Below are 56399 nucleotides of genomic sequence, written 5' to 3'. Positions count from 1 at the left end.
CGTTGAACGCGAGCGTTCAACGACTCTGACCCCTTGAACTGGGAAGGAGGGTGTCAGGGAAGAGGAGGCAGGAACCACGCGCGGTTCACCTGCTTCCTCCCTCCTGACACCCTCCTTCCTGCTTCCTAGGGTGTTTTGTCTGCTCAGGCGAGCAACACTGTCCTTAAATGATCTCGCACGCCCCACCCGCACACGCCACCGTATCGCCCAGCGTCGTCATGTCGACACCTTCGAGCAGCATAGTGTAATCGACCTCGCGATACGACAACGAATTCCAGCGAATCATGTCCGACTCGGTCGTCACTTCTTCGCGCGGTGCCTGTGCGTAGATCTTGTCGCCTGTTTCGCGTAGCAGCGAAATGCCGGCGAAGTATTCCCTGTTGTCCCAGATGAACTGCTGCACGGCTTCCCACTCGTCGTCCTTCACCGTGACCGTATTCGACACGTTGTGGTGCAGCCCCGGGTTGTACTGCTCGTGACGGCGGCCGGCGCGCACCCAGTGTTCCTGCACCAGTCTCACGTACTCGAGGAACTGCACGGCGCCGACATCTTCGCGCAGGATCGCGTCGGGCTCGGCGCTCACCGGGAAGGTGATCACGTCGGTCGTCTCGGGATCCCACACCGACGTTTCCGTCATGTGCGGATTGTGCAGCTTGAACCACTGGTATAACGGCTCCGTGCGCGCCGCCTGAACGCGACGGAAGTAATGCCGTGCATGGTGCGGGTGAATGCCCGAGCCCGCGCCCAGCACGAGGCTGGCGGTGCCTTCCGGCTTCACGCACGTAATACGCGCCGCCGGCTCGATGCCGAGGTGTTCGGCGATCGCCGCGTTGGTGTCGAGGCATTCCTTCGCGCCACGTTCCAGCACCGACGGATTGAGCAGCAGCGACGGACGATCGAGGATACCGCAGATCGACACGCCCAGCAGCGACTCGCGCTCGTTGATCACGCGCGTGGCCGCACCGAGGTACGGGATGTCGGTGTACGCCGCCTGCATCGTGCCTAGCAACGACGCGGCACGGCAGCAGGCCAGGAACGACTCTTCGCTGTCGCAGGCGCCGGCGTTGATGGTCGTGAGGTTGCACATCTGCCAGCCCGACACGCGCGAGCCGATCGCGACATCGGGACGGCCGTACTTCGCGAGCTTCGCCTGCGCCGCGTCGTCCACAATCATATAAGGTGCGAGACCGATTTCCACACACGGATTGGCGCCGTACTCGGCGTCATCCACGAAGTAGAAGCCGGGCTCTCCGAACTCCTTCTGGAACTCGAACAGCTTCGCGAAGTCCGACGGCTGCACCGTTTCGCGCACGAGCACGGCGGAGTTATTCGACTTGCCGCGCTGCGGGTTGGTCTCGAACCAGTTGCCCGTCTTGGCCGCGGCCATCTCGTCGTCGTCCGACGAGAACAGACAGATGGTGGCCGAGCGACGGATCCCGCCGGAGAGCACGGCAACCGCCACGTGCATCATGATGTCGTACACTTCGATGGGGCGGAGCGCGCGGCCCGGCACCTGATCGAGCATGCGTTCAGCCGCCAACAGCGCCTTCTTGAGCGGCAAGTGACCCGGGGCGCGACCGCCCGAGGTCCGCAGCGACTGACCACGCGAACGGATCGCGCTGTAGTTGAACTCCACCTTCGTGCCGTCGAGGTACGAGCGGATCAGCGCGTCGAGCGCATCCGCCCAGCCTTCGAGCGTATCGGGCACCATGTAGTGCACCACCGGCAGCTCGTTCTCCGCCGCGCGGAGCGGGAAGGCGGGGAGCTGCGACACATGATGCTTCTGCACGCTGAAGCCGACGCCTGTGCCCGACATGAGCAGGAAGAAGGATTCCTTGAAGGCGTCGAGCCGATCCATGTGTGTGAACGCGCAGTTGAACATGCGCGCATTGTTCGCTTCGATCGCGCGGCCGCCGAACTGCAGCGAGCGCATGGAGGGCAGGATCGCGCGACGCTGCAACGCGGACTCCGTTTCCGCCATGAGCGAGCGCAGCGTGCGTCCACCGAAGCCGGCCACCGGCAGATCGACGCGATCGGCGAAGTGGTCGCGATGCATGTCCATCACCCGCGTAAACGCTTCCGACGGCGTTTCCCGGCGACCCAGATCTTCCCGGTAGCGCGAGTAGCGCGACAGGAAGATGTAGTCTTGCAGGCCGTTCTCGCCGTGCACGTTGATGCGATGCTGGGCGCGGGCGGCGCGATACAACACGTAGCGCTTGGCAATGTCCCAATGCCCACGTGCGGCGATCATCATTTCCACGATGTCCTGGATCTCTTCGACCGTGGGCACATGATCCTGCGCGCGACGCTCGACCGTGTTCACCACGAGCTGCGTGATGGCGCAGACGTCGGCGAAGTCGGTGAAGCCGAGTCCGAAGCGATGCGCGGCGTCGTTGTGAAGCGGGTTCGGCGCATCGTCGTGTCGCGAGGCGTAGAACGCCAGCGCGATCGCACGGGTGATGCACTCCGGATCCCACGGGGCCGAGCGGCCGTCGCGCTTGACGACCTGCGTGACCGCTTTGATGCCGGCGGCGTCGTAGCTGGCTCGGAACTCGGAACTGCGGGGGGCGACGGAAACGGCCAAGTGTGCCTCCTTCGGGTGAACCAGCGATTGAATGCACACCCCCGAGGACCTGCGCTTCCCACCCCCCAGCTCACACGCCGGGCGACGAAAAAGGCTCCTTGCGATGTGCAGCAAGGAGCCCAGCGGAGCCGGCGCCATTCAAGTGAACGGCACACAGCGATCCCCGGCGTGCCCTCCCTCGAGGGTGCGCGCGGACTCCAGTGTCTGGTAGGTCTTCTGGCTCGGGATTCGTCCTCCGGAGCGGCCTTCCCGTGCACCCAACCCTGAGTGCGCAGTGGCGTGCTGCTCCTTCGTCCTCCCTTACAGCGGCGGGGCCGCCCCGGAATCGCACCGGGTTCCCTCTTAGCGCCAACCCCAACGTCGGGATCGGCGACCACACACCTATGTCGTGAAACAGTTGCCTGCTGTCACGAACGACAGCCGGACGCCCAACTTCCAGCTAAAGGGCGATTAAGTCAATACTTGTTTCCTTACACAAACCCGAAACCGACCGATTTTTCAGGACGCGTCTCCGGCGTGTCAGGACACGGGCGTCACGCTGTCTCGAAGGTGCCACGGCGCTCGGTCATTCCGTCCTGAATGTGCCAGACGCCACGGGCCATGACGTCGCGGACTCTGTACTCGGCGTCGAGCACCACCAGGTCTGCGTCGGCCCCGATTCGGAGTGAGCCCTTGGCCGATAGGCGGAGCAGTGCCGCTACGTTACTGGTGAAGGCGGGCAGGATCCGATCGAGGCCGTGTCCGCGGGCCACGAGCTCGCGCACGGTCTCCAAGAGACTGCCGGCGTGACCGACGCCCATCTCGACCACCCGCCCATCGGCGTCGAACACCGGCAGACACCCGCCCCCGTCGCTGCTCACGGTCACGTTGGTGGCCGGCGCCCCGCTGGCCCAGAAACGCTCGAGAGCATCCGCCGCGCTCCAGGCATCCTCCTCAGACGACACGTCGAACGACGTAATATCCACTACGCACCCGCGACGGGCCAGCGCCACCGCCTCCTCGAACAGTGCCCGCTTGCGATTCACGTGCGTGGGGTTGAACACCCGCGCCGGGATCTCGCTCGCGTCGAGTGCCTGGCGCACCAGGTCGAGGCCGCGCACCCCGTCTCCCATATGCAGATGCACCACGCCCGCCTTGCCGGTCATGATGCCGCCCACGTGCGCCTCGGCCGCCACCTTCAGCAGGTCGTCCAGCGTGGGCTGGCTCGAGCGGTGATCGCTGAGGGCGAGCTCGCCCACACCGATCACCCGGTCGATATGCACAATGTCGCCGCGTACGCTGCCGGTAAGCGTGACTGGCGGCACATGGTATCCACCCGTATGACACCACGCCGACAGCCCCTCGGCCACCAGTCCGCGTGCCGTGACCACCAGCTCGGCGGTACTCCGCGTGACGTCGTCGGTGCCAAGCACGCCGATGGTCGTGGTGACACCGGCGAGCGTGTACTGCGAGAGGGGCGGGGCAGGCACGCGCGTGTTCGGGCCGGCTTCGCCGCCGCCGCCGGTGAGATGCGCATGGCCGTCCACCAACCCGGGAATGACCACGCGCCCCCCGAGATCGATCTCGGTCACGTCGAGCACCGGAGGCAGCGCTCCGATTGACGCGCCCATCCACAGGATCTGCTCTCCGCCGACGAGCAGGTCCATCTGCCCCCGCGATTCGGGAGCGAATACAGTCGCATTGCGTAGCAGCAGCATCCGGGAACGTTACCCAGCAGCCTCGGCCAGCGTTAGCTTTCGTAAGGCTCGACGCCTCCGGTGACGTACGCAACGGTACGCACGGCTCACGCACATCCCCGACTTATGCGCGGTTGGATCATCCCGATTGGCGGCAAGCTGCTCACCCCGTCCATCCTCGACCGCTTCGTGGCGTTGAGCGGCGGCGCGGCAGCACGCATTGCGATCATTCCCACCGCGTCGTCAGAGCCGGACATGGGCGCGTTCTATGAGCGCGTATTCCAACGGCACGGCGTGACACAGGCCAAGGCGCTCAACTTCGAGCGGCGCAGCGACTGTGACGACGGCGACTGGCTCGAATGGCTGGGCAGCGCCACCGGGGTGTTCATCACCGGCGGCAATCAGCTTAAGCTTTCGACCACGCTTGGCGGCACGCCGGTGGGTCATCTGCTGCGGGAGCGGCACGCCGCGGGGATGCACATTGCCGGGACCAGCGCCGGCGCGGCGTATCTCAGCGAGCACATGATCGCGTACGGCGCCGAGGGGAGCTCGCCCCGCGCCGGCATGGTCACGATGTGTGCGGGCCTCGGGCTCACGAATCGCGTCATCATCGATCAGCACTTCCGGCAGCGCGATCGATTGGGGCGCCTGCTCACCGCGCTGGCGTACAATCCGTTCGCCTTCGGACTTGGTGTCGATGAAGATACGGCCGCGTTTATTGCGCCGGATGATACCATCGATGTCATGGGTGCCGGTTCGATCACGATTATCGATCCGACGCACGTCTCGTTTTCGTCGATCGCCGAAGCGGAACCCGGCGAAGCCGTGACGCTGCTGGGCGCTACGCTGCATGTGCTGGCGGCGGGTGCGAGCTTCAATCTCCGCACGAGGATGGCCGTTGCCACCGCGTCGGCTACATCTCCGCACGACGCGCTCAATGCCGCGCTGGGCGACTCCCTCGTCACGGCCGAATAGCACATCATGAAGATTCTCGAACGCTCCACGTACGTGGGGCCGAGCCACTACGCGCATTTCCCCGTCATCCGGCTCGTCCTCGATCTTGGAGCGCTCGAAGAGTGGCCCACCAAGCGGCTCGGTGACGAGTTTGTTCAAGCGCTGCTGGAGGCCCTGCCGGGCTTGCACGAGCACGGCTGCTCGTACGGCGTGGCCGGTGGATTCGTGCGTCGCATGACGGAAGACGAAGGCACGTGGATGGGGCATGTACTCGAACACGTGGCGATCGAGCTGCAGAACATTGCCGGCGTGAAGGTCACCTTCGGCAAGACGCGCGAGACCGCGCAGCCCGGTGTGTACGACGTGGTGTTCGAGTACGAGCAGGCCGATGTCGGACACGAAGCGGCCGAAGTGGCACTCGATCTGTTGCACCATCTGCTGCCCGAAGATCTCCGACCGCGTGGCACCGATCCGAGCTTCGACCTCGCCGCGCGTCGTGACGCCTTCATTCGTTACGCGCAGCGCCGGGCCCTCGGACCGAGCACCGCGAGTATTGTGCACGCGGCCGAGGCGCGCGACATCCCTTGGATCCGTCTGAACGAGCAGAGTCTCATTCAGCTGGGTTACGGATGTTATCAGCAGCGCATTCAGGCCACGATCACCGGCAAGACGTCGCACATCGCGGTCGACCTCGCGGGCGACAAAGAAGAAACGAATCGTATTCTCGCCAACCTCGGTCTCCCGGTGCCGAAGCAGCGGCTGGTGCAGTCGGCGGAGAAGGCGATCAGTGCCGCCAAGACCATCGGCTATCCCGTCGTCACCAAGCCGTACAACGGTAATCACGGACGCGGCGTGTCCATTGCCCTGGCCACGCCTGAACAGGTGGTCGCCGGCTTCCTGCGCGCGCAGGAGATTTCGCGCAGCGTGATTGTGGAGAGCTACATCACGGGACACGATCACCGCATGCTGGTGATCGACGGCGAACTGGTGGCCGTCAGCAAGCGCGAGCCCGGCAAGGTCACGGGTGATGGCGTGCACAGCATCGAGCAGCTCATCGCCATCGTGAACAGTGATCCGCGTCGCGGCATCGGTCACGAGAAGGTCCTCACGCAGCTCGAACTCGACGAGCAGGCGATGGGTCTGCTCACCAAGCTGGGCTACGACGCCACCACCGTACCGCCGGCGGGTGAGGATGTGTACCTTCGCCTCACCGCCAACTTGTCGACGGGTGGCACGGCCACCGACATGACGGACGTCGTGCATCCCGACAACGCCGAGATGGCGGTGCGTGCGATCAAGGCCATCGGCCTCGATGTGGGCGGCGTGGACTTTCTCACGCCTGACATCACCGAATCTTATAAAGACATCGGTGGTGCCGTGTGCGAAGTGAATGCGGCGCCCGGCTTCCGCATGCATATGGCGCCCAGCGAAGGGCGCCCGCGCGATGTCGCCGGCAAGGTGATCGATATGCTGTTTCCCGATCGCGCACCGAGCACGATTCCGATTGCCGCGATCACAGGCACCAATGGCAAGACGACCACCTCGCGCCTGCTGGCGCACATTCACAAGCTGGCGGGCAAGCGCGTAGGGCTCACCACCACCGATGGTGTGTACATCGATGGACAGCGCACGGTGGAAGGCGACATGACGGGCCCCACGTCGGCGCGCATCGTGCTCAGCGATCCGGCGGTGCAGGTAGCCGTGCTGGAAACGGCACGCGGTGGTTTGCTGCGCGCTGGTATGGCCATGCGGCATGTAGACGTCGGTGCAGTGCTCAACATTCAGCCCGATCACTTGGGGCAGAAGGGCATCGAGACGCTGGAGCAGTTGGCCGAGGTGAAGCGCACGGTCGTGGAAATCGCGACCGACACCGCCGTGCTGAATGCCGACGATCCGAACACCCTTCGGATGGCGGCCTACACGAAGGCCAAGCACGTGTGCTACGTGACGATGGACCCGGCGCATGACCTCGTGCGCGAGCACATCCGCGCTGGTGGCCGCGCCATCGCGCTGGAAGCCGGTGTGAACGGGCAGATGATCACGATCTATGATCGCGGGGCGCACATCCCGCTGCTGTGGACGCATCTCATTCCGGCCACGCTCGAAGGGCGCGCCACGTTCAACGTGCAGAACGCAATGTTCGCTGCGGCGATGGCGTTTTCGATGGGCGTGCGGCTCGAGGATATCCGACATGGACTGCGCACGTTCGACACCACGTTCTTCCAGGCACCAGGCCGACTGAATGTGTACGACGAGCATCCGTTCAAGGTGCTCTTCGACTATGGGCACAACGCGCACGCAATCGCGGCGCTGTGCGACCTGGTGAATCGCATGAAGCCGGTGGGCCGGCGCATTTGCGTGTTGTCGGCGCCTGGAGACCGTCGCGACGAAGACATCGCGGCCATCGGTGCGGTGTCGGCGGCTGGCGATTTCGATCATTACATCGTGCGGCGCGATGATTCGCCGCGTGGACGCGGACCTGACGAGGTCCCGCGCATGCTGCGCGACGCGTTGATGTCACATGGCGTGGCGGCCGATCGCGTGACGATGATCGTCGACGAGCAGGAGGCCATCGAAGGCGCGCTGCGGATGGCGAGGGCCGGCGATCTCGTGCTCGTGTTCGCCGACGTGCTCGCGCGCGGCTGGAAGCAGATCACCAACTTCCGGCCGGATGACGAACAGCTCGTGATCCCACCGCCGCGGGCCGCGCGTGCGGTCCCGCGCGCCGAAGTGTCGGAAGATTCACCGGCCGACGATGCGACACCGGCGCGATCGACCGTCGGTCCGGCCACCACGATCGAGCCGCCGGCCAAGTGGAACAGCGTGACCGACGACGTCGTGCTCATGCGCGACGAACGCGGCGTGATTCTCGTGCCTGAGGCCAGCGATTGACCGACGCGCTGGTCGACGAACCAGAATATCCGTCGCCGAACATTCGTGACTGTCGGCGCCTGCAGGGGCCGAATCGGTACGGCCCGACGCCCGGCGCGGTCGTTACGGTCGTCGTCGTCGATGACGACGCCCGTCGTGCGGTTGATCATTGGCCGTACGCGGCACGCCGACTCACGCAGGCGCTGGGCTGGGAGCGCACCGAGTTCGTGGCACGCCACAGCATTGGCGACGCCACCTGCTACCTCTCGGCGCCAACGGACGGCTTGATGACCGCGACCGCGGTGGCCGAGATGGCGTGGGTGGAATCGGAAGCTTACATCGGCCAGCGCGAGGTGCCCGATGCGGCGCCGATGCTGCGTGCGCAGTACGCCGAGGAGTGTGCGCGACATCCGCACGTGCGCGAACTGGCGGCGGGAGCGCTTACGCGTGGTCTGGCATTCAGCATCGACGATGAAGCCGTGAGTGTCGGCAGCGGACGCGGTGTGCGCACCTGGCCCCATGGTGACGCGCCGCCATCGGCATCGGTGGCATGGAACGACGTGAGCGATGTGCCGCTCATCATGGTCACGGGCAGCAACGGCAAGACCACCACCACGCGTCTCGTGGCTGCGATGTGGCGCGCCGCTGGTGCGACCACCGGCTGGAGCTGCAGCGACGGGGTGTTCGTGGAGTCGGATGTCGAGAAGCGTACGCTGGGTGTTGGTGATTACACCGGGCCAGGAGGTGCGCGCCTCGTGATGCGCGATGCCGACGTGCAGGTGGGTGTCCTCGAAACGGCGCGGGGCGGCATGCTGCGTCGCGGACTGGGCACGACCACCGCGCAGGTCGCGGTGATCACGAACATCTCGGCCGACCACTTCGGGGAGTACGGCGTGCATACGCTCGAGGATCTGGCCGAGGTCAAGGCCATCGTCACGCGCGCGCTCGGCCCAGCAGCGCGGCTGGTACTCAATGCCGACGATCCCACGCTTGTGGCGCTCGGCGAGCGTCTCTCAGCGGTGCACGCCGTTCCCATCGTGTGGTTCAGCATGAACGCCGACACGGAGCTCGTCGCCGACGGCATCGAAGCATATGGCGATGGTGCGGTGCTGCACGACGGACATCTCATGCTCTGTCGCGAGGGCGTGTGGGGCGACGCCGGACGCGTGCACGAGATGCCCGTCACGGCCGATGGAGCGGCGCGCCACAACGTGGAGAACGCACTGGCGGCGGCACTGACCGCGAGTTGCGCCGGCGTGTCGTTGTCAGCCGTGCATGTTGCGTTGCGCCGATTTGGTGCGGCCGTGCACGACAACGCGGGACGTCTCGAGCGTTACGCGTTCGGGGGGATTACCGCGTTCGTGGACTACGCGCATAATCCCGAGGGCATTCGCGCGCTGTGCGCCACCGCCGCGTCGGTCGTCGCGGCACGGCGCGGCTTGGTGCTCGGCAACGCGGGAGATCGTGATGATGAGCAGCTGCGGGCGCTCGCGCGGGCGGCGTGGAGCGTGGCGACCTTTGATCGCGTCGTCGTGAAGGAAATGGTATCGCTACTGCGCGGCCGTCCTGAAGGGGAATTGCCGACGCTGCTCGTAGACGAGCTCCGGCGGTGCGGCGCAGCGGACGATCGGGTTACGGTTTCGCCAAGTGAGTTCGACGCCGTGCGTGCGTTGCTCGCGTGGGCACGCGACGGCGACGTGCTGGTGCTGCCCACCCACGCCGAGCGCGGACGGGTCACGGCCTATCTCGAACAGTTGCGAACCGACGGCTGGCGCGCCGGTGAGGCGTTGCCGGAGACGTAGTCGGCCGCGTATGAGGCAGCGTGGCGCTCCGTGTAGCGTGGCGCGCTATTTCACGGTGATCATCTTCACCATGCCCTTCTCCGTATGCGCGCGGCCATCGCGAGCGGGAATGAGGCAGGCCAGGATGTAGCGCCCCGGCTTCATGCGCACGGTCAGAAAAGCTTCCTGATTCGGCGCAATCGGCCCGGTTTGACCCAGCGTCGGCATCCACGGCGGAATGATGCCTTTGCTGTGATACATATCGAGGAACTCACGCAGCGTGTGATTGGTCGGCAGCTCGAGCAGGGCAAGGGCGTGCAGATCGGCGCCAGCATTGGTGAGGTTAAAGGCGACGACTCCGGCCGGCACTTGATCCGGCGCCGAGAAGTTGTAGTCGGCGCCGCTGACCGCGACATAGGTCACGCGATTCGCGTTGAGCGCGGGTTTGGCGGCCGGTGCGGCCGATTTAGCAGGCGCAGCCATCTGGGAGCGGGCGTCGTGTACCGGCGACAGCCACAGCAGGACGGCGGCGAGCGGGCAGAGCGACTGAGCGAAGTGCATCAGGACCTCCGGGGCCTTGGGATGCTTCGAGAATCACATCGCGTACACCCTGATGCTGCAGCCCAAACGGGCGGGCGTCAATGACGTCCGCCCGTTGCCCTACCGACTCCCGGCGCTCGGCAGACGCTTCGTCTCCTCGAATCCGTACATGAGTCGCGTCTCGGAGACGGGATAGCTCACGCCCCAGGAGCCCTCGGTGAGCAACGTTTCGCCGGTCTCCTTGCTCACGTACCAGACCTCCGGTTTGGGGCCGGTCTCCAGCACCACGCGCCACGTGGCGTAGCGGCCGCTCAGCGTCTGAATGTCACGCGAGCCATCCACGCGGAGATTCAGATATTCGGGGTCGCCCATGGCGAACGAGCGGTTGTCCCCCGAGAGCGTGCCGACGCTGGCGCGCCATCGCTCGTGCAACGGGGAGGCGCGCAACACGAGCCGCATGGTCTCTTCGGTCGGTACAAACGGGACACTCGCGTCGAGTGTTCGGAGCGTCCCGTTTCGAAACGGCATGAGCGTCATCCCGTTGCGCAGCGTCTTGCCGGGCGGCGCGATGAGCGAGTCCGTCTCCACCAGCATACTGTCGGTGAACGTCTGTCGCATGCGCAGGAAGCCCGCGTAGTGCGACCGCCGGATCGGACGTAAGTCGTTTCGTCGCAGCCACACCGTGTCGTACTGCGCATTGCGCTCACTGTTCTCGGCGAGCCCCGTCGAGGTTTGTGTCACCGTGACCAGACACCACGTGGGCTGCTTCTCGAGCACCGCCGAGTCGAGCTCGACCGTGTACGTCGTGTAGGGCAGCAAGCTGTGCAACGCGTTGCCAACGCTGCGCAGATAGCTGCGACGGCCGGGCTTCAGGCGCGACACATCGACCGTGGACAATCCGGGATACGGCGCGTTGCGGTCGGTCGCCCCCGGCGATTGCGCAAAGGCCACGCGCGGCCACGGCGAGAGACCGTCCATCAGCGATTCGCGACTCGAAGGCGCGGCGTTTGTCGTGGAGTCTGCAAGGGCGACATTTGCCGGCGCCGCCTGGCGTGGGACCGCCCGCGCGGTGGTCGGCAGCGCGTCTGTCGCCGTGTCGTGCGGCCACAGCGACGTCACTGCGGCCACCACGGTGGCCGCGACGGCGATGACGATCATCCACACCCGACCCGCGAGCTGCTCGACGGAGAGTTGATCGATCGCCGACGTCGTTGCCATGGGCGATACCGGTACGGCGGCGGCATCACCGCTGGGCAGCATCACGCGCAGGCCATCGGCCCGACTGGCATGCACACGATCCAGCAGCGCGCTGGAGGGCGCGAGCATGGTGGCGTCGCGCACGAGCGCCGCCAAATCCCGATCGTCAGTGAAGAGTGCACGGCGGTTCATACCACAGCCTCCAGCAAGCGGCGCAGCTGTTGCACCGCGCGATGCAGCCGAACTTCAGACGTGTTGGTGGAGATTTCGAGCAGTCCCGCAATCTCCGCGTGCGAATAGCCCTCGATCACCCGCAAGACGAACACATGCCGCAGTGGCGGCGTGAGTGTCGCGAGCGCTTGCAGCACCTTCTCCTGCAGCAGTGGATCGCCCTCGGGTGTACTGGCGGCCGGTTCCGCGATGCCAGCCAGTGAAACATCCCCGCGCTGCCGCACTTGCCGCTGACGCATGAGCGCCACGCGGGTGGTCACGCGACCGATCCACGCCCCGAACTGTCCACGTTCGTCGTAGCGAGCCAGCGCCTCAGGCAGCCCCACGAACACATCGTGCACGATGTCCTCGGCGTCCTGCCGCGACGCGGTGAGCCGAAGCGCCAGCGCCATCAGCGCGGGCGCATGCGCCCGGTAGCAGGCCGCCAGCGCATCGGGATCGCCCGCCCGGATAGCCGGCAGCGAGATCAGCGTGGCCGGCCGCTGGCCGTTGGGGTCTGGAAGCGAGGAGGAGGCGGAATGGCTCATGAGTATTGGACCAATGCCCGGCGGGCGGGGAAGCTTACATTCGGAATCCAGACGGAACTCGGGGCGCCCGGGCGCCGGGCCGCAGCGCCAAATGAAAGCTTTTCCCAACTGTCTGCATAGTCCAGATATGCACGCACAATCTCCGTCGGCTCTAATGCCCTCCATGTTGAGACCCCACGACCCGCCCCTGCGCGCGCCCGGCCCGGAATGGCTCGCCGAGCTGCGCGCGGGAAGCCCGGACGCGATCACGGCCTGCTACCGCGAGCATGCGGGCGCCCTGCTGCTACTGGCCCTTCGATTGACTGGGGAGCGCGCCGATGCGGAAGACGTGGTGCAGGATGTGTTCGTCGGTCTCCCCGAGGCGCTGCGTCGATACGAGGAGCGCGGACTGTTCGCCGCCTGGCTGCGCGGCCTGACCACCCGACACGCGCTCGGCATGCATCGTCGCGTGCGCAATCGACGCGAAGTACCGCACGGTGTCGAATCCCACACGATTGCGGCTAGCGGCCCGGAGCCGGCCGGTGATGAGGCGCGTATCGAGCGCGCCCTCGCAGCGCTGTCGGTGAACCTGAGGCATGTGTTCGTGTTGCGCGTCATCGAGGGACACTCGCACGCCACGATCGCATCGATGCTCGGTATCACGCCCGGCACATCGGAAGTCCGCCTGTCGCGCGCCATCAAAGCGCTGCGAAGCCAGCTAGGAGATATGGTATGAGCCCATTCGACAGGCACCTCAGCGACGAGCTGCTGGTACGCGTTGCACGCGGCGAAGCAACCGGCAACGATGGCACTGCGCCATCGGCCCACCTCGACGCCTGTGCGAACTGCCAATCGCGACTGCGTGACATCCGATCGATGCACGCGTTGTTCACCGAGGCGCCCGCGATGGACGCGTCCGGTGAGCTCTTGAGCGCCGCGCTGCAGCGACGTGCGCGCCAGGAGCGCGTGTTGTTGTCGCACGAGTCGACAAACGTGGTGGCGCAATCAAACGGCCTCGCCCGAAGACTGGTGCCGCTGGCGGTTGCCGCGACAGTCGCGATCGCGGCGTTCGCACTTTGGCCACGCACCAACGCGCCGACGGTGGCGGCTCGCGCCACGGTCGTCGATTCCAGCACCGCGTTGAAGGCCCCGCCACCTCCGGCCAGCGACAGACCGCTCGGCGCGCTGTCGCCGTGGCCGCTCGTCGCCTACGCCCAGTCGGCGTCCGACGTACCCGAGGTGCCCTATCCCGCCATCACCGAGTTCGACACAACGGCCGTCAAGCCCGGCACGCGACGCTACGTGCGCAGCTCGGCGAGTTCATATCACGACTACATGCCGATCGATGCTGAGGCGATCGAGTTTCGTGATACCACGTACAAGGGTGTGCGGGTGTGGCGCGTGGTGACATCGTCGCCGTTCAATTCGAGCCAATACCCACGCCAAGATACGGCGTGGATTCGCCGGTCGGACATGCGTCTCATCGCGCGTCGAAACGAAAGCGTCACGGGAAGCGTGCGTCAGCAGCTATTGCCGGGAGACACGGTACTGGAGCAGAGCCACGTGGTGCACCTTCCCAAGGAACTGGAGCAGAAGACGAATCCCCGCTTTCTCCGCTTCTCGACACGTACCCCTATTCGACCCGGTCAACTGCTCGTCACCGATCGGTCGTACTTCCACCTGCTTGTCCGTTCACTGCCACTGCATTCCACCTGGCGCGGCAGCATTGACATCAATCTCGGCCAGACGCGCAACCTTACGCCGGCCATTTACGAGAAAACGCGCTCCATCAACGTGAGCGTGCAGGGAGACTCTGTCGTCTCCACGCTCTGGGGAAACGTCCCGAGCTGGCGTGTGGTGCTGCACACCGGTCCAAACCCGGAGCGCTGGTACGTGAGTAAGGCCGGCCACGAAGTACTTCTCGTCACCGGCCCATACGCCATGGAATGGCCTCGCAACCGCTTCGACCTGATCGGGCGCTACGTGAAGTAGCGCCGACCGGTGTGATCACATCGCGATCTTCTTCCCCTCGAGTTTCTTCTTCTGCTCGCGCAGATGCTCCTCGAGCTTCAATCGCGGAATGCCCTTGGCCAGCCACTCGGGCGCCTTCTCACCCTTCAGGTAGCTGTCCCAGTACTCCATCAGTCGCAGGTCGTAGTCCTTGCGATTCTTCAGCTGCGCCAAGCCGTGATTCTCGCCCACGTACTCCAGCAGGATCACGTCCTTGTCGAGCTGACGCAGCGTATTGTAGAACGTGATGCCTTGATTGAAATCGACGGCGCCGTCTTTGTCATCATGCAAAATGATGAGCGGCGTCTTCACTTTGTCGGCGAAGCGGTTCGGCGAATTGCGCTCGTAGGCGTCCTTGTTGTCCAGAAAGTTGCCCTTGAAGCGACCCTGCGAACTCTGGAAGATGCCCTGATTGGTGCTGCCGGAGTTCCAGTACACCGAGCTGTACATGCTCACCATATCGGTAAGCGGCGCACCCGCCACGGCACTCTTGAAGATGTTGGTCTGGCCAATCAGGAACGCCGTCTGGTAGCCGCCCCACGAGTGACCGTGCAAGCCCACGTTGGCCGAGTCCACAATGCCCGTTTTGATTGCCGCCTTCACCGCCGGCACGACGCTCCACACCGCACTCATGCCCGGATCGTTGATCTTGTACACGATGTCCGGCAGGAACACGGCGTAGCCGCGTGAGTTGTGTACGCCGATGAGCGCGTTCGGCGAGCTCGAGAAGTTCGGCGAGTAGAAGCTGTTCAGTGCATCCGACTGCAGTTCGTAGATGAACACCAGCGTCGGATACTTCTTGCCTGCTTCGTACCCAGCGGGGAGATACAACGCACCCTGCAGTGAGTCGCCCTTCTCCGTCACGTAGCTCACGAGGCGCGACCCCGCCGACCACGCGACGCCGTTCAGATTCGGATTCGCCTCCGACAAGCGCGTGGAATCGGCGATGGCACCGTTACCGAAGCTCACGCGCCAGTAATCTGCGAACCGCGTGGATGTCTGAATCGACGACACCCACACTTCGGCGTCGCGCGCCTTCATCGGCGCATGACGCGCATCGCGCCAGCCCGTGATCGCCACCGCGCCGGCCTTGGCCGGGTCGATGCGCACGATGGCTTCCTTCTTGGTGAGCGCCTGCATGGCGGCCATGTACACCGGCTTCGCGAGGTCGATGTTGCGCTCGCGCGGATCGGTGTTGATCACGCGCGCGTAACGCGTGCGCGTGGCCCGTCCGTTCACCGTGAGGTTCGTCCAGCTCTTCCCCGCCATACCGATGCGCCACACATCGTAGTTGTCGCTGATGAGCGCGAAGCGTCCGTCCTTGCTCCAGCCCACGATGTTCGTGCTCGGCCGGTCCACGTTGTGATCGTCTTCGGTGTCGATGAACGACACCGGCGCACCCGCGGTCACGTTGGCGATCGCCTTGGTCGCCACGTCGTACGCGTGGAAGTTGCCGTCGTCCCAGAAGAGCACCGCCTTGCCGTCGGGGGAGAGCGACGACGTACCACGCAGTTCCTTCTTCACCAGCACGCGCGTGCCGGTGCGGGCATCGATCAGATACAAGTCGCGACGCTGCACGCCATCGTAGCTGCTCTGACGCTCGTACGTTTGATTGTCGGTGCCGAGCACGTAGCGATCGCGCGCGCCGAGGGTGCCGGTGCGGACCACATTATCGGTGAGCTGCACGACCTTCTGCGTCGCGGGCAGGTACGTGGCGAGGAACGAGAAGCTCTTGTCGGCATTCTCCTGCACGATCTGCATCGACTGCAATCGCGCGTCCTTGCCATGCCACAGAATGAGCGACGGACGATCGTCGTCTTCCAGCTGTTCGCTCTTCGGTACCGGTGGTGTGGCCACGCGGAGGCCGATCGCGATGCCGTCCATCTGCTCCAGCCAGCGCGGTGTGCGCTCGGGGCTCACTTCCATGCCATTCGGGAGGGGCGCCGTGCCGCCGTGACCGACGGTGATCATCTGCTGCGTCGGCGAACCTACGCGAGACACCGCCGCGGCCGACCAGGTCGTATCCGTCGCCGCGCTGTCGACGGTGCCCTTGAGAAAGGCGAAGGCCGGGAAGCTGTCGGTCCACGCCAGGCGACGGTACAACGCCTTGCCGGCGTCGATCGACTTCACGGTGCCGCTGGCGAGGTCGCGCAGCTGCACGCCGTTGCCGAGCTGATCGCGCGCGTCGATGGTGTAGCTGAGCCAGCGACCTTTGTCATCGAAGGCGAAGTCGCCCACGTTCCCGACGTTGAAGCTGGCGTTGGTGCCGAGCTCGTGAAGCAGCAGGTCGGTGCCCTCCACGCGACCGGCGGCGCCGCCGATCGGGTTGCCGCCCATGCCCGGTGCACCGGGGCCGGGCAAGCCACCACCGCCGCCAGCTCCACCACCACCACCGCCACCGGCTTCGGGAGCATACGCCTGCATCGCCACCCACTTCGGCGAGTCACCGCCAAATGAGAAGCGACGGATCTTGTCGAACTCGCGCGCTTCACCGGTGGCCAGATTCACCAGGCGGAGCTTCGACTGCACGGCGCGACGTTCGCGGCGCATGCGCTTCTGATCGGCCGCCTTGGGATACACCAGCATAGCGGCCCATTGGCCGTCGCCGGAGAGTTGCAGCGCGGCATTGCCGCTGCCGCCCGGCGGACCACCTGCTGCCGCCGGCGCTTCGCCAATCGGGAAGCGGTGCTCTTTGCCACCGGTCGTGGTTTGACGGACCACCACCTCGGCGTCGCCCTCGTTGGGCGCGACTGTATAGGCGAACCAGACGCCATCGTTAGAGAGGGCAGCGCCGCGGATGGACTTCCAGGCCGAAATGTCGGCCGGCGAAATGGGGCGCGGGGCGCCGGTGCGAGCGCTGGCGTTGCCGCTGGCCGACTGAGCGAACACCACGGCGGGAGCGGCGAGCAGGAGCGCACCGATCGCGAGGGGGCGCCTCGGGAATGCGAACATCGAAACTCCGAGTGTGAGAGGACGGAGGAGAAGCTACGGCGTGTCTTGATTTTTAGCTGTACTAGTACAACTAGTACACTATGCTCCCGTTTCCCATTACTCTCGTCCCCGGCGAGTCGCCGTATCGGCAGGTGGTTTATGCCGCTACCAAGGCGGTGGTGTCGGGCGTGCTACCGGCAGGATCGCCCTTTCCGTCGGTTCGCGAGCTCAGTCAGGTGCTGAAGATCAATCCGAATACGGCCCACAAAGTGGTGGCCGAACTGGTGCGGAATGGCGTGCTGGAGGTATTGCCGGGCGTGGGTACGGTGGTGGCGGTCGGTGCCGAGTCATCGGCCGCCGACAAGAGGACGTTGCTGGCCAAGCCGGTGGAGCAACTGGTGGTGGAGGCCATGCGCCTTGGCCTTAAGGAGCAGGACGTGGCACAAGCGCTGGCGTCGCGATGGCGCCAACTCAGTGGTGGAACTCAACAGGATGCCGCGCGTCGTGCGGCAACGTCGGAGTGATTGCAATGACATCATCGAACGTGGTAACGGTGCAGGGGCTTTCGCACCGGTATGGACGGAAGGTTGTGCTGGGAGGGCTGGATCTCACGATCCCTGAGGGCGCGATGTACGCGTTGCTTGGCGCCAACGGCGCCGGAAAGACCACATTGCTGCGACTACTGGCAGGCATCGAGCGTGTGCAGTCCGGCGCGGTCTCGCTGTTCGGCGACAGCGTGCGCAGCATGTCACTCGCGCAGCGGCAGCGCTTCTCGTACGTGGCCGAAGGGCAGGAGCTGCCCACGTGGATGCGGCTGGAACAGATGGAGGCGTACTGCGCGCCGCTCTATCCCACGTGGGACGCGCAACTCGCCACGCAGCTGCGTCGTCGCTTCGACCTCGATGCCAAGCAGAAGGTCGGCACCATGTCGCGAGGGCAGCGCATGAAGGCGGCGTTGTTGTGTGCACTGGCTTCGCGGCCTCGACTGCTGCTGATGGACGAGCCGTTCACCGGCATGGACGTCGGCGTCAAGGAAGAGCTGGTGCGCGGGCTGCTGGAGACGTCGGGCGAGCATGGATGGACGATCCTGGTAAGCACGCACGACATCGCGGAGATCGAGATGATGGTGGACTGGGTTGGATTTCTGCGTGATGGTCGCATCGATGTGTCGGCGCCACTGGAGCAACTGCGCGAGCGCTATCGTCGGCTGGAGTTCACGTTGGCGCCGGGTGCGCCGCTGCCGGCTTCGCGTCCCGAGTCATGGGTGCGCGTGGAGCAGTCAGGGCAGCGCGTGTCGGTGTTCGGTGACGGCATCGGGCGTGACGCGGTGATTGAGGTGGTGCCCGGCGGGCTGCTGGCGGTCGATGAACACGAGGTCACGCTACGGGAGTTGTATCTGGCGTTGGCGACACCAAGCACGCGCAACACGGTGGGGGGCGCATGAGCACGATCGCGCACGCACTCCACTTGGTGCGATTCGATCTCCTACGAGTACGGTGGTGGATCGCGCTGTACGCTATCGCATTGACCGTCTCGATTGCCGTCGGTCTCGAGCTGATCGCAATTCCAGCACTTGAGTTTCTGCTTCCCCATATCGTGGTCGCCATTGGGATGATCACAGCGGTGACGCTCGTGCAAATTGACACGCCGATCCGCCGTGAAGGATTTGCAATCGGTCATGCGGTGAGCCCACGTGGCATGCTACTCGCCAAGGCAATGTCGATTTTACTCTTGCTCGTTCTGCTGCCGATTGTTGCCGCCGGATTCGCACTTGCCGCTCGCGGTTTGCAGTCGACACTGATTGCTAGCGTACTCGGGGAAAGTGTGCGCAATTGGGTCACGTGGATCGCCATCGCGTCACTCGTTGCCGCCTCGACACGGGGATTCAGATCTGGCGCCTTGTTGTTCGTAGGCACCATTCTCGCTACGCTGTTGATCGGAAGCGCGTGGTCCGGATTTGGATTTGAGCTGACGTCCCAGTTCGCACGACTCGCGATGCCGATGAATGCACTGGCGATGGCTGCGCTGATTGCGCTCGTGTTCCTGCGAAAAGTGTCTGGCCGTTGGCTGCTCGTGCTCACATCACTTGTGATGCTCTGGTCTACCCTGACCTCTTTTGGCAGTGCGGTGAGCACACCGCACTCGACACGTCCAATTAGCAGTCTTCCTTCCTTCGAGATTGAAATTGTCAATTACGACGTGTTTGGCGAAAGTAGCGCTCTCAAGCTGCCGGCCATCCGGGCATCGATTGCGCAGCAACCAGCGGGAGGTCGCTATGCATTGCGTTCGGCGCACCTCACCGCATTCTCTGCTGATGGTGACAGCGTGCGCGTGCGACTGTCTGGACGGGTAGACGTTGACGACACCCGATCGGCTATTCCGCTTCGAGAAGGCACCAAATGGAAAGGCGAGAGTTCGATCAATACGGGCCATTCTGCACGACTGATTATCGATCCAACCGACGTCGTCTACGGGGCCGTTGCCACGATCGATGCGCGTGGCAAAAAGGTTTTCGTTCCCAAGTTGGCACGCCCGTCAGAACAGCTGCGGCGACTGCAGACTGAGACGGTCACCAACATTCGCGTGGACGCCACGCTGGATCACTTTGCGCCAATCGAGCTCGCGACCGCGCCATTCAACGACGGCGCTTTTGTTGAGCAGGGCTTTCGTCGCTTCTCGATGGTAAAGAAGCCGATGTCGGCCGACTACGACGCCAGCTTTAGCGACGTGGTTCGCCCGGAAGATTTAGATAACGTCCAAGTCGTGCAAGGCAAATTGGGGACGCCGCTGATGCTCGTCCTGCAGAGTGCGTCGACCCGCGAGGCGGTTTTGCTCGGCGAATCTTCGTCCTCCGAGACCCGGCAGAGCGTAATACTTCCTGGAATTCAGCGAAGAGTGGTTGCGTTGACAGCGCAGACGCGTGATGCCGTAAGCGGTCCCGTCGACGACGAGTGGCTGAGCGGCGCCACCGTTCGATTGGTGAGCTGGAAAAGAGACGGCGTTGCCGTTGTACACGGCGCAAAAAACTTCGGTAGCGCTATCTATACTTGACCAAATTGGTCAAAGCGAGTACGATTCGTTATTGCAGCCCCTCACGCCCCGAGGACGCAGATGCCCAAAAAACTCGTTCGCGAATCCGTCGCACTCTACGACGCGAAAACCCAGCTCTCCGCGCTCGTTGATCGCGCCGCCGCCGGCGAAGAGATCGTGATCATGAAGTCCGGGCATCCCATGGCGCGTCTCGTGCCCATGGAGGACACCCGCCATCGTCGAGTGCCAGGCCAGGGGAAAGGCATGTGGAAGGTGGCGCGTGGGTTCGACGATCCGCTGCCCGATGGCGTGCTCGACTCGTTCGAGGCGGAGTGACCTCGCGTGCGCGTGCTCCTCGATACCCATGTCCTGATCTGGTGGGACTCCGGGGCGCGCCTGTCGCCTGCCGCCATGAAGGCCATCCGAAGTGCCGACGAGGTGCTGGTCAGTAGTGCCTCCGCCTGGGAAATCGCCATCAAGACCGCACTCGGGAAGATCAGCGGCACCAGAACGATTGCCGCGGCGGTCGAAGCCTCCGCGTTTACCGAGCTGCCGGTCCTCTTCCGCCACGCGGAGGCCGCGGCACGCCTCCCGTCGCATCACCGGGATCCCTTCGATCGAATGCTGATCGCCCAGGCGCAGGTGGAAGGGCTGGTCGTCATCTCGCGGGACCAATCCTTCGCGCGGTACGATCTCACGCTCATCCCCGCGTAGCGCCAGGACGGACCGTCACGGTTCGGCAACGCACTGTTACAGCCCCGGAAGGTCGTTCGTCATTTCCCTGACGAACGACCTTTCTCTTTATCAGAATCTTTGAAGATGTCCCGTTCACGAGTGCTTCTGGTGCTCGCGGCGAGCATCATGGCCGGCGCCGATGTCGAGCCTGTGCATGCGCAGTCGCTGCCAGCCAACATCCCGACCCCGGCCCAAGCACAGGATCTGGTGCAGAACCGCCCCGAATTGGTGGCGCAACTGCGGCAGCGGATTCAGGCGTCCGGCCTCTCCGCCGATCAGCTGCGGGCGCGCCTACGCGCCGCGGGCTACCCGGAGTCGTTGCTGGAACAGGTCATGGGTGGAGCGACCCCCAACGCCAGCGCACCGCCTTCCGATTCGCTGATCAACGCGGTGCGCGCGCTCGGCATCGTCGACTCGACCGATGCCGCCGCGCTTCGCCGAATCGTGCTCAGCGGGAGCCGCACCGGCGCCCCCGGCGCGGTTGCTCCTTTCCCCGCGACGACCGAACGCAACGATGCTGATGCCGCGCGACTCGGCACCAGCTACGCGCCCGACGGCACCACGCTCTTCGGCTACGCACTCTTCTCGCAGCCAACCACGGTGTTCGACGCCAACGCCGGCGGTCCGGTTGACGCGTCCTACAAGCTTGGTGCCGGCGATCAACTGGTCCTCATCCTGAGCGGCGACGTCGAAGCGGCCTACACCCTCGACGTCACGCGCGAAGGCTTCGTGGTGATTCCCGTCGTCGGCACCGTGCCGGTGGCCAATCTCACGCTCGGTGATCTCGACATATTGCTGCGCTCGCGGCTGCAGCGCGTGTACTCGGGCGTCGGCAGCAGTACGCGCTTCTCGGTCAGTGTGGCACGGTTGCGCAGCAACCAGGTGTTCGTGGTCGGCGATGTGCAGCAGCCCGGCAGTTATCGCATCTCCAGCGCCGGTACCGCGCTCACGGCGCTCTACGCCGCCGGCGGTCCGAGTGAACGCGGCTCGTTGCGACAGGTGGAGATCCGCCGCCGCGGCAAACCGGTGCAGCGCTTCGATGTGTACGAGTACCTGCTGCGCGGCGATGCCAGCGCCGATGTCCGTCTCGAGAATGGCGATGTGCTCTTTGTGCCCACGCACGGGGCCCGCGTTCGCGTGAGTGGCGGTGTGCTGCGTCCAGCTACGTACGAGCTGCGCCCCAACGAATCACTCGACGAGCTGGTCGCGACCGCCGGCGGCTTCACCGACGACGCCTCACGCCGTCGTATTCGCATTCAGCGCATCGTGCCGCCCACGCAGCGCACGGCCGAGGGCAGCGATCGCATCGTGCTCGATGTGAGCCTGCCGGACGCCGCGAGAGGCACGAGCGCGGTGCGTATTCCGATCGAAGCCGGCGACGTGGTGGAAGTGCCGCGCGTCTCGAACCGTGTGCGTGGCCGCATTACCATCACTGGCAATGTCTGGCAGCCCGGCTCACAAGGCATCGACAAGGCCAGCACGCTCAATGACGCCATCCGCCATGCGGGCGGTCTCAAGTCCGACACCTATCTCGGTCGCGTGATCATCTCACGATTGCGCGCCGACTCCACGCGCGAGCAGATTCGCGCGACGCTACGCACCGACGGCACCACGACCACGCCGTTGTCGCTGCAGGAAGACGACGAGATTTCGGTCTTCTCGCTGACTGAATTCCGAGCGCCAAAGTATGTCGCCTTGAGCGGTGCCGTGCGCGTTCCGGGGCAGTATCCGTATCGTGACGGCATGACGATGCGCGACCTCATGATTCAGGCCGGCGGCTTGCTGCCGAGCGCGTCGTTGAAAGAAGCCGAGATCGCGCGCCTGCCCGAAACGCGGGTGCCGGGGCAGCTCGCGATCACGTTCCGCGTACCGCTGGACTCGTCGTATGTGCTCGACTCGCCCGCCGCCGAAACGCCGAATGGCGATACACGTCTCTCGCCCTACGACAACGTCTTGGTGCTGCGTCAGCCCGACTGGCAGATGCAGTCCACGGTGACCCTTACGGGCGAAGTGCAGTTCCCGGGCACGTACGCCCTGACCTCAAAGACCGAACGACTCTCCGACGTGATCGCCCGCGCCGGCGGACTCACGGCCTCGGCCTACTCGGCCGGCGTCGCATTTCACCGGGCGCAGAATGCGGTGGGACGGGTGGGTGTGGATCTGCCGAGTGTGCTGCAGAATCCGAAGGACCGTGACAACCTGCTGCTGCTCGACGGCGACTCCGTGCATGTGCCGCGCTACAACGCGCTGGTGTCGGTGTCGGGTGCCGTGAATTCGGCGGTGGCGCTCCCGTATGAGCCGGGGGCTTCGTTGTCGTCGTACATCCGCGCCGCCGGTGGCGCGACGCGTAACGCCGATGCCAAGCGCGCCTACGTCGTGCAAGCCAACGGCAAGGTCGAAACGAACCACCGGTACTTCCTGGTGATCGCGACGCATCCAAAGCCACGACCGGGCAGCCGGATCATCGTGCCGTCCCGCGATCCGTCCGACAAGCGCGATGTGATGCAATTCCTCGGCACCATGACGCAGGTCATCGGCAGCCTGGTGACGCTGGCCGTGGTGCTGAGCCGAACGAATTGACGAGCGGACGCCGATCACGGGACGCGACGTGGTCAAATCGTTACGGTCCGTCGGCTCAAGGCTGGTCTTCCGTATCCCGATAACTAAGAGGGTATGGCTTTGGAGTGATTGGGCGGGAGGCTGCCCAAGATGGAGCCGTGATGGGCTCCTGGAGAAGTCGCGACGCCGCGACGCAGGATTCGCCGCCGACCGTGCCCTTTATGACATCCCAGTCCGCTTCGCCGACGCCGGATCGATTGCCTGCAGACGGGTCACCCGCCGAGGGCCGTAGAGCGCCGTGGCTGACACACAATCAATTGTTCGTATTCGATGTCACGACGCTGACAGCGGTGTGGGGCATTGCCTGGTCGCTGCGCTTCGAAGGCTTGGAGTGGCTCAATTCAAGTTGGCGCGAGGCGGCGAGCTATCACCTGATGCTCGCGGTGCCGATGTGGCTCGGCATCATGGCCGCGTTTCGGTTGTATCGACGCGCGTGGGGGATGGCGTCGGTCGAGGAGCTCAAGGCGATGATGGCGGCCGTGTTCGTGGCGGCGATGGCCAACGTCACGCTGGGCGTCTTTCTACTGCCTGTCCTCGGGCTCTCGCCCACGCGATTGCCGCTCTCGGTGATCTCGTCGCACACGATGTGGAGCATCGTCGCCCTTACGCTGCCGCGCTTTCTGGCGCGCGTCTGGATTTCGCACCGCCGCCAGCGTCGAGACCGGACCATTCAGGCTCCGGTGCTCATTCTCGGTGCGGGTGCGTCCGGCCGACTCACGGCGCGTGAGATGCTCGAGCATCCGGCGATGGGACTTCGTCCAATCGGCTATCTCGACGACGACGCGACCAAGCATAACCTGCGTGTGGGTGGTCTCGGCGTTCTCGGCCCGGTGAGCGAACTCGAGGAGCGGATTCGCGCCTACGGTGTGCGTCATGTCATCATCACGATGTCGAGCGCGCCAGGTGCGAAGATCCGCGAGATCGTGCGCGTATGCACCGCCGCCGGCGTCGAGATCCGCACGATGCCACAGATCGGCGAGATCATCTCGGGTCGCATCGGCGTCAATCAGCTGCGCCCGGTGGAGATTCAGGATTTGCTTCGGCGCGAGCCGGTGCAGACCGATCTCGGCTCGGTACGCCGCATCGTGGAAGGTCAGACGGTGCTCGTGACGGGAGCTGGCGGATCGATCGGTAGCGAGTTGTGCCGACAAATCGCGCGCAACGCGCCAGCGCACTTGTTGTTGCTCGGACATGGCGAGAATTCGATCTTCGATATTCAGCAGGAGCTGCGGTCGAGCTATCCATCGGTACCGCTCACCTGCCTCATCACCGATATCCGTGATGAGACGCGACTCGACGCGATCTTTGGTCAGTATCGTCCGAACACGGTCTTTCACGCGGCGGCGCACAAGCATGTGCCCCTCATGGAAGACAATCTCGCCGAAGCGATTACCAACAACGTGAAGGGTACCCGCACGTTGATCGACGCGGCGGTGCGTCATGACACGCCGCAGTTCGTACTCATCTCGAGCGACAAGGCGGTCAATCCCTCCAGCATCATGGGCGCGACCAAGCGGATCGCCGAACTGCTCGTGCAGCGCGCCGCCGTCTCGACCGGCCGCAACTTCGTGAGCGTGCGCTTCGGCAACGTGCTGGGGAGTCGCGGCAGTGTCGTGCCGACATTCCTGCGGCAGATCCGCGCTGGTGGGCCGATCACGATCACGCACCCGGACATGCAGCGCTATTTCATGACGATCCCGGAGGCTGTGCAGCTGGTGCTGCAGGCGGCGGTGCTCGGCAAGGGCGGCGAAGTGTTCGTGCTCGACATGGGTGAGCCCATCAAGATCGTCGATCTGGCCTCCGACCTCATCCGTCTCTCGGGACTGCGGGTGGGCGATGACGTCGAGATCCACTTCACGGGACTGCGTCCTGGCGAGAAGCTGTTCGAGGAGCTCTCGCGGGACGACGAAAGTTTGCAGCCTACGTCGCACCATACCATTCTGTGCTCGCGGCTCGGCATTCCGCCGGCGGGCGTGCACGCCCACGTGGATGCGCTGGTCCAGGCGGCGCTGCGCCGGGACGATGATACCGTGCTGCGGCAGCGCATCGCCGAGCTGGTGCCGGAGTACATTGCCCTCGGCACCACGCATCCGGTGGCACGCGAGCTCACGCTGGTTGCCTGAATGCAGAACGCCCCACGACGCGAATGCGTCGTGGGGCGTTGATGCACCATCGTGCGCGACGGTTAGAACGCGACGATGTCGAGGTAGGCCTTCCGGAACGTCTCGACCTGCGGCAGGGTCGCATCTTCGAGCGAAGGCGCGTATCCCACGAAGGCGTCGGCGCTGGCGATACGCTTGACCGGCGCATCAAGCCAGGCGAAGCACTCGTCGGCGATCTTGGCGGCGATTTCCGCACCGTACCCCCACGAGAGGGAGTCCTCGGTGGCGACGATCACGCGACTGGTTTTCTTGACGCTGTTGAAGACTGTTTCCTGATCCCAGGGCGAGAGCGTGCGCAGGTCGATGACCTCCACGCTCGGTCCGCCTTCCTCGGCGATCTGATTGGCCGCTACGAGGGCACGTTGCACCGTGGCGCCGTAGGTGACCAGCGTGACGTCGGTGCCGTCGCGCAGCACGTTCGCCTTGCCGAACGGAATCATGAAATTCGGGCCTGGGTAGCGGCCTTTGTTGTACGTCTGGCGATACAGGTGCTTGTGCTCGAGGAACAGTACCGGGTCTTCGCTGCGGATGGCGGTGCGGAGCAGGCCGTTCGCATCGAGCGCGTTGCTGGGGCACACCACGCGCAAGCCGGGGTTGTGCGTGAACAACGACGCACCCGTTTGTGAGTGATAGATGCCGCCACGGATGTAGCCGCCGTACGTGGTGCGAATCACCACCGGCGCGCTGAACGCATTGTTCGAGCGCCAGCGCATGGTGGCGAGTTCGTCGCGGATCTGCATGAACGCGGGCCAGATGTAGTCGAAGAACTGAATCTCGACGACCGGCTTGTAGCCGCGGTGTGCCAGACCGATGGCGCGACCGAGAATGTTCGCTTCGGCCAGCGGCGAGTTGTACACGCGGCCGCTGCCAAACTTGGTCTGCAGGCCGTGCGTCACCTTGAACACGCCGCCCTTGCCCTTGACCTTGCCCAAGTGCTGCTCGCGCGACACGTCGGCTACGTCTTCACCGAATACGAGAATGCGTTCGTCACGCGCCATTTCATCGCGCATGCAGGCGTTGAGCAGGTCCACCATGGTGGTCGGCTCGCCCGTGAACTGCGGATCGTCTTCGGTGTCGAACTGTTCGGCCGTGGGGTCGACATCGGGCGAGTACACGCCGAACAGGACGGTGTCGGCGCCAGGCTGCGGCTGCTCGAGCGCGTCGTCGGTCGCCGCGAGAATCTCGGCGTCAACGGTATCACGCAGCGCCTGCAGTTCTTCTTCCGTGGCAAGGCCTTCAGCCACCAGATACAGCGGGAACGTGGTGAGCGGATCGCGCGCAGCGTCGGCATCGCGCTCGTCCTGCGGACGATAGAACACTTCGTCGTCAGAGAGCGAGTGGGAGTACGGGCGAATCACCTTGGCGTGCACGAAGGCCGGTCCGTTCCGTTCGCGCGCGTACGTCACGGCGCGGTCGAGCGCGGCGTACGATGCGAGGAAATCGCAGCCGTCTACCTCTTCGATGTACATGTTCGGGAACGAGGCCACGAGCTTCGAGATCGATCCGCCGGCCGTGTTCACTTCCACCGGCACCGAGATCGCATAGCCGTTGTCTTCCACGAGATACACCACGGGCAACTTGAGATTGCACGCGGTGTTGAGGGACTCCCAGAACTCGCCTTCGCTGGTCGTGCCGTCGCCGGTGGTCACGAGCGTCACGTCATCGCCCGGGAACCCGTCGGTGAGGTTGCCCTGTGAGGCGCGCAGCGTGGACTCAGCGTTGCCGACCGCCTGCAGGAACTGCGTTCCGGTGGGTGACGAGACCGACACGATGTTGAGATCCTTCTGCCCCCAATGGCTCGGCATCTGCCGACCACCCGAGTTCGGATCGATCGCGGCGCCGACGGCGCTATACAACATTTCGGCGGGCGTCATACCGAGCTGCAGGCAGAGCGCCCGATCGCGGTAGTACAAATAGAACCAGTCGTACGACGGACGCAGCACCATGCCAGCCGCCGTGAGGACGGCCTCGTGACCCGCGCCGGAGATCTGGAAGAAGATCTTGTTCTGGCGCTTCAGCTGAATCTCTTTGTCGTCCAACCGGCGCGACGTGTACATCACGCGGTAGGCGTTCACCATCTGCTCGCGCGTCAGCGCGGGCTCGGCGGCGGCTCCCTTGCGGGGGCGGCTCGGGCGGGTCGAAGTGGCCATCGAAGTGATCTGGAGGGCTGGAGACAGACAACCCCTAAACTTAGCGCGGGTCGCGAGCGGAAGGGACTTTCTGCGGCCGGGATCATGCAGTGCTTGCCGTGCGTACAATTCGGGGACAGCTTGGCAGGACGGTCCTCACTCTCTGGTGACATCTTATGCACGCACCCACTGCTCCTATGACGCCGTCCAGCGGCCACTGCATTTTCTGCGACCTGATTCGGGGCGCGGCCGAAGTGTCGATCTGTTACGAAGATTCGGTCGCGATCGCCTTCCTCGATATTCAACCGGTCAACCCCGGGCACGTGCTGGTCGTCCCTCGTGAGCACTACGAGGTGCTGCAGGATATCCCGAAGGATGTCGGTGCCCATCTGTACCAGGTGGCGGCCAAGCTGATTCCGCGCGTGCAGACGGCGTCGGGGGCGACGGACATGAACATTGTCGTGAATTCGGGTGCCGCCGCCGGTCAGAACGTGATGCACTATCACATTCACCTGATCCCGCGGCGCGAAGGCGATGGGTTCGATGTGCCGCTGCCGTTCCCTGGTTCGCAAATGCCGAACCGGCAGCAACTCGACGGCATGGCGGCCCGTATCGGGAGCATGCTCCGTGACCCGCTCACGAACAGCGGCATGAAGCGCTAAGTGGGAAATGCTGTAACGGTCCTGCTGCTGTCTTGACGGGAGCAGGAACGTGATCGTATAGTCGCGGGGTCAGACAGATCGTCACAGCGATCGCTTCAGCTTTGGTGTGCGTGTCCACCCGGTTTTCCAGGAGGATGATGCGTTCCACTCGCGGTAGTTCCTGCCCGTGCCCGTCGGCCCACCCGCCGGCACGCTCCCGGCCCTCATCGCGCCGGCTCGTTCGCACCGACCGTACGCCACGCCCCGTCGTGAGGCTCGCCGCCTCCGCCGGGGCGTCGTCACTTCGACCACAGGTGGCGGCGCAGGTAGCGGCGAAACAAGCCATGCGCCGCGCCGCCCTGCGCGACTGTGGGCAACGCTGCGTGTACTGCGCGGCGCGACTCGATCACCGTACCGCGACCCTCGATCATGTCGTGCCGTTGGCGCGCGGCGGGGCGTATGACCCGGGCAACCTGGTGACAGCCTGTGGCCCGTGTAACCGGCTCAAGTGCGATATGCTCCCGTTCGATTTCTTCGCCCGCCATCCGTGGGCGGGAGCGAACTTCGTGCGGTACGCGCGGTCGGTACATCGGGCCCTCAAACGTGGTGCGCGGCGCGCGGTGAGTCTGGCCTTCGCGCAGGCGGATATGATGGCGGCGTAGGGAGGCTGGGAGAGGCGCAGCCGCACGGTCGCACTCGCGTCTGCGAGGCGGGCATGCGACCATTCGACATGCCTTTCGGTACGCTTCGTTCTCTGGCGCTGAGCGCCTTGGCTTTCTTGTTCGCGCGTACGGCGTCGGCGCAGGGTGTGGCGCCGCCGTCGCCGTTGCCGCTCGTGCCGTCGGATTCCGTGCTGCGCCTCGCCGTCGACCCGGCGCGCGCCATAGGGCAGCCGTTCGTGGTGCTGCTGCAGGAATCCAGTTTTCGCGTGGAGGCAGACGGACGCTGGCTACAGCGCAACCGGCGGGCGGTGCAGGTGGTCGACGAGAACGCCGCGCGCGGCCTGGCCGAGCAGGCGTTTGCGTTCGCGTCGTCACATCAGACGTTGACCATCGAGTGGGTGCGCGTGCTGCGCACCACAGGCGTGGTCGTGGCCGACAAGCCGGCGCAGATACAGGACGCCGACGTACCGGCGGCGATGGCGAATCCGATTTATCAGGATCAGCGCGTGCGTCGCCTGTCGCTGGCGGGCGTGAGCGCGGGCACGGTGGTGGACATTGCGTGGTCGGTGAAAGAATCCGCCCCGCCGCGTGCCGGCGATTTTCTCTTCCGCGCGGGATTGAACGGCCCGACCTCCATCCGACGCTCATTGATCGAGCTCGACGTGCCCGAGGGGTACGCGCCGAATATCGTGGAGCGCAACCTCACGGTACAGCGACGCGACGACATCGCGAACGGACGTCGCCGCTATACGTGGACCGCAAGCGATCAGCCCGGCATACGCGGCGAACCGTTCGCGGCCGATTCGAATGGCGTGGTGCAAACCATCACCGTGGGACCTCGCAGCACGTGGACCGAGATCGCGAGTTGGTATCACGGGCTGTCGAAGGATCGCTACGCGCTCAGCGCGAGCGCGGCGTCGCGTATCGATTCGGTGGTGAAGGCCAGCGTGGCCCGTACGAAGCTCGACACCGTTCGCGCGGTGCATCGCTTCGTGGCGCAGGATATCCGATACCTCTCCGTTGCGCTCGGCATGGGCAGCTATCAACCGCGCACGCCCGACGAAGTGCTCTCCACGTCGCTTGGCGATTGCAAGGACAAAGCAACGCTGTTCGTGGCGGCGCTGCGTCGGTATCGCATTGCCGCGAACACCGTGTTGCTCTCGCTGTCGCAGCGTCCCGATCCAAACGTGCCAACGGTGTTCCAATTCAATCACGCCATCGCCGCCGTGCGTGATGGGGCGAATTGGATGTACACTGACTTGACCGCCGAGGCGATTCCATATGGTGAGCTGCCCGATGCGTATCAGGGGAGCTTCGCGATCATCATCGGTGACGACGGCGCGGCGCAACGGGTGATGCTGCCGGTGCGGCCCACGGAGCGCAACGTGTCGTCGCTGCAGCTCACCATGCAGATCGGCGCCGACGGACGCGCCGTGGGACGCGCAGTCGAGCGGGCCGAAGGATCGCCGACCTACGGGCTCCGGCTGGGGCTGAGCACCCCGCTCGATTCCACCCGGCGCGCGGCGTTCTCCCGATCACTCACCCAGCGCATTTTTGGTGCGGAAGTAACCGGGAATCCCCGGGTGGATTCGCTGGTGGTTTTCAATGGCCGCGATTTGGCGTCGTCGGCGCAGATCTCGTACGCGGTGTCGGCCGACGAGCTCGTCCGCACGATCGGCACGTCGAAAGTGCTTTCGGTGCCGTCGGTGGTGCGCGGACCGGCGCGGAGCTTCCGCACGGCGCTCCGGGAACTCGAAAGTCGCGGCCCACGGCAGCTGCCAATCGACGCGAGCCGGATTCTTGCACCGATGGCCAATATCACCGAGTGGATCGTGACGCTACCGCCGGGCTGGACCATTGACCTCCCGGCGAACGTGTCGGCCACGAGCTTCTTCGGCAGTTACAGTTCGACGTGGACGCAGAACGGCCGCGAGCTGCGGCAGGTGCGTCGGTTGCAGGGACAGCGTGGTATTTTCGGCCCCGAGCGCATTGCCGAAGTGTTGGTGTGGCTGCGCACGGTCGGGGCGGATGATCAGGACTTCTTAACGGTGAAGCCGGCAGCGGCGCCGTAATCGCGGAGAGAGAACAGATGCGTTGGAGCCCAGGTGGACGAAGCGACAATCTCGAAGATCGTCGTGGCGCGAGTGGTGGTGGTGGATTCCGCGGCGGCGGCGGCATGAAGCTGGGGCTCGGCGGCACTGTGGTGCTGCTCGTACTCAGTCTGATCTTCAAACGTGATCTGCTCACGGAGTTCAGTGGCGGCGTGCCCGGTGGCGAAATGGCACCGGCGTCGCAGTCGGCCCCGGTGACCGACGCCGGCGAAGAGAAGATGGTGGATTTTGTGTCCTTCGTCCTCGATACGGCGCAGGTCACGTGGCACGCGCTGGTGCCGGGTTACACCGACGCGCGTCTCGTGCTGTTCCGAGAAGGCGTACGATCGGCGTGCGGCGACGCCAGCGCGGCCTCGGGGCCGTTCTATTGCCCGGGCGATCAGCGCGTGTACGTCGATCTCTCGTTCTTCGATCAGCTCGATCGTCAGTTCGGCGCACCCGGTGATTTCGCGCAGGCGTATGTGTTGGCGCATGAGATCGGACACCACGTGCAGAATCTCACGGGCACCGAGAAGGCCATGCGCAACGCGGTGCAGCGCAATCCGGCGGCAGGCAATCAGCTGTCGGTGGCAATGGAGCTGCAGGCTGACTGTTATGCGGGTGTGTGGGCGCACTCCGCGGCCCGTAGCGGCATCATCGAAGCCGGTGATCTCGACGAAGGCCTCGGGGCGGCGGCCGCAGTGGGTGATGACCGACTGCAGAAGATGTCGACGGGGCGGGTGAACCCGGAGTCGTTCACGCACGGCTCGAGTACCGACCGGAAGGCGTGGTTCCGCAAAGGCTTCGATTCGGGCGATCCGCGTTCGTGTGACACGTTCGGACAGGGACGCTGAGTCCGTGAGTCGCGACGATGCCTACGCGCCGCGTGTCGGCGTGCTGGAAGAGCAGACGTGGCCGGCGATGCGCGACGGTGATTGGCCGGTGGCGCTCTTGCCCTTCGGCGCCACGGAACCGCACAACACGCATTTGCCGTACGGCACCGACACCATCATGGGGCGTGAAGTCGCCGCGCGCGTCGCGGCCGCGTGCGCGGCACAGGGCGTTCGTGTGGCGGCATTACCCGCGGTGCCGTTCGGCGTGAACAGCACGCAGCTCGACCTGCGCTTCACGATCAACATGATGCCGAGCACGCAGCTGGCGCTGTTACGTGATGTGGTGAAGAGTCTCGAGCCGCATGGTGTGCGGGCGTTGGTGCTGTTGAATGCGCACGGCGGGAATGAACTTCGCGCGCTGGTGCGCGAGCTGCAGCCGAGCACGACGATGGTGCTGGCCATCGTGAATTGGTGGCAGGCCGGTGATCACGGCGTGTTCGACAGCGCGGGCGACCACGCCGGTGAACTCGAAACGGCGGCCATCATGCACGTGGCACCGCACTTGGTCGTGCCCGACCGCAACACGTGGGGCGATGGCCATGCCAAACCCAGCGTGTTCGACGGCGTGCGCAGCGGCTGGGCGTGGATGCCGCGTCGCTGGACGCAGGTGACGGCCGATACCGGTGTGGGCGATCCGCGGGAAGCCACGGTGGAGAAGGGCGCCGCGTTCGTGGCGCAGGCGGTGGAGCGGATCGCCGCGTTCTGCGTGCAGCTGGCGGGCGCGGACGCGAATGCAATGTGGGCGGACCGCTAAGCGCGTCTCCGTCGGGGAGCCGCGCCTCGCGGCACGCTTACGGCACGACGGTGATGAAACGCTGTACCGAGTCGAGTGGAGTGCCTGGGCCGACGTACAGTGCCGTGCCGATCAGCCGCAACGTTTTCACACCGGGCGCAGAAAAGCGGAGGGATACGGTATCTAGATAGTCTCGAGGCACGGCGGGACAGACGACGTCTCCGGAAGGCCGGCGATGAAAGACTTCCATCCGTGTCACGTCGCCTAGCTGCTGTACGTTCACGCCAGCCGGCCGGTTGCACTCGACAGCGATGCTGCCACGCGCCTTGAGAATTACCTCGACCGGTATGCCAACCCTTGCTGAATCCGGCGCAGCGATGAGCTCCCCCCGGCCAATTTCAAGCAAGGCAGGACCGGTGATATAGCGATCGGCGTTACACGCGAGTAGCAGGGCCACGCTGCAGCCGACCCAGTGCTTCTTTGTCATTGGATTTCCGCAAAGGGTGCCATCAGACTACATGCGCGCGAGGTCTTTGCACGCGATGCGTCAACACCATCCACAACCGATTGCTCCGTTTACCGGAATCCAAAGAGGTCGATTTCGCTGCGCAGCCGCGCCGTCGAAATCTGTCGAGCGCCGCACGCTGACAACGGCGCCTCGCACTCTTTCACAAGAGGAAAGGTCGGCCGCCTTTCTGGCATCACTCGAACTCATTCAAGCAAAATGACCTTCTGGTATCGACCTACGGCGCGAGTCGCCGCCGCAATCGCCTTGGCGGCTATGACAGCTTGCATCGCTGGGGCTCAATCGGCGGCACGAGTCGCACTGTCTCGAGAAGTCGTGCTCGACGGCGCCACTGAAGATTTTAGCGAAGTGAATGGCGGGCGAGTAAACGGCCGAGGCGATATCGCGCTCACACTGCGTCAAGACTTCCAGGTTCGCATCTACGACACAAGCGGCAGGCGCATTGCTGCAATTGGTCGGCGCGGAAGTGGTCCCGGCGAGTTCCAAACACCGCAGGTCCAAGGGTGGAATGCCGACACAGTGTGGATCTATGATTTTGGACTTCGTCGTCACTCGTTCTTTACGAGGACCGGTCAGCTCGTGCGTGTCACACCATTGGAGACGGCGCAGAGACAGGTGCGCGTCATCAACGAAGGTAGCGAGGCAAGACTCGTCGACTTTTCCCCGAGCGCGCGGCGGGCAGACGGAAGCCTGCTCGGAGCAGGAACCATACTGCGTACATCGGGCGGAGCGCGTAGTGCTCGAGAGCTCGTCGTCGCCAGCTATTCGACGGACGGCACAGCTCGCAAACTCGCAAGTCTAGAGGCTGACCCTCGTTGGGAGCAGGCTCTTGCCTCTACGAACATGGTCGCAACCTCCCCGAACGGAGATGAAGTACTTGCCGTGTCCGTTTCTGATCTCTCTCTGACAGGTTCGAGCGTCCTTCTTTCTCGTATGAGCGCGAGTGGTAGTGTTCTCTCGTCCACGCGCCTCCCGTATCGCGGGCTCGAATACCCGGCGGCTAGGCGAGATAGCATCTTGCGCCGCGGCGTCGGTGTGGATCGGAGCCGCAGCGTCCCCTCATCGATGGTCCCGTCGGTCATACCTCCGGTCTGGGGAGCACTACTCCGCAACGACGGCATGGCGCTATTGACCATGCAGGACACCCCTGACTCGCTCAAGGTGGTGATGGTGGATCGGAAAGGAGTGGTCCGCGGCGAATTCCGTCTGCCGAAAGGCCATGAACTCTTGGCGGCACGGGATGCGCACGTCTGGCTCCGCACGTGCAATAGCGACGATATCGTCAGTCTCGTACGCTACCGATTGCGCTGCAACGGTAAGCAGGCATGCTGACGCAAACAGGTGGACGGCAGTGCGCCGCGTCAGCGGCGCAGATCCACCGTCTGCGCCGCGTTATCGCCGTCGCCGAAGTACAACGAGTGTCGCTTCTCGCCGGGCATCGATAACAGCACCACGATATTGGCCTGACTCGGAAAGAGCTCGGCCAGCAGCGTGTTGCGAATGGACAACGTGCCCGGTGCACGCGCCGCGTCGAACTGCAGCAGGTACCAATGCACCGTGCCGCCCACTGGGTCCTTGTCCACGCCCTGCTGCACCAGCGAGGCCTTGAGCGTACGACCGTCGGCCGACACGCTCACCTTGGCGTTGAAATACGCCGTGAACAGCGAGTCGGCCTTGGCGTCGCGGTCCAGCGCGAAGGCAGGGCGACGCGCATAGGCGCGCAGCCCCTTCTCCAGATCATCACTGAACAACCGCACCTTCCACATCACCGTGCCGGTCTCGACGACGGCGCGCGTGTGCGTGCTGTGCACATCGTGCATCACACGAACACCCGCGTCGCGGCCACCGAACAACAGTGCGGCCAAGGCCAACGTCGCCAGCTTCACGTGCGAATCCCTTCGTTCATCCGATCGGGCGCGTGCTCACGCCCTTCGTGAACGTGTTGTTGGTGCGATCCACGTCGGCGTAGCCGGAATCGGGATCGGCCGTGACCTTGGCGATCTCCTTGTCGGAGAAGAAGCCGTACTCGTGTGACTTCTCGTTGTTGCGCCACACTTCAGCCGGCATCTTCACGCGCTCCTTGGTGCCGTCGGTGTACTCGATCTCGAGCTCCAACGGCAACACGAGCCCACCCTTGTTCTCGGCCGTGATGCGGTGATAGAACTTGCCGCGCTTGGTGGTGCCGGCGAAGGCCTGCGCGTCCTGTGACTCAACCTTGGTGATGGCTTGATCGTTGTTGTAAGTGCTGTAAAACCACCCACGCCAGAAGTAATCGAGGCGTTCACCGGCGCCGCTGGCCAGCGTACGGAACAGGTCGGCCGGCTGCGGATGCTTGAACATCCACTTCTTCGAGTACTCCTGAAACGCGAGGTCGAAGCGCTCGGGACCCAGTACCTTCTCGCGCAGCATCACCAAACCGGCGGCCGGCTTGCTGTAGCCGTTGTTGCCAAACTGCCGATGAATGAAGTCCGACTCGGTCATGAGGGGCACCTGGTCGGCGTCCTTCATGTAGTTCACGATGTTGGGCGCGGGGCCGCGCAGGCGCGCCGCCGGCCAGTTCTTGTCGTAGTCGAGTGAGCTGTAGTACTCGAGGAACGAGTTGACGCCTTCGTCCATCCACGTCCACTTTCGCTCGTCGGTGGCCACGATCATCGGGAACCAGTTATGTCCCACCTCGTGAATGGTCACCGAGGCCAGCGCGTACTCCTGATTCTTGGTGTACTTGCCATCAGCACCGGGGCGCCCGCCGCAGAAGGCGATCATGGGATACTCCATCCCGCCCACCTGACCGTTCACGTTCGACGCCTGCGGATACGGATATTCGAACGCCATGCGGCCGTAGCTGCGCATAGTCTGTGCGATGGCCTTGGTGGAAATGTCGCTCCACAACGGCATCGCGTCGCGCGGATACACCGAGTGCAGCTCGATCGTGCGACCGGCGGGCGAATAGCGGAAACCCGCGGCATCCCACACGAACGTCTTGCTGCTGGCCCACGCGAAGTCGCGCACATTCTCGGCCGTGAAGCGCCACGTGATCGGCGCCGTACCGGCCGGACGCGCGCCGGGTGTGGCCACTTCGTTGGGGCGCACGATGAACACCGACGTGTCGCCGGCCATCGCCGTGGTCAGGCGCGTGCGCTGCGTGGGCGTGAGCACCTGCAAGGGATTCCTGAGCGTGCCGGTGGAACGCACGATGTGATCGTGCGGCACCGTGATGCTCACGTCGTAGTTGCCGAAGTTGAGATAGAACTCGCCCTGGCCCAGGAACGGGTCGTTCTGCCATCCGGTCACGTCGTCGTAGACAGCGGCGCGCGGAAACCACTGCGCCACCTCGTAAATCCAGCCGTCCTTTACCTGCTCACGCACGCCGCGGCTGTTGTTGCCGCCCTCGGGTACCACGAACGACCAATCGATGTCCACCACGGCCTTGCCGCCGGTGGGGATCGGCGCGTCGAGGTTCACGCGCATCTGTGTGCCGTTCACGATGTAACGGGCCGGCTTGGCGGCTTGGCCGTTCACCGAGACCAGCGCTACGCGCGTGATGTCATAGCCGCCCACGGGCTCTTCCTCGGGCAGCAGGAAGTGACGGGCCTGCGGCGACAGCGTGGCCGGCAGCGCCGACTTCGTCATATTCGCGCGGCTGGTTTTCGCTTCGATGTTCTGATCGAGCTGGAACCACAGGTAGCCGAGCGGCTGTGGCGAGTTGTTGTGGTACGTGATGCGCTCCGAGCCCTTCACCGAATGCGTGGTGGTGTCGAGCGTGGTGCGGATCACGTAGTCCACGCGCTGCTGCCAGTAACGCGTGCCCGGTGAGCCGGACGCATCGCGGAAGTCGTTCGGCGACGGCCATTCGTCGAGCGCGCGAAACGACGACTTGTTGACCTTCGTATTCGGCTCGGCGTTGAGCCACTGCTGCGCGGGCAAGGCCGTTGGCATTGCCGTAGGCAGCAGCGCGAGCGCGACCGCACAAAAGCGGAGAGGGAATCGCATGCGACGGATAGAGAGATTTACGGTCATGACCAGGCACGAAGGCGCTGGACCAGCAGCATGAGCGCGAGACCACCGGTCACGCCCACCAGTATCTGTACCCACCGACGACGTTGAAGTATCGCCGGTACCAGCGCAGCGCCAATGGTGAGTACGATCGACAAAATGACGAGCTGCCCCATTTCGAGACCGACGTTGAAGGCCAGCAACGGCAGGGCAATACTCTCCTCGTCACCGAGCAACGCACGTAGGTACGACGAGAACCCGAGACCGTGAACGAGTCCGAACAACAGCGCGATGCCGTACCGCTTCACCGTGGCTGGATTCTCCGGGCGTTGCGGGGTGGCCGACGTATACGCATCGAGCGCCGTGAACAGAATCGTGGCGGGGATGAGTGTTTCCACCACATTCGACGACACCGACACCAGTCGCATCGTGGCGAGCGCCAAGGTGAGACTGTGGCCCAGCGTGAACGCCGTGACCAACACCGCCAGGCGGCGCCAGTCCCGGATGCCGAACGGAATCGCCAACGCGACCACGAACAAGATGTGATCGTAGCCGGCCAGATCGGCGATGTGCCGAAAGCCGAGCTCGAGGTACACGCGAAACTCGTTGAGCATGCTTTACGCCCGCACGATCACTACGCTGATCAATAGTCCACCGGTCGCAGGTACGATTCGCCGATGCCGGACTGGCTCACCAGTGCAGTGGCGGGCGGCCGGCGTTTCCAGTGTGTGCCGTTCAGGCGCTTCGACACCAGCGTGAGTTCGTCGCTCTGAAAGCCGCGCGAACGCATGGCCTCGTGCGAAAAGCCGTGCAGCATGCCGTTCAGGATCTCGTCGGCGCGTGCGTAGCTGATCCCGAGATCGCCCTCGTCGGTTTGCCCGGCGATGAGATCGGCGGTGGCCGGCTTGGTGATGATGATGTCGGGAACGCCCAAGTGACGGGCGAGGGCCCACACCTGCGTCTTGTAGAGGTCACCGATCGGATTGATCGGCGGGGAGTCGTCGGCGTGCCAAGTGAAGTAGCCGAACAGCCGTTCTGTCTTGTTGCCAGTGCCCAGTGGCAGCGCACGGTACCGCGCCGACAGATCAAACAGCGCGATCATGCGGGTGCGCGCCATGATGTTGCCGCGGCGCGAGGCGTCGGCGTCGGGTTCGGCAGTAAGGTAGCCGTCAACCGCGGGGCTGATGTCGACCGTGCGCGACTCGATGCCGAGGGCGTCGATCACCAACTGCGCGTGATCCAACGACTCGGCGCTCGATGTGCGATACGGCAGACGAATACCGATCACGTTCGCACGGCCGAGGGCGCGCACGGCCAGGAACGCGGTGACGGCCGAATCGACGCCGCCGGAGATGCCGATGACCGCCTTGCCGAAGCCGCGTCGGGTGAGTTCCTCACGCAGGAAGCCGGTGAGCCATTCCTCGGTCATCTCGGCGTCAATGGCGAGCGGCGGCGGCCCACCGTGGTCGCGCATTTCGTGCCGGATCACGGGTAGCGACTCGGGAATCGCGCGCACGATCGAGTTGGCGCGCTGCAGTGCTTCGGTGGGGACGGCAAATTCCCCGGTGGTGAAGCCACGGGCCCCGCGCAGCAAGTCGGCCGCGGCGGGCTCGGGTCCGTCGTACGACAATGACATCGGCGCGCCGTCTTGGATCCGACGGATGTTGTCGAGCACGTGCGGTAGCGCGACACGCAGGTCGCTCAGCAGCGGCCCGTCGGCGCGGGCGCGCACGAGATCATCGAGATCGACCGTGAGTGATACGAACGATTCATCCCACACCGGCGCGCGGCCACGCACGTCGCCACCGGGGCCGACCAGGTGCGACGTGCCGAAGAAGCGCTTGCCGCCTTCGGAGCCCACGAGGTTCACGAAGCTGGTGTAGACGCCCTGTTCTTCGGCGATGTCGCGAATGAGCCGCTCCCAGCGGGCGGCACTGTAGGGACCGGCAATGCCGTCTTCACGCGGCCAGATGCCGCGGGCGGGGGCCGCCGACGACACGAACACCACCTGCGCGCCGTCGAGGGCGGCGATGGTGCCACTGATGGAATGCCAGGCGTCTTCGCACACCAGAATGGCCGCGCGACCCCACGGGGTCTCGAAGGCGCGGATATCCGTACCGCGTTCCACGAAGCGCTCTTCGTCGAAGAGCCCATACGTGGGCAGGTAGTTCTTGCGGTGCACGTGCCGGATGACGGGCGGCCCGTCGTCGAGGCCGATGGTGAGGTAGGCCGCGCTGTTGTGCAGCGTGTCGCGCCACCGCTCGTAGAAGCCGATCACAAGGTCCATGGCGACGCAGTCAATGCCGGCCGCCGCGCAGGCGGTGCGGTAGGCCTCATCGAGATCGTAGGCCAGCGCACCGGCGGTGCAGGCGACCTCGCGCACGGCGCCTTCCACGAAGTAACCCGACAGAGCCGTCTCGGGGAAATGCACGACCTGCGGGCGCGGATCAAGGGTGGACGCTTGCGCGCACAGGCGCCCGATACGGGCGAGGTTGGCGGCTACGTCGCCTTTTCGGGGGGCGAACTGGCACAAGGCCAGCGTCAGCGGACGAATCGGATCACCAGGCATGCATGCAAACTAGGAGGATCGCCTCGGATCGACTACGGTCAGCGTGTGGTTCCGGGTGGCGCCAGGCGCGACGCAGGCCGTGAACCGGCTCACCGTCGCGCGTGTACAATTCCCCCATGCGCTCTCTGAAATCCCGACACGGTCGTTCTCGTCTGGCCGCGGTGCCCGTTGTGTGCCTGCCCCTCGTACTGGCTCTCCTCCCGGCTGGTATGGCGGCACAAGTCGCACCGGGTTCCACCGGAGAGGCGTGGCAGATCGTCACGCCGGCACAGGCCACCTTGGTGCTCGGCCGCGATGGCTCGCTGATCGGAGAGTTGGGCCGGGAGCGTCGCATCAGTGTCGCGCTGCGCTCGCTGCCCAAGTACCTGGGGAATGCCTTCGTGGCCGTGGAAGACAAGCGCTTCTATCAGCATGACGGCGTTGACCTGGTCGGCGTGGCCGGTGCCATCAAGGACGCGGTCACCAAGGGCAATCTCCGCGGCGCCAGCACCATCACGCAGTTGCTGGTGGGCAACATGCACCCCGACCTCATTGATCGTCGGGATGTGTCGGCGGGGCGCAAGTTGCGCGAACAGCAGGCCGCGCGCGAAATGGAGCGCCATTACAACAAGGAACAGATCCTGGAGGCGTTTCTCAATCAGATCTCCTTCGGACGCGGCGCGTACGGCATCGAGATGGCGGCGCGACAGTTCTTCGGGAAGGGTGCGGCCGAGCTCACGCTGGCCGAGGCGGCGTCGCTGGCGTCGATGCCCAAGAGCCCCGTGCAATACGATCCGGCCCGCTATCCCGATCGCAACCGCACGCGCCGCAACACGGTGCTCGCCCTGATGGCGGAGCAGGGGTACATCACCGCCGCGCAGTTGGCGGCGGCGCAACGCGAGCCGGTCCGTACCGTGACGACGACGCGCTCACCGGCGCCGTGGGTGGTTGACGTGGTGCGCGTGCAGGCCGAGCGGGCGGGTATTGCGGTCATGCAGGGCGGGTATCGCATTCACACCACGATCGACGCCGCGTTGCAGCGCGCCACGCAGCAGGCGCTCAGCGGTGGACTCGACGAAATCGAAACGCGCCCCGGTTTTCGCGGACAGCGCTGCGCGCGCGTGGCTGGTGATACCGTGGCCACGGCCGCGAAGAAGGCGAAGGTGGAAGCGTGCCTGGAAGGCGCGGCGGTGGTGCTCGATCCGACCACGGGCGACGTCCGGGCGCTGGTGGGTGGGCGTGACTACGCGCGGAGTTCGTTCAATCGCGCGGTAGACGGCAATCGGCAGCCCGGATCGAGCTTCAAGGCGTTCGTGTACGCGCAGTCGATCGCGCAAGGATTGGCGGCCAACGCCATGGTGGCCGACACCGCGCTGCGCATCCGGCTCGACAACGGGCAGATCTACAGTCCCGACAACGCCGACAACGCGTTCCTGGGCGCGCTGACGTTGCGTGAGGCGCTCACGAAGTCGCGCAATCCGGTGGCGGTGCAGCTCGCGCTCGCCGTCGGCATGGACTCGGTGATCGCGTTGGCGCGCCGCGCCGGACTGCGCTCGCCGATCTCGCCGTACCCCTCGAGTGCCCTGGGGGCGAGCGTGGTGCAGCCGCTCGATTTCGTGGCCGCCTATGCGAGTTTTGACAATGGTGGCGTGGCCGTCGAGCCGCGCTTCGTGCAGCGCATCGAAGATCGCAATGGCCGCACGGTGTTCACGCCGCAAGTGGCACCGCCGCGATCGGCGATGGATCCGCGAGTGGCCTTCATCATGCGCGACATGTTGCAGGATGTGGTCACGCGCGGCACCGCGACGGCGTTGCGCAAAATCGTGCCGTCGCGTATCCCGGTGGCCGGGAAAACGGGCACGACCAATGACAATACCGATGTCTGGTTCGTTGGCATGACGCCGGAGTTGGTCACGGGCGTCTGGCTGGGCTTCGACAAGACGGCTATGATCTCGCCTGGGGCGGTGGGAGGCACGCTGGCGGCGCCGATCGCGGGGCAGATCATTGCGGCGGCCTACGGCAATCGCGCCAGCGGCGTGTGGACGCCGCCGCCGGGCGTGGTGCCGGTGGAGCTCGATCGGGCAACAGGGCAGCCGTCGGATGGTGCGACGCCGAACGATCGACGCTATGTGGAGTGGTTCATGGCGGGGACGGAACCGGGAGCGCCGGTGTGGCCGTGGAGCTTGTTTCGGCTAGGGCCGATCGGGTACTAAGCACTGGCTCAGTGGTCAGTTTTCAGTGGTCAGATTTCTGGCGTCAGACTGTTTATAGTGGTCAGAGTTCAGCAGCTACAGTCCTCAGTGTTGAGCGGGTTGGAGAGACTCCGTAAACGTACGGGGGGGTGAATTGCGTATTCACCCCAATGGAATGCGGTGGTGCAGGGGTCGACTATTCGCTGCATGACGCCCTCTGATGTTCTGCCATTTCGTCGCCCGGTTGGTGCGCACGGACATTCCCACGAGATGCCACGCACCGCTGGAAGCGGCGGCGGTACCGGGATCGTGATGATGAACCTTGGGGGACCGGCGACGCTCGACGAGGTGGAGCCGTTCCTGCTGCGCCTCTTTGCTGACAAGGAGATCATTCAGCTCCCGTGGCAGGATGTGTTGGGCAAGTTCATCGCAACACGGCGGGCGCCGAAGGTGCGCAAGTTGTACGACGCGATCGGGGGTGGGTCGCCGATCCTCACCTGGACGAAGGCGCAGGGCGACGCCATGTGTGCGCGGCTTGACGAAATGTCGCCCGACACGGCCCCGCACAAGTTCTACGTGTCCTTCCGCTATACCACGCCGTTCGCCGACGATGCGCTCAAGGCGATGAAGGCCGACGGCATCACGCGCGCGGTGGCGTTCACGCAGTATCCGCAGTGGTCATGCTCGACCACCGGTTCGAGCCTAAATGACTTGTGGCGCGCGCTCGATCGTACCGGCCTCCAGGACGCATTCACTTGGAGCATCATCGATCGCTGGGGCGAGCACGAGGGCTTCGTACGCTCGATGGCCAGCGCCATCGACGACGGCCTCGATCAGTACGCCGATCACGAGCGTGATGACGTGCTGGTGCTGTTCAGCGCGCATTCGTTGCCGCTCAAGGTGATCGACCGCGGTGATGCGTATCCCGCCGAGATCGCGGCGTCGGTGAGCCGTGTGGTGCAGGCGGCCGAGTTGCGCAATCCGTACATGCTGAGCTTCCAGTCTGAAGTGGGCCCGGTGCGGTGGCTGGGGCCGAGCACGGAGATGATGATCAAGCAACTGGCGGCGCGCGGGCAGAAGAATGTACTGGTGGTGCCGATCGCGTTCACGAGCGATCACATCGAAACGCTGTCGGAAATCGACATCGAATACGGCGAGTTGGCACATTCGCTTGGCATGACCGGATTCAAGCGCGCGCCGTCGCTGAATGCACGCACGGAGTTCCTCGATGCCCTGGCCGATATCGTGAACGGCCATCTGGCGTCTGGGCAGCCGCACAGTACGCAGTACAAGCAGAACTGTCCGGGGTGCACCAACGCCGCCTGTCGCGGATTGCCGTCGAAGATGACGACACAGGGCAAACGCGATGTCTCTTTGGAGTCCGCGGCGAGTCGCTGACGTGTTCCTTCTGCCGTTCCATGTCATCGGCTGCTCCCACGAACACAACGACGTTGAAGCCGTGGGTCGATTACGCGTGCTGCCCGCGCAGTTGCCGGCCCGGCTCGAATCCTTGCGCGCGCTGGGCATTCCGGCCGTCCTGGTCAGCACCTGTCATCGCACCGAGCTGTACTGGTGGGGCGACCATGACCCGTCGGCGTGGTTCAGCATGATGCTGGCGGAGTGCGGCGTATCCGGCGTCCAGCTCGAGCGGAAACGCGCCGACCTTGCTGTTCGCCACTTGTTCGCGGTGTCCGCGGGTATGTGCTCGTCCCGTTTCGGCGAACCGGAGATTCTGGGACAGGTGCGGCGCGCGTGGAGCACGTCGCGCGAGCTCGGCGCGACGAACGCGCTTATCGACGGCGTGTTCCGCCATGCGGTTGACGCGGCGCGCCACATTCGCGCGGCCATCGGTACGTATGCCAGTGCCTCGCTCGGCGTGCGGGTGCGCGAGGCGCTACAGGATCTCGTCGAGACCCAACGCGACGTTAGTGAAGTCCGCGCCGCGCCGCTGCCATTGCATGTGCTGGTGATCGGTGCCGGCGACGCGGCGCGCACGGTGGTGTCGTCGCTCGCCCACGGCAACAAGACGACCGCGTTCGTTCTCCACGTCACGAATCGTACAGACAGTCGTGCCGCGCTGCTGGCGAGCACGTACGGCGCTGCGCATGTACGGTGGGACGGGCGCGAGCAGGCGATGTCGACAGCCGACGTCGTGATCTTTGCGGCGCATTCCACGACGCCGCTCGTGACGTCGGTCGAGGCGCGCGCGCTCCTGCGCGATCGCGCGGCCCCGTCAATCTGGATCGACCTTGGTGTGCCGTCGAATGTTGGGAACGCGGCCGACCTGCCAGTATCGGTGCAGTACGTGGATCTCGACTGGCTGGCCATGTACGCGGGCGAAGTGCTCGGTACCGCCGATGTCGCGGCGCGGGCCCATCTCGCATTGCAGCGCGAACTCGCGCGCTTTGCCGGCGTCATGCATCGCCGCCAGGTCGGCGCGCGGCTGGCACTGCTCGAAGAGCGGGCCGTCGACGCCGCGCGCGCGGCGCTGGAATCACACGCGCTCACCGCCGGAACGGATGCGAGCGCGGAACACGCCGCCGATGCCATGGCGCGACGCGTGACCCGATTGCTGCTGCGCGAACTGACTGCGCTGTCGGCGTAGCGGGTTTGCTCGAACAGCGAAAAGCAGCAGCGAAAAGCAGCAGCGAAAAGCAACAGCCAGAACACGGAGTCGGCGGATTGCGCAGACATCACAGATAAGCAAACGGCGATTTTTTAAATCGTTATCGCTTTCTGTCTATCTGTGATGTCAGTGTCATCTGCTATCTCCGTGTTCCAGCTGTTGCCGTTGCCGTTGCAGTTGTAGTTGCCGTTGCCGTTGCGATTCCAGTCGCCGTTCACGCCGTCGCCGTTCGTGCTCGGGCGAACTCGCCGAGTGGCGCCGCGTGCGCGGGTGGCTTCACGGCCGTCGTGGTGGCGCACCGATCGAGCGCCGCCGGGAACGCGCGGAGCGAGGCGGGCGTGTAGTGGCCCATGAGACACACCTGCAGCCAGTTGCGTTCGCGTAGGTAGCCGCTCTCGAAGCTGATCAGCCATCCGGCATCCCGCAGCTGTTCGCCGAGCGCCCGGGCGCTCACGCCAGCCGGTGGGATCAGTGTGTGCACGGCCGGCGACGCGCAGTCGGCCGGCGCGAGCACGCGCCATCCGCGCGATTCCATCGCCCGCCGTAACCACGCGCCATCATGCGCCACGCGCTGAAACCGCGCAGGCCAGTCGATCTCGGCCAGCGATGTGCCGAGTGCATCGAGCAGGTTCGATGACTGCGTGAAGGGCACGCCTTGCTCTTGCACCGCGAGGCCAAGATCGAGATAGCGCGGAATACGGCGGCTGGCCGAATGAATCTGCCCATCGTGCAAGACGATGGCGATGCCGGGGAACGCACACAGGGATTTACCACTCACCGCACTGGCCAGCCAGACGTCACGCAATGACAGCGGCACGGTGCCGAGGCTACTGATTATGTCGAGGGCCAGCTTCGCGTGGTGATCCTGAGCGATGGCGGTCAGCGCTGCGAGGTCATTGATAACCCCGGTCGACGTTTCACCATGTACCGACCAGAGCCAGCGGGCGCTGGTGGACCGCATGGCATGGGCAACCTTCGCGTAGTCGAGCGGCTCACCCCATGGCGCCCGGACGACGGTGTGCGGAATCTGCATGCGTGTCGCGTGATCGATCAGTCGCTCACCAAACTCGCCGTTGCTCACGATCACCCCCGGCGCGTCGAGTAGAGAGATTTGCGCTGCGACCACATCGTTGGCGAGTGTGCCCGACCCCAGCAGCATGGTGGCCTGCTTGGCATCGGCAAGGGTGCACAGTCGGCGCTGCACGTCGCGATAGCAGGCGTGAAACGACTCCGCACGATGCGACGTGGCGCCGCGCTGCATGGCCTGCTGAACGACGTCGGAGATACCCACCGGCCCAGGGAGAAAATTCGCGCCGGCGCCGAGTGCGTCAGCGCCATCCTTCAGGGCCTCAGGCCAGGCGAGCACCTCTTCGGCGGTGATGTACATCGGCTGATACGACGCCTGTTCGGTGCCGATGAGCGGGCCGAACGCGTGGAAGCCGAGATGGCGGTACAGGCGCAGCTGACGCGTGGTGCCCGACATGATGCCGAGGTCGAATCCCTTGGCGAGGAAGTGCCGCGTGATGAAGCCCACGAGCTGCGCGAAGACGCGGCTGGCGCGGAACTCGGGTTCGACGGCCAGCAAGCGGATCTCAACCGGCGTGCGACCGGCAGGGAGGTAGTCGTCAACGCTGCCCAGCTTCTGGTCGAGTGAGAAGGGGCGCTGGGTGCGGCCGCTGACCATCCCGACGATGCGGCCATGAACCTCGTAGACCGCGTACACATTCTCGTCGTGAAAACGATCCACCTGACGCCGCGCGGCATTCGGCGCGTGCTGGGGGATCTCTTCGACGAAGGTCCGATAGTTCAACGCATGAATCGCATCGTGGTCCGCCTCGGTGGCCAGACGGACGATGCCGCGCGTGGACGGTTGGAGCGTTGTCATGCTGTCAACTTGCGTCCAACGGCGGGCAAGCGGAATAAGTCACGTGACGTAGAGCTGACGTAGCGCTGACGTAAAACGGGGGTAACGAGCCACTGCGCCCCGTTACCCCCTTACTCCTTACCCCTTACTCCCTACCCCTTACTCGCCGTCACACCCCAATCAGCTCTTCCGCCTCAATCGGCGCCGCGCGCCCCTGATCCACCAGGGCAATCGCCAGCACTTCACGCATGGTCTCCACCGGATGGAAAATCAGCTGCTCGCGCACTTCGTCCGGCACGTCCTCGAGGTCCGCTTCATTGGCCTTCGGGATGATGACTTCCTTGATGCCGGCACGGTGCGCACCGAGCACCTTCTCCTTCACGCCGCCGATCGGTAGCACGCGGCCGCGCAGGGTGATCTCACCCGTCATCGAGACATCGCGTCGCACCTTGCGGTTCGACATCTCGCTGACGAGCGCCAGCGCGATCGCGATACCCGCACTCGGGCCGTCCTTCGGAATCGCCCCGGCCGGCACGTGTATGTGTGCCTCGCTGGCCGACGCCACCCGATTGGCTGGAATGCCCAGCAGTGCCGCGTTGTTCGTGGCGTACGTCAGTGCGGCTCGCGCACTCTCCTTCATCACGTCACCCAACTGTCCGGTCAGGATCAGCGAGATCGGTCCCACACGCACCACCTCGGTGCCGTCGTCGCTCTTGGCCGGAGCCGTTGACCCACGGCGAATGCTCGCTTCCACGAACATGATGTCGCCGCCCATCGGCGTATAGTACATACCCGTCGTGATGCCGACTTCGTCATGCTCGGCCACCCGTTCCGGATGCACCTTCGGACGCCCCAGGAGCTCACGGACTTCGTCGCTGCTGATCACTTTGTCGTCGATCGTGGCCGTATCACCCATGGCCACACGCCGTGCAACCTTGCGCGCCACGGCGCCCAGCTGACGTTCCAACTGACGCACGCCGCTCTCGCGGGTGTACTCGCTGATCACCTTCATGACCGCGTCGTCGGTGAACGTGATATCGCGCTGGCCGAGTCCCGACTCCTCGAGTTGACGGGGAATGAGATACGTTTTCGCGATTTCCGACTTCTCACGCTCGGTGTAGCCGCTGAAGTCCACGACTTCCATACGGTCCAGCAGTGGACCGGGGATGTTCTGGATGAAGTTCGACGTCGCGATGAACAGCACTTCGCTGAGATCGAACGGGACGCCGAGATAGTGATCGGTGAACGAGTCGTTCTGCGCGGGGTCGAGCACTTCCAGCAGCGCGCTGGAGGGATCGCCCTGATACGACGTGCCCAGCTTGTCGACTTCGTCGAGCAGGAATACCGGATTCTTGCTGCCGGCCTGCTTCATGCCCTGAATGATGCGACCCGGCATGGCGCCTACATACGTGCGTCGATGTCCACGAATGTCCGCTTCGTCGCGTGCTCCGCCGAGCGCGACGCGCACGTACTCACGGCCGAGCGCGCGGGCGATCGACTTGGCGATACTCGTCTTGCCGACACCCGGCGGGCCGTTGAAGAGCAGGATCGGTCCCTTGGCCATGGCGCGGGCCTTGGCTTCCTTCGCGTCGGTGATCTGACGGTCGCCATTTCCGTTGCCATTCCCGTTTCCACTGCCCAGTGTGGGGTTCGCGTCGCTGGTGTCACCCTTGATCTTCGATACCGGGAATTCGCCAGTGGTGGCGACTTCGGCCGCGATTTGCTGCGCGCGTAGTTGACGCACGGCCAGGAACTCGAGCACGCGATCCTTCACGTCCTTGAGGCCGTAGTGATCCTCCTCGAGAATTTCGCCGGCACGGGCCAGCTCGAGGTGATCGTCCGAGCGCTTGCTCCACGGTAGTTCGGCGATCCACTCGAGATACGTGCGAATCACCTGCGCTTCCATCGATTCGCGACCGGCGCGTTCGAGGCGACCCAGTTCACGCTCCGCTTCCGCGCGCGCGTCCTTGGGAAGCTCGAGCTTGGTCAGCTTCTCGCGGAGTTCGGTGATTTCCTTCGACTGGTCATCGTCGCCGAGCTCCTTCTGAATGGCCTTGAGCTGCTCACGCAGGAACATCTCTCGCTGCCGCTCGCCCAGCTCTTCCTGGACCTGCGACTTGATGTCTTCCTGCGCTTCGAGCAAGCCGATCTGGCGCTGCACGTGTACGAGCACGCGGCGCAGGCGCTCCTCCACGGACAGCGTTTCGAGCAGCCCCTGCTTCTCGGGCACCGTGAGTTCGATGTAGCCGGCCACGAGGTCGGAGAACTTGCCGGCATCGTCGACCGAGTCGAGCACCTGATGCACCACTTCCTCCGGCAATCCGCGCTTCTCGCCCAACTCGGCGGCGCGCTCACGCGCCTCTTTATGGAGCGCTTCGAAGGCCGCGTTCTTGAGGTCGAGTGGCATCATCTCCTCAGAGGGGACGATCACCGCTTGGAGATATCCGTCGACTTCAGCGTACTGCAACGCGGTGGCGCGCTGCTCGCCTTGCAGGAGCAGCTGAACACCGCCCAGACCGCGCTGGATTTGGCCGATGCGGGCAATGACGCCCGTTGTGAAGAGAATGTCCGACGTCGGCTCTTCGGTATTGTCGCGCTGGGCGACGGCAAAGACGAGCCGATCTCCCTTGAGCGCCGTTTCGATGGCTCTCAGGGTGCCGGGGCGGCCCGCCGCAATTGGTGCGGTGATGCCGGGGAACATGACCGTCCCGCGAAGCGGCAGGACGGGAAGCGTTTGGCGCTGGCCCATGACGTACGATCCTGTTGGAAGAGGAATACCGCTAGTCAGTGGGCACAATCCGAACCGTGGAGTTCACGCCATCTCGGCAGGATTGCCCCGCGTTTCGCCCGATCGCCCCTCGCGTCCTGCCACGGTGCAGGCTGCCATGCTGCTTTGGCAGCCTGCGGAACCAGCCTACTGCGGTGTCGATCGAGATCGCCTAGCGCTCTGGGCGATCGGTGGCATCCCGGCCGGCGTGACTTGCCGGATTGCCGTCGACGCGGTCCTTGAGGTCGTCCGCGGCGTCGACAACCCGATCCGCCAGCCCTCGGGAGCCGTCGCGCAGGTCGCGCGTCTGCTCGGTGGCGCGAGTCGACGAGGCCTCGTTGCTTCCGCGGTCTCGGCTGCGGCCATACGCATCCCGAGCATAGTCGCGCACGCTGTTCCAGTCATCCGTTCCAGCAGTGGAATACGCGGTCGACAGATGCGTTTCCACGTCGTCGAAGCTCTGGCCGCGGTAGTCCGGATTCATGCCCGCCATATGCCCGAGCTGATAGGCCGGACGGGTCGCGTCAAACGACGGCCCGGTGCTGCCGAGGGTGCGCGAGGACTCGTAGTGCGACTGGTAGAAGTCGTCGTCGTCGACACTGTACCCATCGTCGGATTTCATCGCGGCGCGGCCGGCCCACCACCCACCGACGACTCCGCCGAGGGCCCCAATAATGGTGCCGATCGGGCCGACCAAGGAGCCGATGCCAGCGCCGGCAGCCATACCGGCGAGCCCGCCGGAGCCGCCGCCTATCCTCTGCTCCGCCTTCTCGCGATCTGACAGCGGAGTACGATCTGTCCCTGCCGGCAGGTCTCGATTCTCATCGTCGTGGTGCGTGTGTTCGGTCATGATCTGCTCTCCGTCCTTGGCTTGAGCTGGGGTGTAACCGGGAGCCTGTGGGGGCCACGGCCCGCCGGTTCCAAGGTGATTCGCAAAGTGCGGGCCGAGAGGCACGGCTGTGTTTGTGTCGTTCTGCAACTTTTCGGCGACCTGGTCACGTAAGGTCTTCCGACCGCCTGTGCTGTCGCTGCGTATTCCCCCGTGCTACACTAGCGGTACCTCAGGATTTCCCCGATTCCCACGCGAGTGCCCGATTCCGTAGTCCCATCCACCGAAGATGCTGAGCTGCGCGCCCATGTGGAGCAGGCGCTCAGTGCCACCTATGAACTGGACCAGGAGATCGGTCGCGGTGGTATGGGCATCGTGTATCGGGCCAAGGACAAGCGCCTCAAGCGGTTCGTGGCGATCAAGCTGCTGCCGCCGGAGCTGTCGTTCCGGCGCGACATTCGGACTCGCTTTCTTCGCGAAGCCGAGACGGCCGCACAGCTGAGTCACCCCAACATCGTCCCGATCTATTCGGTCGACGAAGTCGGGAACCTCGTGTTTTTCGTGATGGCCTGCATCGACGGGGACAATCTCGCCACGAAGTTGCAGAAGCGCGGTCCGCTGCCCATCGATGACGTACGTCGCTGGCTGCTTGAAGTGGCCGATGCGCTGGCGTTTGCACACGCGCGCGGGGTGATCCACCGCGACATCAAGCCCGACAACATCCTGCTGGACAGTATCGACGGGCGGGCGCTGGTCACCGACTTTGGGATCGCGCGGGCGGCCAGTGATAGTGGCGAAACCTCGCGACTCACGGCCACTGGCATGGCCATCGGTACGCCGGCGTACATGTCGCCCGAGCAAGCCGCCGGCGATCGCGACCTTGACGCCCGCAGCGATTTGTATTCGCTGGGCATTGTGGCGTACCAGATGCTGGCCGGCGAGCCGCCCTTCACTGGCGGCACCACGCCGGCGTTGTTGGTGAAGCACCTGGCCGAAATGCCGGTGCCGGTGTCGTTGCGTCGTCCGGATACGCCCGACGATCTGTCGCAGATCGTGATGCGCTTGCTCGAGAAGAGCCCCGAGCATCGCTTCCAGAGCGCCGGTGAAATGGTGACCGCCCTCAAGACCGGCGTCGTACCGCCTCCCACCAATCCGGCGGCCTCGCAGCTGGCCACTGGCGCGCCGGTGCGGTTCAATGGCGCACCAATCGGCGGCATGCCGCTGGGAGGATTCGGCTCGCCGGCGCCGTCCGCGCCAGCCGCACCCTCGGTGCCGTACACCCCCGCGCCATACACGCCGCCGGCCTATCAGCCGCCCACGTATCAGTCGCGCACCGCGGTCACACCGCAGGCGGCCCCATACCCGCTGTACCAGCAGCCGGCGTCGGGCGACGATGTCTACGTCGCGACCGCAGAAGATGAGGCGCGCTGGTTCGCCCCACCGGTCGTCGCGTTCCGCCGCAAGCTGGCCCCGTACCTGTTCGTGAACGGCGCGATCCTCGTGATCAGCATCTTCACGGGCGGCGACATGCTGGGACTGACCACGCTCTGGACGGTCTACATCGCGTGGAAGTACGCGAAGCTGTGGGCCGACGGGTTCGATTGGACGGACGTGCTGAAGCAGCCGAAGCATCGGATGCTCGGTGAAGTGCTGTCCGATCTCGGCGACAAGTTCATGGCCACCTTCAGCCGTAAGAAGCGCGAAGAGCTACGGGCGCAGGGACGGTTGCGCAATCGTCTCGATGGCGTGTTGTCGTCGACGCCATCGTCGCCGGTGACGCTACGCGCCGCCGTCGCGATGCCGAACGCCCCGGCCCGCGACGACGAACTCGGTGAGTTTGTGGGACTCGTCAAGGCCGCGCGCGCCGATCGCGAAGAGATCGGTCGATTGCTGGGTACGCTGCCGGCCGAAGAACGCGGGCGCATTCCGGACGTCGCGCGCACGGCGGTAGATCTGGTGAACAAGGTCGAGATCATCGCCCGCGATATCTCGCGGGTCGATCGCGAGCAGGGTCCAGATGCCGCACGACGCATTGACGCCGAGATCGGCTCGCTCGAGGCCGAAGCGAATCCACTCGACACGCAACGCAGCGAGGGACGCGTGCGACGGTTGGCGCAACTCCGACGCGATCGTCGCGCGGTCGCCGACACGCTTGGCAAGCGTGAGCTGCGTCGTGCACAGCTGGAGAGCTGCCGCATTGCGCTCGAGAACGTACGCCTCGATCTCGTACGGTTGCGCACCGGCAACAGCTCCGTGCAAAGCGTCACACTGGTCGCGGAGCAAGCGATGCAGCTGGCGCGTGATGTCGATATCGCCGTGCAGGCCGCCAACGAAGTGCGCGAAGCGACATCGTCGCGCTCCGGGTCGGCGTAAGCCGAGCGCCTGATGCCTGACGGTCAGCGCGCGGCCATGAAGGCGGCCGAAACACAGGCCGAATCGAATCTGCTGCGCGACCGCGTGACCGCCGCGGTCGGCGACCTGTATCTTATCGAGCAGGAAGTCGGTCGCGGTGGCATGGCGGTGGTGTATGCCGCCGAAGACGTCCGCCTGCAACGGCCCGTCGCGCTCAAGGTGCTGCCGCCGGAGCTCGCGTTTCGCGGTGACGTGCGCGAGCGCTTCGTGCGCGAAGCCCAGACGGCGGCGCGGCTCAATCATCCGCACATCGTGCCGATCTATGCGGTGCACGAGGAAGGCGGCCTCGTGTGCTTCGCGATGGCGCTGGTGAAGGGTGAGAGCCTGGCGGCGCGCATCGTGCGCGACCCGCGGCCGAGTTTCGAGTACATCGCGCAGATGCTGGAGCAGGTGGCCGACGCGCTGGCCTACGCGCACGCCTGCGGCGTCGTGCATCGTGATGTGAAGCCGGACAACGTGCTGATCGACAAAGATTCCGGCCGCGGGATGGTCACCGACTTCGGCATAGCCCGAGCGGCCGAAAGTGGCTCACGCCTCACGCAGACGGGCATTGCCGTGGGTACGCCGGCGTTCATGAGTCCCGAGCAGGCGACCGGCGATCGCGAGATCGATGGTCGCAGCGACATCTATTCGCTCGGCGTCGTCGGGTATCTGATGCTGGCGGGACGCTTGCCGTTCGAGGCGACGACCACACCGGCCATGCTCATGAAGCACGTGAGCGAAACGCCGATGCCGATTCGCGTAGTGCGTCCGGATGCCCCGCACGCGCTGGTGGAGATTCTCGAGCGGTGCCTGGCCAAGCGTCCGCAGGACCGATGGGATAACGCGCTGCAGCTGCGCGATGCCCTGCGCAAAGCGCAGCGCGACGGCTCGTTGCACACGGGCGCGCACCGCGCCTACGCGCCGCCCGCGCCGGCCCCGCTGTACCCGCCGGCGCCGGCTCCAGTGCGCTACACCGGGACACCGGGCGCCCGCACGCCGGAACTTCGCGAAGACGCACGCTATGGGCATCGATCGGAAGATTGGGCGCCGCGCAACGTGCTGGCTCCGGCGCCCGCCCCTCGATCGTATCCCGCGCCGGGCGCGTTGCCGCCCATGCCCGCGCTGCCGCCGCTGCCGCCCGGCGCACCGCGCGAACAGGTGCGCGAGTGGAATCGCGCCTCAAAGGAAGCGATGCAGGATTGGCGCGTCGCGGTGCGCCAGCAGCGACGCGACGTGCAGTCGCAGTGGAACGATCAATACGGCGATGCGACCAGTGCGTGGCGTAGCGACGAAGACGTGATCGAGCGCTTCAAGGGGCAGATGCTCTGGACGGCGGGCATGATTGTGTTCCTCGGCGTCATCAACGCGTCGACCAGCCCAGCTTTTCCGTGGGCCATTTTCCCATCGATGGGCATGGGCTTGGGCGTGCTCGGCCGGTACATCCGATTGCGTCGACGTGGGATCACGCTGGGACGCATCTTCGGGGGCGAGTCGGCGCCGAAGCCGGACAGCGATCCGCGTAGCAAGCCGGCGCGCATTGCCGACGCGTCGCGCGCGTTCGTGAAGCACGCGAAGTGGTTGATGGGGGCGGCCGCCGTTTCGCTTGGCAGCCTCGTGATCGGCGCCTCGTTGGATCTCAGGCCGTTGATCATTCCGATGGTTGGTGCCGGACTTGCGGCGCTGGCCAGCGCGCAGATGCTGGCTCGCGATTTCATGCGCCTGCGTCGGCTCGGTGTGTCGGCGGGTGACGCGTGGAACGGCTCGTGGCAGGCGATTGCCGCGTCGTCGGACGATCGCCCGTATGAGGTAAAGATGCGTGAGCAGCTCGCGCTCGTCGCCGGCGATCAGTTGCTGGCGTCGGCGTACGGTGAGTTGCTGCGCAACGCGGTGGACGATCGAGTGACCATCAAGGACGTCACGGCGAAACTCTCGGACGCCGACAAGTCGTTGGTGCCGGATGTGGAGCCCACGGCTGATGCGCTACTCGAACGCATCAGTGCGCTCGCCGGTGGACTCGAACGGTTGCAGCGCGATCTACCAAAGGATGCGCTCACACAACTCGAGTCGCGCGTCGCCTCCGTGCAGGCCGAGCCGGAGCAGGCGCCGGATCGCGAACGTCGACTCACGCTGCTCACGCGGCAGCTGTCGTCGTTGCAGGAACTCGTGGCGCGCCGCGAAACGATGCAACGGCAACTCGACAGCGCGTCGATGGCGCTGCGCTCGTTGCGCCTCGATATCGTGAAGCTGCGCACGATGGGTGTGGGCGCGGCGATCAACGATGTCACGAATGCGACGCAGGAAGCGAGAGCGCTGTCGAGAGACCTGGGGCACGTGATCAGCGCGGCGGACGAGATGCGGAAACTGTAAACTGCTAAGTGATCTGTGTTCAGAGTTCTGGCGTCAGACTTCATATAGTGTTCGGAGTCGAGCAACGACAGTCCACAGTCGCGAGGCGTTTGATGGAGTGCCGTCGGAGGCAGCGTGCGTACTCAACACTGAACCAAACGCCTCGGTACTGTGGACTGCTTTTGCTGAATTCTGACCGCTATACAACGTCTGACGCCAGAGTTCTGAACACTGTCTACTGAATCCGCGAAATCCGCGCGGTTCAGTACTCCCGCTCTTCGAATTCCGAGACCAGCGTCGCGTGTCCGTGCCGTGTCGCGGCCTCAGTGCCTTTGTCGCAGGCCGCGCGGGCGGCGTCCTGTTTGCCGAGGGCGTGCAGGGTATCGGCGTATCGCAGCCAGCCGTTGCCTTCATCGTCGTGCAGCGCGAGATACGCGGCCAGCTCCACCTCAGCTTCGTCCAGCAGGCCGGCCTTGAGCAGCTCGTTGGCGAGACCGAAGCGGGCGAGGGGATTCGTCGGCTGCTTGGCAGCCATGACGCGCATGGTGGCGAGGCGATCTGTCATGAGAAACGGGCGGGTGGAAGGGACGTGACGCGGAGCACTCTCTGACAATTCAGCGGGTCAGGAGTTCCGCCACGAGGGCACCGAGTCGGTCGGGTGCTTCTTCGGGGGCCACGTGGGCAACGCCGGGGAGTTCGCGGAGCTCGACCCCGTTCGGTGCCGCGAGACGGAGTGCTTCGCCGAGTCGGACGGCGCGGACCGTAGGTACGAACGGATCGGCAGTCGCGGTGGCGAGCAGCACGGGGCAGGTGATCGCGCCGGGCGCGAGGGCGGCGGTGGTATCGCCGCGTGAGGCGGCGAGAGCCGACAGCTGGGCGATGGCCGAACCACGTCCGTCGCGGGTCCGGAAGCTTTTGAGGTAGAGATCGAGCGACCGCGCGCCAACGTCGCGATGGGCGTAGCAGGGAAGTAGCGCGGAGTGGAGCGCCGAGGCCAGCCAGCCCGGCGACAGGCGACGCCAGAGCGGGAGGAAGGGCACCAGACGCGCGACACGGCGACTCAAGGCCACGTCGCCGGACTGACAGCCGATCATCGTGGGGTTCACGAGCAGGAGGTGCGCCACGCGCTCCGGGTGTTCGTGCGCCACCACGGCCGCGATGGCGGCACCCATCCCGTGGCCCACGAGGGAGGCCCGTCGTACGCCAAGCACGTCGAGCAACGCGGCGACGCGCGTGGCGTGACCGGCGACCGTCATGGGGTGCGTACCGGGCGGGTCGCTTCGGCCGTGTCCGAGCAGATCCAGCACCAGCACGCGATGTCCCTTGGGCAACCGTGGCA

The 56399-nt window shown here is 65.0% G+C and carries 40 protein-coding genes and 1 riboswitch (1 of these 41 cut by a window edge); of the genes, 23 read left to right on the top strand and 17 right to left on the bottom strand.

The window, feature by feature from the left end; translation table 11 throughout:
* Positions 1-163 precede the first annotated feature (163 nt).
* Both RMP10_RS06325 and iadA read right to left on the bottom strand, forming a co-directional pair.
* Entirely contained in the window at positions 164-2584 is a 2421-nt protein-coding gene (locus RMP10_RS06325) for an ATP cone domain-containing protein (protein WP_310569523.1), read from the bottom strand.
* Positions 2585-2772: 188 nt separating this feature from the next.
* A riboswitch (cobalamin riboswitch) is annotated at positions 2773-2977 on the bottom strand.
* A gap of 140 nt (positions 2978-3117) precedes the next feature.
* Positions 3118-4281, bottom strand: a complete 1164-nt coding sequence (gene iadA, locus RMP10_RS06320; RefSeq protein ID WP_310569522.1) for a beta-aspartyl-peptidase — start codon at positions 4279-4281, stop codon at positions 3118-3120.
* A 105-nt stretch (positions 4282-4386) separates the two neighbouring features.
* Between iadA and RMP10_RS06315 the strand changes: the two genes are divergently transcribed.
* From RMP10_RS06315 to RMP10_RS06305, 3 genes are read left to right on the top strand one after another with little or no spacing between them, the layout of a single operon-like run.
* The gene (locus tag RMP10_RS06315; protein ID WP_310569521.1) at positions 4387-5235 is read left to right on the top strand and encodes a cyanophycinase; all 849 of its coding nucleotides are present in this window, start codon (positions 4387-4389) and stop codon (positions 5233-5235) included.
* 6 nt (positions 5236-5241) lie between these two features.
* Positions 5242-8106 carry a cyanophycin synthetase gene (gene cphA, locus RMP10_RS06310; RefSeq protein WP_310569520.1) on the top strand — a complete coding sequence of 955 codons (2865 nt, stop codon included), beginning with the start codon at positions 5242-5244 and terminating at the stop codon, positions 8104-8106.
* Complete coding sequence (locus RMP10_RS06305; RefSeq protein ID WP_310569519.1) at positions 8103-9887, top strand: Mur ligase family protein; 1785 nt, start codon at positions 8103-8105, stop codon at positions 9885-9887. The genes cphA and RMP10_RS06305 overlap by 4 nt, the downstream gene beginning before the upstream one ends.
* 45 nt (positions 9888-9932) lie before the next feature.
* Here the strand turns inward: RMP10_RS06305 and RMP10_RS06300 are convergent, their stop codons facing one another.
* The 3 genes from RMP10_RS06300 to RMP10_RS06290 form a co-directional block, all read right to left on the bottom strand.
* Positions 9933-10427, bottom strand: a complete 495-nt coding sequence (locus tag RMP10_RS06300) for a hypothetical protein (RefSeq protein ID WP_310569518.1) — start codon at positions 10425-10427, stop codon at positions 9933-9935.
* A 99-nt stretch (positions 10428-10526) separates the two neighbouring features.
* Positions 10527-11795 carry a hypothetical protein gene (locus tag RMP10_RS06295; RefSeq protein WP_310569517.1) on the bottom strand — a complete coding sequence of 423 codons (1269 nt, stop codon included), beginning with the start codon at positions 11793-11795 and terminating at the stop codon, positions 10527-10529.
* Complete coding sequence (locus RMP10_RS06290; RefSeq protein ID WP_310569516.1) at positions 11792-12361, bottom strand: sigma-70 family RNA polymerase sigma factor; 570 nt, start codon at positions 12359-12361, stop codon at positions 11792-11794. Before RMP10_RS06290 ends, RMP10_RS06295 begins: the two co-directional genes overlap by 4 nt.
* Positions 12362-12524: 163 nt before the next feature.
* Between RMP10_RS06290 and RMP10_RS06285 the strand changes: the two genes are divergently transcribed.
* The gene (locus tag RMP10_RS06285; RefSeq protein ID WP_310569515.1) at positions 12525-13076 is read left to right on the top strand and encodes a sigma-70 family RNA polymerase sigma factor; all 552 of its coding nucleotides are present in this window, start codon (positions 12525-12527) and stop codon (positions 13074-13076) included.
* Positions 13073-14332: a hypothetical protein gene (locus tag RMP10_RS06280; RefSeq protein ID WP_310569514.1), complete on the top strand. Its 1260-nt coding sequence runs from the start codon at positions 13073-13075 to the stop codon at positions 14330-14332. Before RMP10_RS06285 ends, RMP10_RS06280 begins: the two co-directional genes overlap by 4 nt.
* A 15-nt stretch (positions 14333-14347) precedes the next feature.
* Here the strand turns inward: RMP10_RS06280 and RMP10_RS06275 are convergent, their stop codons facing one another.
* The gene (locus tag RMP10_RS06275) at positions 14348-17302 is read right to left on the bottom strand and encodes a prolyl oligopeptidase family serine peptidase (protein WP_310569513.1); all 2955 of its coding nucleotides are present in this window, start codon (positions 17300-17302) and stop codon (positions 14348-14350) included.
* An 80-nt stretch (positions 17303-17382) separates the two neighbouring features.
* On the opposite strand from RMP10_RS06275, the gene RMP10_RS06270 reads away from it, so the two are divergent.
* The 7 genes from RMP10_RS06270 to RMP10_RS06240 all read left to right on the top strand — a co-directional run bounded on the left by RMP10_RS06270 (position 17383) and on the right by RMP10_RS06240 (position 25788).
* Positions 17383-17805, top strand: coding sequence for a GntR family transcriptional regulator (locus RMP10_RS06270; protein ID WP_310569512.1), 423 nt, complete (start codon positions 17383-17385; stop codon positions 17803-17805).
* 5 nt (positions 17806-17810) lie between these two features.
* Positions 17811-18725, top strand: a complete 915-nt coding sequence (locus RMP10_RS06265; protein ID WP_310569511.1) for an ABC transporter ATP-binding protein — start codon at positions 17811-17813, stop codon at positions 18723-18725.
* Positions 18722-20332: a hypothetical protein gene (locus RMP10_RS06260; RefSeq protein WP_310569510.1), complete on the top strand. Its 1611-nt coding sequence runs from the start codon at positions 18722-18724 to the stop codon at positions 20330-20332. Before RMP10_RS06265 ends, RMP10_RS06260 begins: the two co-directional genes overlap by 4 nt.
* Before the next feature lie 60 nt (positions 20333-20392).
* A complete protein-coding gene (locus RMP10_RS06255; protein WP_310569509.1) occupies positions 20393-20647 on the top strand; it encodes a type II toxin-antitoxin system prevent-host-death family antitoxin in 255 nt (84 codons plus the stop codon).
* Positions 20648-20653: 6 nt separating this feature from the next.
* Positions 20654-21025: a type II toxin-antitoxin system VapC family toxin gene (locus RMP10_RS06250; RefSeq protein ID WP_309672624.1), complete on the top strand. Its 372-nt coding sequence runs from the start codon at positions 20654-20656 to the stop codon at positions 21023-21025.
* Between the two features lie 105 nt (positions 21026-21130).
* A complete protein-coding gene (locus RMP10_RS06245) occupies positions 21131-23626 on the top strand; it encodes an SLBB domain-containing protein (RefSeq protein WP_310569508.1) in 2496 nt (831 codons plus the stop codon).
* A gap of 296 nt (positions 23627-23922) precedes the next feature.
* Positions 23923-25788, top strand: a complete 1866-nt coding sequence (locus RMP10_RS06240) for a nucleoside-diphosphate sugar epimerase/dehydratase (protein WP_310569507.1) — start codon at positions 23923-23925, stop codon at positions 25786-25788.
* Positions 25789-25850: 62 nt separating this feature from the next.
* On the opposite strand, the gene RMP10_RS06235 is transcribed toward RMP10_RS06240, so the two are convergent.
* Entirely contained in the window at positions 25851-27977 is a 2127-nt protein-coding gene (locus RMP10_RS06235; protein ID WP_310569506.1) for a dehydrogenase E1 component subunit alpha/beta, read from the bottom strand.
* 176 nt (positions 27978-28153) lie between these two features.
* Between RMP10_RS06235 and RMP10_RS06230 the strand changes: the two genes are divergently transcribed.
* The 5 genes from RMP10_RS06230 to RMP10_RS06210 all read left to right on the top strand — a co-directional run bounded on the left by RMP10_RS06230 (position 28154) and on the right by RMP10_RS06210 (position 32996).
* Entirely contained in the window at positions 28154-28618 is a 465-nt protein-coding gene (locus tag RMP10_RS06230; RefSeq protein ID WP_171227442.1) for an HIT family protein, read from the top strand.
* A gap of 323 nt (positions 28619-28941) precedes the next feature.
* Complete coding sequence (locus tag RMP10_RS06225) at positions 28942-29259, top strand: HNH endonuclease signature motif containing protein (RefSeq protein WP_309672628.1); 318 nt, start codon at positions 28942-28944, stop codon at positions 29257-29259.
* 53 nt (positions 29260-29312) lie between these two features.
* On the top strand, positions 29313-31331 hold the full coding sequence (locus tag RMP10_RS06220; protein ID WP_310569505.1) for a DUF3857 domain-containing transglutaminase family protein: 2019 nt from the start codon (positions 29313-29315) through the stop codon (positions 31329-31331).
* Positions 31332-31348: 17 nt separating this feature from the next.
* Positions 31349-32203 carry a neutral zinc metallopeptidase gene (locus tag RMP10_RS06215; RefSeq protein WP_310569504.1) on the top strand — a complete coding sequence of 285 codons (855 nt, stop codon included), beginning with the start codon at positions 31349-31351 and terminating at the stop codon, positions 32201-32203.
* Positions 32204-32207: 4 nt separating this feature from the next.
* Positions 32208-32996 (top strand): creatininase family protein, encoded by a 789-nt coding sequence (locus RMP10_RS06210; RefSeq protein WP_310569503.1) that lies wholly within the window; start codon positions 32208-32210, stop codon positions 32994-32996.
* Between the two features lie 37 nt (positions 32997-33033).
* Here the strand turns inward: RMP10_RS06210 and RMP10_RS06205 are convergent, their stop codons facing one another.
* Positions 33034-33462 (bottom strand): hypothetical protein, encoded by a 429-nt coding sequence (locus RMP10_RS06205; protein ID WP_310569502.1) that lies wholly within the window; start codon positions 33460-33462, stop codon positions 33034-33036.
* A gap of 354 nt (positions 33463-33816) precedes the next feature.
* Here RMP10_RS06205 and RMP10_RS06200 point away from each other — a divergent pair, with 354 nt between their 5' ends.
* Positions 33817-34833: a hypothetical protein gene (locus RMP10_RS06200; protein ID WP_310569501.1), complete on the top strand. Its 1017-nt coding sequence runs from the start codon at positions 33817-33819 to the stop codon at positions 34831-34833.
* Positions 34834-34862: 29 nt separating this feature from the next.
* On the opposite strand, the gene RMP10_RS06195 is transcribed toward RMP10_RS06200, so the two are convergent.
* The 4 genes from RMP10_RS06195 to RMP10_RS06180 are packed head-to-tail and all read right to left on the bottom strand — an operon-like array spanning position 34863 to position 40063.
* Complete coding sequence (locus RMP10_RS06195; RefSeq protein WP_310569500.1) at positions 34863-35387, bottom strand: DUF6702 family protein; 525 nt, start codon at positions 35385-35387, stop codon at positions 34863-34865.
* A gap of 16 nt (positions 35388-35403) precedes the next feature.
* Positions 35404-37491 carry a M1 family metallopeptidase gene (locus tag RMP10_RS06190; RefSeq protein ID WP_310569499.1) on the bottom strand — a complete coding sequence of 696 codons (2088 nt, stop codon included), beginning with the start codon at positions 37489-37491 and terminating at the stop codon, positions 35404-35406.
* 23 nt (positions 37492-37514) lie between these two features.
* Positions 37515-38108, bottom strand: a complete 594-nt coding sequence (locus RMP10_RS06185; RefSeq protein ID WP_310569498.1) for a HupE/UreJ family protein — start codon at positions 38106-38108, stop codon at positions 37515-37517.
* Positions 38109-38137: 29 nt separating this feature from the next.
* Entirely contained in the window at positions 38138-40063 is a 1926-nt protein-coding gene (locus tag RMP10_RS06180; RefSeq protein WP_310569497.1) for an NAD+ synthase, read from the bottom strand.
* Between the two features lie 116 nt (positions 40064-40179).
* On the opposite strand from RMP10_RS06180, the gene RMP10_RS06175 reads away from it, so the two are divergent.
* The 3 genes from RMP10_RS06175 (at position 40180) to RMP10_RS06165 (ending at position 44839) form a co-directional block, all read left to right on the top strand.
* The gene (locus tag RMP10_RS06175; protein WP_310569496.1) at positions 40180-42255 is read left to right on the top strand and encodes a PBP1A family penicillin-binding protein; all 2076 of its coding nucleotides are present in this window, start codon (positions 40180-40182) and stop codon (positions 42253-42255) included.
* A gap of 249 nt (positions 42256-42504) precedes the next feature.
* Positions 42505-43632 (top strand): ferrochelatase, encoded by a 1128-nt coding sequence (gene hemH, locus RMP10_RS06170; RefSeq protein ID WP_310569495.1) that lies wholly within the window; start codon positions 42505-42507, stop codon positions 43630-43632.
* A 1-nt stretch (position 43633) separates the two neighbouring features.
* Positions 43634-44839 carry an NAD(P)-binding domain-containing protein gene (locus RMP10_RS06165; protein WP_310569494.1) on the top strand — a complete coding sequence of 402 codons (1206 nt, stop codon included), beginning with the start codon at positions 43634-43636 and terminating at the stop codon, positions 44837-44839.
* A 235-nt stretch (positions 44840-45074) separates the two neighbouring features.
* Here the strand turns inward: RMP10_RS06165 and RMP10_RS06160 are convergent, their stop codons facing one another.
* From RMP10_RS06160 to RMP10_RS06150, 3 genes are all read right to left on the bottom strand, one after another.
* The gene (locus RMP10_RS06160) at positions 45075-46745 is read right to left on the bottom strand and encodes a GNAT family N-acetyltransferase (RefSeq protein ID WP_310569493.1); all 1671 of its coding nucleotides are present in this window, start codon (positions 46743-46745) and stop codon (positions 45075-45077) included.
* A gap of 148 nt (positions 46746-46893) precedes the next feature.
* The gene (gene lon, locus RMP10_RS06155; protein ID WP_310569492.1) at positions 46894-49473 is read right to left on the bottom strand and encodes an endopeptidase La; all 2580 of its coding nucleotides are present in this window, start codon (positions 49471-49473) and stop codon (positions 46894-46896) included.
* Between the two features lie 190 nt (positions 49474-49663).
* A complete protein-coding gene (locus RMP10_RS06150; RefSeq protein ID WP_310569491.1) occupies positions 49664-50341 on the bottom strand; it encodes a hypothetical protein in 678 nt (225 codons plus the stop codon).
* 237 nt (positions 50342-50578) lie between these two features.
* Here RMP10_RS06150 and RMP10_RS06145 point away from each other — a divergent pair, with 237 nt between their 5' ends.
* Both RMP10_RS06145 and RMP10_RS06140 read left to right on the top strand, forming a co-directional pair.
* Complete coding sequence (locus RMP10_RS06145) at positions 50579-52693, top strand: serine/threonine-protein kinase (protein WP_310569490.1); 2115 nt, start codon at positions 50579-50581, stop codon at positions 52691-52693.
* Between the two features lie 12 nt (positions 52694-52705).
* Complete coding sequence (locus RMP10_RS06140; protein ID WP_310569489.1) at positions 52706-55081, top strand: protein kinase; 2376 nt, start codon at positions 52706-52708, stop codon at positions 55079-55081.
* A 241-nt stretch (positions 55082-55322) separates the two neighbouring features.
* Here the strand turns inward: RMP10_RS06140 and RMP10_RS06135 are convergent, their stop codons facing one another.
* A complete protein-coding gene (locus RMP10_RS06135) occupies positions 55323-55625 on the bottom strand; it encodes a hypothetical protein (RefSeq protein WP_309669371.1) in 303 nt (100 codons plus the stop codon).
* A 49-nt stretch (positions 55626-55674) separates the two neighbouring features.
* Positions 55675-56399, bottom strand: partial view of an alpha/beta hydrolase gene (locus tag RMP10_RS06130; protein WP_310569488.1) — the 3' portion only. Its footprint extends 130 nt past the window's final position; only the last 725 of its 855 coding nucleotides appear in the window; its start codon lies beyond the right edge, outside the window — the gene reads right to left on this strand; the stop codon is at positions 55675-55677.

It is taken from the genome of Gemmatimonas sp., from assembly GCF_031426495.1.
GTDB lineage: Bacteria > Gemmatimonadota > Gemmatimonadetes > Gemmatimonadales > Gemmatimonadaceae > Gemmatimonas.
The sequence above is the reverse complement of the archived record's forward strand: the minus strand, read 5'-3'. Positions and strand labels throughout refer to the sequence as shown.

Excerpts from the sequence above, each read along its gene's own strand:
- iadA (WP_310569522.1), bottom strand. The coding sequence starts at position 4,281 with ATGCTGCTGCTACGCAATGCGACTGTATTCGCTCCCGAATCGCGGGGG.
- RMP10_RS06315 (WP_310569521.1), top strand. The coding sequence starts at position 4,387 with ATGCGCGGTTGGATCATCCCGATTGGCGGCAAGCTGCTCACCCCGTCC.
- cphA (WP_310569520.1), top strand. The coding sequence starts at position 5,242 with ATGAAGATTCTCGAACGCTCCACGTACGTGGGGCCGAGCCACTACGCG.
- RMP10_RS06300 (WP_310569518.1), bottom strand. The coding sequence starts at position 10,427 with ATGCACTTCGCTCAGTCGCTCTGCCCGCTCGCCGCCGTCCTGCTGTGG.
- RMP10_RS06295 (WP_310569517.1), bottom strand. The coding sequence starts at position 11,795 with ATGAACCGCCGTGCACTCTTCACTGACGATCGGGATTTGGCGGCGCTC.
- RMP10_RS06290 (WP_310569516.1), bottom strand. The coding sequence starts at position 12,361 with ATGAGCCATTCCGCCTCCTCCTCGCTTCCAGACCCCAACGGCCAGCGG.
- RMP10_RS06285 (WP_310569515.1), top strand. The coding sequence starts at position 12,525 with ATGTTGAGACCCCACGACCCGCCCCTGCGCGCGCCCGGCCCGGAATGG.
- RMP10_RS06280 (WP_310569514.1), top strand. The coding sequence starts at position 13,073 with ATGAGCCCATTCGACAGGCACCTCAGCGACGAGCTGCTGGTACGCGTT.
- RMP10_RS06275 (WP_310569513.1), bottom strand. The coding sequence starts at position 17,302 with ATGTTCGCATTCCCGAGGCGCCCCCTCGCGATCGGTGCGCTCCTGCTC.
- RMP10_RS06270 (WP_310569512.1), top strand. The coding sequence starts at position 17,383 with ATGCTCCCGTTTCCCATTACTCTCGTCCCCGGCGAGTCGCCGTATCGG.
- RMP10_RS06265 (WP_310569511.1), top strand. The coding sequence starts at position 17,811 with ATGACATCATCGAACGTGGTAACGGTGCAGGGGCTTTCGCACCGGTAT.
- RMP10_RS06260 (WP_310569510.1), top strand. The coding sequence starts at position 18,722 with ATGAGCACGATCGCGCACGCACTCCACTTGGTGCGATTCGATCTCCTA.
- RMP10_RS06255 (WP_310569509.1), top strand. The coding sequence starts at position 20,393 with ATGCCCAAAAAACTCGTTCGCGAATCCGTCGCACTCTACGACGCGAAA.
- RMP10_RS06245 (WP_310569508.1), top strand. The coding sequence starts at position 21,131 with ATGTCCCGTTCACGAGTGCTTCTGGTGCTCGCGGCGAGCATCATGGCC.
- RMP10_RS06235 (WP_310569506.1), bottom strand. The coding sequence starts at position 27,977 with ATGGCCACTTCGACCCGCCCGAGCCGCCCCCGCAAGGGAGCCGCCGCC.
- RMP10_RS06230 (WP_171227442.1), top strand. The coding sequence starts at position 28,154 with ATGACGCCGTCCAGCGGCCACTGCATTTTCTGCGACCTGATTCGGGGC.
- RMP10_RS06225 (WP_309672628.1), top strand. The coding sequence starts at position 28,942 with ATGCGCCGCGCCGCCCTGCGCGACTGTGGGCAACGCTGCGTGTACTGC.
- RMP10_RS06220 (WP_310569505.1), top strand. The coding sequence starts at position 29,313 with ATGCGACCATTCGACATGCCTTTCGGTACGCTTCGTTCTCTGGCGCTG.
- RMP10_RS06215 (WP_310569504.1), top strand. The coding sequence starts at position 31,349 with ATGCGTTGGAGCCCAGGTGGACGAAGCGACAATCTCGAAGATCGTCGT.
- RMP10_RS06205 (WP_310569502.1), bottom strand. The coding sequence starts at position 33,462 with ATGACAAAGAAGCACTGGGTCGGCTGCAGCGTGGCCCTGCTACTCGCG.
- RMP10_RS06190 (WP_310569499.1), bottom strand. The coding sequence starts at position 37,491 with ATGCGATTCCCTCTCCGCTTTTGTGCGGTCGCGCTCGCGCTGCTGCCT.
- RMP10_RS06185 (WP_310569498.1), bottom strand. The coding sequence starts at position 38,108 with ATGCTCAACGAGTTTCGCGTGTACCTCGAGCTCGGCTTTCGGCACATC.
- RMP10_RS06180 (WP_310569497.1), bottom strand. The coding sequence starts at position 40,063 with ATGCCTGGTGATCCGATTCGTCCGCTGACGCTGGCCTTGTGCCAGTTC.
- RMP10_RS06175 (WP_310569496.1), top strand. The coding sequence starts at position 40,180 with ATGCGCTCTCTGAAATCCCGACACGGTCGTTCTCGTCTGGCCGCGGTG.
- hemH (WP_310569495.1), top strand. The coding sequence starts at position 42,505 with ATGCCACGCACCGCTGGAAGCGGCGGCGGTACCGGGATCGTGATGATG.
- RMP10_RS06160 (WP_310569493.1), bottom strand. The coding sequence starts at position 46,745 with ATGACAACGCTCCAACCGTCCACGCGCGGCATCGTCCGTCTGGCCACC.
- lon (WP_310569492.1), bottom strand. The coding sequence starts at position 49,473 with ATGGGCCAGCGCCAAACGCTTCCCGTCCTGCCGCTTCGCGGGACGGTC.
- RMP10_RS06150 (WP_310569491.1), bottom strand. The coding sequence starts at position 50,341 with ATGACCGAACACACGCACCACGACGATGAGAATCGAGACCTGCCGGCA.
- RMP10_RS06140 (WP_310569489.1), top strand. The coding sequence starts at position 52,706 with ATGCCTGACGGTCAGCGCGCGGCCATGAAGGCGGCCGAAACACAGGCC.
- RMP10_RS06135 (WP_309669371.1), bottom strand. The coding sequence starts at position 55,625 with ATGACAGATCGCCTCGCCACCATGCGCGTCATGGCTGCCAAGCAGCCG.